General features: G+C 69.1%; 67 protein-coding genes and 1 pseudogene. 30 read left to right on the forward strand and 38 right to left on the reverse strand.

Annotated elements, in window-relative coordinates:
- Positions 1 to 37 precede the first annotated feature (37 nt).
- The 24 genes and pseudogenes from AB0411_RS33535 to AB0411_RS33650 form a co-directional block, all read right to left on the reverse strand.
- On the reverse strand, positions 38 to 403 hold the full coding sequence (locus AB0411_RS33535; RefSeq protein WP_366421011.1) for a hypothetical protein: 366 nt from the start codon (positions 401 to 403) through the stop codon (positions 38 to 40).
- 37 nt (positions 404 to 440) lie between these two features.
- A pseudogene (locus AB0411_RS38180) lies at positions 441 to 701 on the reverse strand (peptidoglycan-binding protein); the annotation flags it as partial.
- Positions 702 to 1,750: 1,049 nt separating this feature from the next.
- Positions 1,751 to 2,593, reverse strand: coding sequence for a hypothetical protein (locus tag AB0411_RS33545; protein WP_366421013.1), 843 nt, complete (start codon positions 2,591 to 2,593; stop codon positions 1,751 to 1,753).
- A 133-nt stretch (positions 2,594 to 2,726) separates the two neighbouring features.
- Positions 2,727 to 4,622, reverse strand: a complete 1,896-nt coding sequence (locus tag AB0411_RS33550; RefSeq protein ID WP_366421014.1) for a hypothetical protein — start codon at positions 4,620 to 4,622, stop codon at positions 2,727 to 2,729.
- A 1-nt stretch (position 4,623) separates the two neighbouring features.
- Positions 4,624 to 5,721: a hypothetical protein gene (locus AB0411_RS33555; protein WP_366421015.1), complete on the reverse strand. Its 1,098-nt coding sequence runs from the start codon at positions 5,719 to 5,721 to the stop codon at positions 4,624 to 4,626.
- A complete protein-coding gene (locus AB0411_RS33560; protein WP_366421016.1) occupies positions 5,721 to 6,671 on the reverse strand; it encodes a hypothetical protein in 951 nt (316 codons plus the stop codon). The genes AB0411_RS33555 and AB0411_RS33560 overlap by 1 nt, the downstream gene beginning before the upstream one ends.
- A 9-nt stretch (positions 6,672 to 6,680) precedes the next feature.
- Positions 6,681 to 7,577 carry a phage distal tail protein gene (locus tag AB0411_RS33565; RefSeq protein WP_366421017.1) on the reverse strand — a complete coding sequence of 299 codons (897 nt, stop codon included), beginning with the start codon at positions 7,575 to 7,577 and terminating at the stop codon, positions 6,681 to 6,683.
- Complete coding sequence (locus AB0411_RS33570) at positions 7,574 to 12,997, reverse strand: phage tail tape measure protein (protein ID WP_366421018.1); 5,424 nt, start codon at positions 12,995 to 12,997, stop codon at positions 7,574 to 7,576. Before AB0411_RS33570 ends, AB0411_RS33565 begins: the two co-directional genes overlap by 4 nt.
- A gap of 15 nt (positions 12,998 to 13,012) precedes the next feature.
- Complete coding sequence (locus AB0411_RS33575; RefSeq protein WP_366421019.1) at positions 13,013 to 13,270, reverse strand: hypothetical protein; 258 nt, start codon at positions 13,268 to 13,270, stop codon at positions 13,013 to 13,015.
- A 143-nt stretch (positions 13,271 to 13,413) separates the two neighbouring features.
- Positions 13,414 to 13,959 carry a hypothetical protein gene (locus AB0411_RS33580; RefSeq protein WP_366421020.1) on the reverse strand — a complete coding sequence of 182 codons (546 nt, stop codon included), beginning with the start codon at positions 13,957 to 13,959 and terminating at the stop codon, positions 13,414 to 13,416.
- Positions 13,960 to 14,044: 85 nt separating this feature from the next.
- A complete protein-coding gene (locus AB0411_RS33585) occupies positions 14,045 to 14,518 on the reverse strand; it encodes a hypothetical protein (RefSeq protein WP_366421021.1) in 474 nt (157 codons plus the stop codon).
- 119 nt (positions 14,519 to 14,637) lie between these two features.
- Positions 14,638 to 15,093 (reverse strand): hypothetical protein, encoded by a 456-nt coding sequence (locus AB0411_RS33590; RefSeq protein ID WP_366421022.1) that lies wholly within the window; start codon positions 15,091 to 15,093, stop codon positions 14,638 to 14,640.
- Positions 15,090 to 15,476, reverse strand: a complete 387-nt coding sequence (locus AB0411_RS33595) for an HK97 gp10 family phage protein (protein WP_366421023.1) — start codon at positions 15,474 to 15,476, stop codon at positions 15,090 to 15,092. Before AB0411_RS33595 ends, AB0411_RS33590 begins: the two co-directional genes overlap by 4 nt.
- On the reverse strand, positions 15,473 to 15,922 hold the full coding sequence (locus AB0411_RS33600) for a DUF6093 family protein (protein ID WP_366421024.1): 450 nt from the start codon (positions 15,920 to 15,922) through the stop codon (positions 15,473 to 15,475). Before AB0411_RS33600 ends, AB0411_RS33595 begins: the two co-directional genes overlap by 4 nt.
- Entirely contained in the window at positions 15,922 to 16,302 is a 381-nt protein-coding gene (locus AB0411_RS33605) for a hypothetical protein (protein ID WP_366421025.1), read from the reverse strand. The genes AB0411_RS33600 and AB0411_RS33605 overlap by 1 nt, the downstream gene beginning before the upstream one ends.
- The gene (locus AB0411_RS33610; protein ID WP_366421026.1) at positions 16,299 to 18,128 is read right to left on the reverse strand and encodes a hypothetical protein; all 1,830 of its coding nucleotides are present in this window, start codon (positions 18,126 to 18,128) and stop codon (positions 16,299 to 16,301) included. Before AB0411_RS33610 ends, AB0411_RS33605 begins: the two co-directional genes overlap by 4 nt.
- Positions 18,125 to 18,463 carry a hypothetical protein gene (locus AB0411_RS33615; RefSeq protein WP_366421027.1) on the reverse strand — a complete coding sequence of 113 codons (339 nt, stop codon included), beginning with the start codon at positions 18,461 to 18,463 and terminating at the stop codon, positions 18,125 to 18,127. The genes AB0411_RS33610 and AB0411_RS33615 overlap by 4 nt, the downstream gene beginning before the upstream one ends.
- Positions 18,464 to 18,549: 86 nt before the next feature.
- A complete protein-coding gene (locus AB0411_RS33620; protein WP_366421028.1) occupies positions 18,550 to 18,843 on the reverse strand; it encodes a hypothetical protein in 294 nt (97 codons plus the stop codon).
- A gap of 5 nt (positions 18,844 to 18,848) precedes the next feature.
- Positions 18,849 to 19,895, reverse strand: a complete 1,047-nt coding sequence (locus tag AB0411_RS33625; RefSeq protein WP_366421029.1) for a major capsid protein — start codon at positions 19,893 to 19,895, stop codon at positions 18,849 to 18,851.
- A 12-nt stretch (positions 19,896 to 19,907) separates the two neighbouring features.
- On the reverse strand, positions 19,908 to 20,651 hold the full coding sequence (locus AB0411_RS33630) for a hypothetical protein (protein ID WP_366421030.1): 744 nt from the start codon (positions 20,649 to 20,651) through the stop codon (positions 19,908 to 19,910).
- Positions 20,652 to 20,759: 108 nt separating this feature from the next.
- Positions 20,760 to 21,491 (reverse strand): hypothetical protein, encoded by a 732-nt coding sequence (locus AB0411_RS33635; protein ID WP_366421031.1) that lies wholly within the window; start codon positions 21,489 to 21,491, stop codon positions 20,760 to 20,762.
- Between the two features lie 65 nt (positions 21,492 to 21,556).
- Positions 21,557 to 23,503: a hypothetical protein gene (locus AB0411_RS33640; protein ID WP_366421032.1), complete on the reverse strand. Its 1,947-nt coding sequence runs from the start codon at positions 23,501 to 23,503 to the stop codon at positions 21,557 to 21,559.
- 693 nt (positions 23,504 to 24,196) lie between these two features.
- Complete coding sequence (locus AB0411_RS33645) at positions 24,197 to 25,762, reverse strand: terminase large subunit domain-containing protein (protein ID WP_366421033.1); 1,566 nt, start codon at positions 25,760 to 25,762, stop codon at positions 24,197 to 24,199.
- On the reverse strand, positions 25,743 to 26,270 hold the full coding sequence (locus tag AB0411_RS33650) for a hypothetical protein (protein WP_366421034.1): 528 nt from the start codon (positions 26,268 to 26,270) through the stop codon (positions 25,743 to 25,745). The genes AB0411_RS33645 and AB0411_RS33650 overlap by 20 nt, the downstream gene beginning before the upstream one ends.
- Positions 26,271 to 26,383: 113 nt before the next feature.
- On the opposite strand from AB0411_RS33650, the gene AB0411_RS33655 reads away from it, so the two are divergent.
- Positions 26,384 to 26,812, forward strand: coding sequence for a hypothetical protein (locus AB0411_RS33655; protein WP_366421035.1), 429 nt, complete (start codon positions 26,384 to 26,386; stop codon positions 26,810 to 26,812).
- Positions 26,813 to 27,233: 421 nt separating this feature from the next.
- Here AB0411_RS33655 and AB0411_RS33660 read toward each other — a convergent pair whose 3' ends face one another.
- The 13 genes from AB0411_RS33660 to AB0411_RS33720 all read right to left on the reverse strand — a co-directional run bounded on the left by AB0411_RS33660 (position 27,234) and on the right by AB0411_RS33720 (position 36,914).
- The gene (locus tag AB0411_RS33660; protein ID WP_366421036.1) at positions 27,234 to 27,707 is read right to left on the reverse strand and encodes a hypothetical protein; all 474 of its coding nucleotides are present in this window, start codon (positions 27,705 to 27,707) and stop codon (positions 27,234 to 27,236) included.
- Positions 27,708 to 27,834: 127 nt separating this feature from the next.
- Positions 27,835 to 28,614 (reverse strand): GIY-YIG nuclease family protein, encoded by a 780-nt coding sequence (locus AB0411_RS33665; RefSeq protein WP_366421037.1) that lies wholly within the window; start codon positions 28,612 to 28,614, stop codon positions 27,835 to 27,837.
- A gap of 11 nt (positions 28,615 to 28,625) precedes the next feature.
- On the reverse strand, positions 28,626 to 29,138 hold the full coding sequence (locus AB0411_RS33670; RefSeq protein WP_366421038.1) for a hypothetical protein: 513 nt from the start codon (positions 29,136 to 29,138) through the stop codon (positions 28,626 to 28,628).
- Positions 29,139 to 29,336: 198 nt separating this feature from the next.
- Positions 29,337 to 31,514 (reverse strand): hypothetical protein, encoded by a 2,178-nt coding sequence (locus AB0411_RS33675; protein ID WP_366421039.1) that lies wholly within the window; start codon positions 31,512 to 31,514, stop codon positions 29,337 to 29,339.
- A gap of 19 nt (positions 31,515 to 31,533) precedes the next feature.
- Positions 31,534 to 33,519, reverse strand: coding sequence for a hypothetical protein (locus AB0411_RS33680; RefSeq protein WP_366421040.1), 1,986 nt, complete (start codon positions 33,517 to 33,519; stop codon positions 31,534 to 31,536).
- Between the two features lie 236 nt (positions 33,520 to 33,755).
- Positions 33,756 to 33,935, reverse strand: coding sequence for a hypothetical protein (locus tag AB0411_RS33685; RefSeq protein WP_366421041.1), 180 nt, complete (start codon positions 33,933 to 33,935; stop codon positions 33,756 to 33,758).
- A 30-nt stretch (positions 33,936 to 33,965) separates the two neighbouring features.
- Entirely contained in the window at positions 33,966 to 35,159 is a 1,194-nt protein-coding gene (locus AB0411_RS33690; protein WP_366421042.1) for a hypothetical protein, read from the reverse strand.
- A gap of 72 nt (positions 35,160 to 35,231) precedes the next feature.
- On the reverse strand, positions 35,232 to 35,405 hold the full coding sequence (locus tag AB0411_RS33695; protein WP_366421043.1) for a hypothetical protein: 174 nt from the start codon (positions 35,403 to 35,405) through the stop codon (positions 35,232 to 35,234).
- An 82-nt stretch (positions 35,406 to 35,487) separates the two neighbouring features.
- Complete coding sequence (locus AB0411_RS33700) at positions 35,488 to 35,703, reverse strand: hypothetical protein (RefSeq protein WP_366421044.1); 216 nt, start codon at positions 35,701 to 35,703, stop codon at positions 35,488 to 35,490.
- Positions 35,704 to 35,711: 8 nt separating this feature from the next.
- Complete coding sequence (locus AB0411_RS33705) at positions 35,712 to 36,113, reverse strand: hypothetical protein (RefSeq protein WP_366421045.1); 402 nt, start codon at positions 36,111 to 36,113, stop codon at positions 35,712 to 35,714.
- Positions 36,113 to 36,304 carry a hypothetical protein gene (locus AB0411_RS33710; protein ID WP_366421046.1) on the reverse strand — a complete coding sequence of 64 codons (192 nt, stop codon included), beginning with the start codon at positions 36,302 to 36,304 and terminating at the stop codon, positions 36,113 to 36,115. The genes AB0411_RS33705 and AB0411_RS33710 overlap by 1 nt, the downstream gene beginning before the upstream one ends.
- Positions 36,301 to 36,546 carry a hypothetical protein gene (locus tag AB0411_RS33715; protein ID WP_366421047.1) on the reverse strand — a complete coding sequence of 82 codons (246 nt, stop codon included), beginning with the start codon at positions 36,544 to 36,546 and terminating at the stop codon, positions 36,301 to 36,303. The genes AB0411_RS33710 and AB0411_RS33715 overlap by 4 nt, the downstream gene beginning before the upstream one ends.
- Positions 36,546 to 36,914 carry a hypothetical protein gene (locus tag AB0411_RS33720; protein WP_366421048.1) on the reverse strand — a complete coding sequence of 123 codons (369 nt, stop codon included), beginning with the start codon at positions 36,912 to 36,914 and terminating at the stop codon, positions 36,546 to 36,548. Before AB0411_RS33720 ends, AB0411_RS33715 begins: the two co-directional genes overlap by 1 nt.
- Before the next feature lie 207 nt (positions 36,915 to 37,121).
- Here AB0411_RS33720 and AB0411_RS33725 point away from each other — a divergent pair, with 207 nt between their 5' ends.
- From AB0411_RS33725 to AB0411_RS33800, 16 genes are all read left to right on the forward strand, one after another.
- The gene (locus tag AB0411_RS33725) at positions 37,122 to 37,352 is read left to right on the forward strand and encodes a hypothetical protein (RefSeq protein WP_366421049.1); all 231 of its coding nucleotides are present in this window, start codon (positions 37,122 to 37,124) and stop codon (positions 37,350 to 37,352) included.
- 183 nt (positions 37,353 to 37,535) lie between these two features.
- The gene (locus AB0411_RS33730) at positions 37,536 to 38,741 is read left to right on the forward strand and encodes a helix-turn-helix domain-containing protein (RefSeq protein WP_366421050.1); all 1,206 of its coding nucleotides are present in this window, start codon (positions 37,536 to 37,538) and stop codon (positions 38,739 to 38,741) included.
- Positions 38,742 to 38,957: 216 nt separating this feature from the next.
- The gene (locus tag AB0411_RS33735; RefSeq protein ID WP_366421051.1) at positions 38,958 to 39,233 is read left to right on the forward strand and encodes a hypothetical protein; all 276 of its coding nucleotides are present in this window, start codon (positions 38,958 to 38,960) and stop codon (positions 39,231 to 39,233) included.
- A 229-nt stretch (positions 39,234 to 39,462) separates the two neighbouring features.
- On the forward strand, positions 39,463 to 40,545 hold the full coding sequence (locus AB0411_RS33740) for a hypothetical protein (protein WP_366421052.1): 1,083 nt from the start codon (positions 39,463 to 39,465) through the stop codon (positions 40,543 to 40,545).
- Positions 40,546 to 40,612: 67 nt separating this feature from the next.
- Positions 40,613 to 42,001: a replicative DNA helicase gene (gene dnaB / locus AB0411_RS33745; protein ID WP_366421053.1), complete on the forward strand. Its 1,389-nt coding sequence runs from the start codon at positions 40,613 to 40,615 to the stop codon at positions 41,999 to 42,001.
- A 192-nt stretch (positions 42,002 to 42,193) separates the two neighbouring features.
- On the forward strand, positions 42,194 to 42,361 hold the full coding sequence (locus AB0411_RS33750) for a hypothetical protein (RefSeq protein ID WP_366421054.1): 168 nt from the start codon (positions 42,194 to 42,196) through the stop codon (positions 42,359 to 42,361).
- A 69-nt stretch (positions 42,362 to 42,430) separates the two neighbouring features.
- Positions 42,431 to 42,877, forward strand: coding sequence for a protein kilB (locus tag AB0411_RS33755; protein WP_366421055.1), 447 nt, complete (start codon positions 42,431 to 42,433; stop codon positions 42,875 to 42,877).
- A 94-nt stretch (positions 42,878 to 42,971) separates the two neighbouring features.
- Positions 42,972 to 43,373: a hypothetical protein gene (locus AB0411_RS33760; RefSeq protein WP_366421056.1), complete on the forward strand. Its 402-nt coding sequence runs from the start codon at positions 42,972 to 42,974 to the stop codon at positions 43,371 to 43,373.
- Positions 43,370 to 43,669 (forward strand): hypothetical protein, encoded by a 300-nt coding sequence (locus AB0411_RS33765; protein ID WP_366421057.1) that lies wholly within the window; start codon positions 43,370 to 43,372, stop codon positions 43,667 to 43,669. Before AB0411_RS33760 ends, AB0411_RS33765 begins: the two co-directional genes overlap by 4 nt.
- 242 nt (positions 43,670 to 43,911) lie before the next feature.
- Complete coding sequence (locus tag AB0411_RS33770; protein WP_366421058.1) at positions 43,912 to 44,121, forward strand: hypothetical protein; 210 nt, start codon at positions 43,912 to 43,914, stop codon at positions 44,119 to 44,121.
- A 551-nt stretch (positions 44,122 to 44,672) separates the two neighbouring features.
- Complete coding sequence (locus AB0411_RS33775; RefSeq protein ID WP_366421059.1) at positions 44,673 to 44,942, forward strand: hypothetical protein; 270 nt, start codon at positions 44,673 to 44,675, stop codon at positions 44,940 to 44,942.
- 81 nt (positions 44,943 to 45,023) lie between these two features.
- Positions 45,024 to 45,506, forward strand: a complete 483-nt coding sequence (locus AB0411_RS33780) for a hypothetical protein (RefSeq protein WP_366421060.1) — start codon at positions 45,024 to 45,026, stop codon at positions 45,504 to 45,506.
- A 99-nt stretch (positions 45,507 to 45,605) separates the two neighbouring features.
- Positions 45,606 to 45,767, forward strand: a complete 162-nt coding sequence (locus AB0411_RS33785) for a hypothetical protein (RefSeq protein ID WP_366421061.1) — start codon at positions 45,606 to 45,608, stop codon at positions 45,765 to 45,767.
- A gap of 118 nt (positions 45,768 to 45,885) precedes the next feature.
- Complete coding sequence (locus AB0411_RS33790; RefSeq protein WP_366421062.1) at positions 45,886 to 46,443, forward strand: Uma2 family endonuclease; 558 nt, start codon at positions 45,886 to 45,888, stop codon at positions 46,441 to 46,443.
- Between the two features lie 63 nt (positions 46,444 to 46,506).
- Positions 46,507 to 47,271, forward strand: coding sequence for a hypothetical protein (locus tag AB0411_RS33795; RefSeq protein WP_366421063.1), 765 nt, complete (start codon positions 46,507 to 46,509; stop codon positions 47,269 to 47,271).
- A gap of 96 nt (positions 47,272 to 47,367) precedes the next feature.
- Entirely contained in the window at positions 47,368 to 47,760 is a 393-nt protein-coding gene (locus AB0411_RS33800; protein ID WP_366421064.1) for a hypothetical protein, read from the forward strand.
- Here the strand turns inward: AB0411_RS33800 and AB0411_RS33805 are convergent.
- Complete coding sequence (locus AB0411_RS33805; protein ID WP_366421065.1) at positions 47,726 to 48,619, reverse strand: ATP-dependent DNA ligase; 894 nt, start codon at positions 48,617 to 48,619, stop codon at positions 47,726 to 47,728. The two genes, AB0411_RS33800 and AB0411_RS33805, sit on opposite strands and share 35 nt — an antisense overlap.
- Before the next feature lie 179 nt (positions 48,620 to 48,798).
- Here AB0411_RS33805 and AB0411_RS33810 point away from each other — a divergent pair, with 179 nt between their 5' ends.
- The 13 genes from AB0411_RS33810 to AB0411_RS33870 all read left to right on the forward strand — a co-directional run bounded on the left by AB0411_RS33810 (position 48,799) and on the right by AB0411_RS33870 (position 53,528).
- Positions 48,799 to 48,966: a hypothetical protein gene (locus tag AB0411_RS33810; protein ID WP_366421066.1), complete on the forward strand. Its 168-nt coding sequence runs from the start codon at positions 48,799 to 48,801 to the stop codon at positions 48,964 to 48,966.
- 120 nt (positions 48,967 to 49,086) lie between these two features.
- Positions 49,087 to 49,248 (forward strand): hypothetical protein, encoded by a 162-nt coding sequence (locus AB0411_RS33815; RefSeq protein WP_366421067.1) that lies wholly within the window; start codon positions 49,087 to 49,089, stop codon positions 49,246 to 49,248.
- A complete protein-coding gene (locus AB0411_RS33820; protein ID WP_366421068.1) occupies positions 49,245 to 49,445 on the forward strand; it encodes a hypothetical protein in 201 nt (66 codons plus the stop codon). The genes AB0411_RS33815 and AB0411_RS33820 overlap by 4 nt, the downstream gene beginning before the upstream one ends.
- Positions 49,446 to 49,453: 8 nt before the next feature.
- A complete protein-coding gene (locus AB0411_RS33825) occupies positions 49,454 to 49,807 on the forward strand; it encodes a hypothetical protein (RefSeq protein WP_366421069.1) in 354 nt (117 codons plus the stop codon).
- The gene (locus AB0411_RS33830; RefSeq protein WP_366421070.1) at positions 49,804 to 50,325 is read left to right on the forward strand and encodes a hypothetical protein; all 522 of its coding nucleotides are present in this window, start codon (positions 49,804 to 49,806) and stop codon (positions 50,323 to 50,325) included. The genes AB0411_RS33825 and AB0411_RS33830 overlap by 4 nt, the downstream gene beginning before the upstream one ends.
- The gene (locus tag AB0411_RS33835) at positions 50,322 to 50,642 is read left to right on the forward strand and encodes a hypothetical protein (RefSeq protein ID WP_366421071.1); all 321 of its coding nucleotides are present in this window, start codon (positions 50,322 to 50,324) and stop codon (positions 50,640 to 50,642) included. The genes AB0411_RS33830 and AB0411_RS33835 overlap by 4 nt, the downstream gene beginning before the upstream one ends.
- Positions 50,639 to 51,085, forward strand: coding sequence for a hypothetical protein (locus tag AB0411_RS33840; protein WP_366421072.1), 447 nt, complete (start codon positions 50,639 to 50,641; stop codon positions 51,083 to 51,085). Before AB0411_RS33835 ends, AB0411_RS33840 begins: the two co-directional genes overlap by 4 nt.
- Positions 51,082 to 51,390 carry a hypothetical protein gene (locus AB0411_RS33845; protein ID WP_366421073.1) on the forward strand — a complete coding sequence of 103 codons (309 nt, stop codon included), beginning with the start codon at positions 51,082 to 51,084 and terminating at the stop codon, positions 51,388 to 51,390. The genes AB0411_RS33840 and AB0411_RS33845 overlap by 4 nt, the downstream gene beginning before the upstream one ends.
- Positions 51,387 to 51,653 carry a hypothetical protein gene (locus AB0411_RS33850; protein ID WP_366421074.1) on the forward strand — a complete coding sequence of 89 codons (267 nt, stop codon included), beginning with the start codon at positions 51,387 to 51,389 and terminating at the stop codon, positions 51,651 to 51,653. The genes AB0411_RS33845 and AB0411_RS33850 overlap by 4 nt, the downstream gene beginning before the upstream one ends.
- Positions 51,653 to 51,820 (forward strand): hypothetical protein, encoded by a 168-nt coding sequence (locus AB0411_RS33855; protein ID WP_366421075.1) that lies wholly within the window; start codon positions 51,653 to 51,655, stop codon positions 51,818 to 51,820. The genes AB0411_RS33850 and AB0411_RS33855 overlap by 1 nt, the downstream gene beginning before the upstream one ends.
- Complete coding sequence (locus tag AB0411_RS33860) at positions 51,820 to 52,011, forward strand: hypothetical protein (protein WP_366421076.1); 192 nt, start codon at positions 51,820 to 51,822, stop codon at positions 52,009 to 52,011. Before AB0411_RS33855 ends, AB0411_RS33860 begins: the two co-directional genes overlap by 1 nt.
- Positions 52,011 to 52,313: a hypothetical protein gene (locus tag AB0411_RS33865; protein WP_366421077.1), complete on the forward strand. Its 303-nt coding sequence runs from the start codon at positions 52,011 to 52,013 to the stop codon at positions 52,311 to 52,313. The genes AB0411_RS33860 and AB0411_RS33865 overlap by 1 nt, the downstream gene beginning before the upstream one ends.
- A 411-nt stretch (positions 52,314 to 52,724) precedes the next feature.
- The gene (locus AB0411_RS33870; RefSeq protein WP_366421078.1) at positions 52,725 to 53,528 is read left to right on the forward strand and encodes an MmyB family transcriptional regulator; all 804 of its coding nucleotides are present in this window, start codon (positions 52,725 to 52,727) and stop codon (positions 53,526 to 53,528) included.
- Positions 53,529 to 53,538 lie beyond the last annotated feature (10 nt).

Genomic DNA, 53,538 nt, shown 5'->3' on the forward strand with positions numbered 1-53,538 from the left:
GCAGCAGTCGGCAGGGCAGAGGGGAGCCGCCGCGGCATCAGACGCCTCGGACAGCGGCGGGGCGCCTGACCTCGGCCGCGGACACCGGGGCGGTGACCTGCGTGCGGTCGAACATGGCGACCACAGCGGCGGCGAGGGACATGAACACGGCCTGCTTGTCAGCGGACCAGTCGAGGCCGAAGCCCACCGCGAGGGCGACGACGGCCTGGACGAAGCCGAGGACGGCCGCGCCGACCGCGTCGTGGGCCATGACGGCGAGGATCAGGCCGACGGCCGCGGCCGCGACGGCGTTGATCCAGGCCTGCTGCTCGGCGGTCACCTCGATGGCGAACGCAGACACGACCTTCACGACGATGGCGACAAAGCTGAGGATGAGTGCCGGTTCACGGCCGAAGAGCTTCACGATGATTCTCCGATGGCTAGGGGTGGGTTGGAGGGGGTCAGACCTTCGGGACCTTGAGAGCCGTCCAGGACTTCTCGCCCGGCACTCCGTCAGCATCCGAGCCGGAGTAGCCCAGCTTGCGCTGCCAGGCGGCATAGCTGTTCTTGTCGGAATTCGTCCAGTCCGGGCCCGGACCGTTGCTGTACTTGCCGCATCCCTCTGCGACGAGGCGACGCCCCATCGCGGTGATGATCGGGCTGTGTCGGCCGCCGTGGAAGAAGTTGCTGCCGGGGAACGGCTCGTAGGTCGGGGTGTTGGGCTTTGACGCGGCGCCCGGGACCTTCAGCTTCTGCCCGACGCTGATCTTGTCGGCGTCCTTGAGGCCGTTGAGGGATACGAGCTTGGCGACGGTGGTCTTGTACTTGGCGGCGATGGAGGAGAGCGTGTCGCCCTTCTTCACCGTGTACGTCGTCGTGCTGGAGCCGGTGTCCGGCGAGCCGCCGGAGTCGCCGCCGCCGGTCGCCTTGCCCGGGACCTTGGCGGTGTCGATAGCTCCCGGATCGCCGTGATCATTGCCAGGGACCTGAGAGTGGCCGTAGTGCCCGGCCTTCGACTGCCAGGTGGACCGGGACCGGGAGGAACTGCCGCTCGGGTAGGCCGGCGGCTTGCCCGCGGGCCAGGTGTCGGGGATGCCCCAGGCCCGGCCCGCAGCGAGCAGCCGCTGGAAGTTCGGCTTCTTCTCCGGATCGAAGCCGTTCGTCCACGGGGAGGCGGCGCGGCCGAGGACCTCGACCTGGATGTTGACCTTGCCCTCGCGGTTCGTGCGGCGGGCCCCGTCGTTCTTCAGCGCGCGGCCGGACTGGTTGAGCGGACCGAACTGCCCGATCTTGTCGGTGTCGGGGTCGTAGATGACCTGCGGCTCGGCGCCCACACGGATCAGGTAGGCGCCGATCGACGTGAGGTAGCTGCCGCCGGCCGGGGACTCGGTGGTGTGCCACGTGAAGCGGGCCCCGCTCTCGGGGTGGTCCATCGCGCCGCCGATGGACTGGTCGCCGAGCTTCGTGGCGCCGGAGATGTACGCCGGGCCGGACGCCTGCCGCGGCATGTCCGCCTCGACGGGGCCGGGGTCGGGCTGGCGCACCTCGAACGGTGCGGCGTCGGTCGGCACGTATACGTCCAGGTCGCCGTCCTCGCGCAGGACGCAGAACGCCCCCTGCTGGCGGTGCTCCTTGACGAACCGTGGGCTGTCGTCGAGGGCGGCGATGGCGCGGACCTCGTCCACGTGCGCCTGGTCGACGGTGCCGAGGTAGGTGGTGGTGAGCTGGTTGGTCTCGGGGTCGAGGTGGTCGACCGCGACGTGGTACTCGGTCATTGGCTGGTCCTGTCGAGGCGGGGCTGGACTAGGTCGATCTCGCTTCGCAGCTGCTGGTAGACGGCGAGGGACATGCGGAAGCTGCCGGCGTCGCCCCAGGAGGGGCCCCAGCTGTTGCGCACGCGGAGGATGGTGTGCTCGTACGAGAAGTCGCCTTCGACTTCGGCGACGGACTCCAGCGCGGTGATGCAGACCTCGTGGCCGCCGGCGACTGGTGAGGAGTCCCAGTTGGGGATCTCGTCGAGGAGGGCGGCGCTGGAGACGGGCTCGAAGAACGCCTGGCGCCAGGGCATGCCCATGAGGACGGGCCCGGTCTGGAGGAGCATGCACAGCTCCTCGGCCGTGGTGGCGTGGCCGTACTGGTCGATGAGTCCGCGGCGGCGCAGGGCCTTGGCGACGCCGAGGCCGGAGGAGCCGCAGTCGTCCGATGGCCAGGTGTAGTCGAGCCATTCGTCGGCGGTGGTGGCGTCGGCGTACAGCTGGATGGCGAACCGCTCGGCGGCGACCGGGTCGGTGGTGTCAAGGCCGGCGGCGGCGCAGGCGTCGGCGGTGAGGAGGACGGACAGGCATGCGGTGGCGGCGTTGGCGGTGCAGGATCCGAGGGCGTCCACGTCCTGTACGCCGACGAACATGTCGCTGGTCTTGATGCCCTGTGCGAGGAGGTCCTGCTGGTCCAGTACCGGCACCCTGGGTGCCCACTCCACCGTGCGGATGGTCTCGCCGGTGTACGGGCGGCGATAGGCGAGGCTGCGGGGGTCCAGCACCTTGTGGCGCCCGAGCTGGGGCGTCACTTCGTACTGCTGCACGTCGAGGTCGGGCAACTCCCCGAGCTCCTGCACTCCCCGCGCCTGAGCTGATGGTGGTGTCTGACTGGGCATGGCCGTTGGCCTGCGGTCAGTCCCTCGGGGTGCGGCGGAGGGTCGCCTACTGATGAGAGTACGGGCGATCAGCCCCGGCATTGCCCCTGCCGTGTCAGGGGTTGAGGCGGGTGAATCTCACCCAGGAGCCCACGCCCATGCGGGTAGCGGTTGCGGACGAGGCTGACTGTGCCCACTGGAGGGCGAAAGTTCCTGTGGTCGCTCCCATGGTGACGATGCCGGTCTCGATGACGTAGAGCAGATTGCTGTTGGCGTTGCGGCGTCCGTAGGTGGTGGTGGTGGTGAAGGCGTGCGCCCCCATCCTGGCCGTGATGTTGTCGGCTGCGTTGGTGAGGGTGTCGGTGCCCGCGGCGACGGATGAAGGACCGTGCACTGCCTTGAGCCCCGTGGCGCCGGAGGGGACTTTCCAGGCGGTGGTCATCAGGCCGGTGGTTCCGGCGCCAATGAGCAGGTGGAGCTCGACGAGGTAAGTGTCGCCCGCGATGAACGTTCCGACGAGGTCGGGGTCGTCGGCAAGGGTGGTGGTGGAGGCGCGGTCTGTGGAGGTGGTCTTGTAGACGATCGAGGGCACATTCCGGGCGGAGATGGAGCCGGTAACGGCGAGGCCAGTTGAGCTCAGGGTGTGCGCTGATCCGTTTGCGGTGATGGTTACGTGGTCTCCCGTGACAGCAACGGTGGATTGCTTTGCTGTGCTGCTGCCGTCGTGGGCGTAGAGGGTGAGGGTGGATGTGCCTGCCGTGGTTGCGGCTGATGTGGCGTCGATCGCCGCGTATCCGGTCTCGCTGGTGCTGGTTGGGCTGTTGCTGACGAGGAGGAACCGCCCTGGGGAGAAGCCGGGCCTTGGGGAGCTGAGCGATAGGGCTGCGAGGGTTGCGTTCCCGGAGCTGTCCTGTGAGGTGCAGGGGGCTCCGAGGTTCATCAGGGCCTGAGATGAGTCGAGTGGGCTGGGCCCGGCGTTGAGGATGGCTGGGAATATTTCACCGGTTATTCCGGAGTAGAGGAGCGCGGAGGGGCGGGAGGAGATCCCGGCGGGAGGGGTGGGGGTGACGACGACGCGGGAACCGGACGTGTTGGTCTGGAGGACGCCGCCGGTGACGGTGGAGCCGATGATGTCCGTACCGGTGATGGTGCCGCCGGTGATCGTCTTGCCGGTGATGGCGTCGGCTTTGAGGGCGGTTGCGTCCACCGATCCGGCGGACAGCTTCGCGGTGGTGACGGCGTTGGCGTCGAGCTTGTCGGTGGTGATGGCCAGGGAGGCGATTTTCGCTGCGGTGACGGCTTCCGCGGCGAGCTTGTCGGTGAGGACGGCTCCGGCGGCTATCTGCCCGGCGAGGATCGCCCCTGCCACGATCTTCTGCGTGGTGACGGCGTCATCGGAGATCTCGGTGGTGCCTACGGCGTTTGCTGCGATTTTCGCTGCGGTGACCGCGTCGTTCGCGAGCTTCACTTCGGTGACGATGCCGTCCACGAGGTCGTCGGCCACCACCGGCGTCGGCCCGAACGGCCCCGCCTCGACGGAGGGGGGTGAGGCGGCGCCGGACGTGTTGCGGGCCAGCAGTTGCACGTACACCGGGTCGTCCGTCACTACGACGACGGTGGCGCCCTGCGCCGTCTCGATCGTGGACTGTAGCGTCGCCGCGGTCGGCGTGAAGCCGGGGCTGGCGGAGGCGTGGACCTCGATCCGGGCCCAGTCCAGGGGGATCACCGCGTCGTCGGCGAATGTGCCGTCCCACGAAACGGTGACCCCGCCCAGGACGGACGCCACGATCGGGGAGGACGGTGCGGGTGGTGGCGGGCCGTTGACGACCTGGATGCCGGAGGTGCCGTCGGCCTGCTGCCCGTAGATGGCGCGCAGGCTGCCGGTGTCGTCGCGGACCTCCACCGCGGCGTTCTCGATGCTGGCGCCGTGCGCGATGCGCTGGCCCTTGGCGATCTGCTGGATCTGCCGCTTGATGCGGTTGAGCTCGCCGGGTACAGACCGGTCGTACATGTCAGGCCACCTCCGGGGAGCCGTAGTGGAAGGAGTCGGCGCGGGCCAGGGTGAGGATGGCCTGGTCGGGGGCGTCGCTGGGCTTGTAGGACTCGGCGGTGATACGGCACCAGCCGGACCAGTCCGCCCAGTCGTTGTGGACGGAGACGTACACGTCGTCGCCGATCTGCCAGGAGCCGAGTGGCGCGTTGGGGTGGTCGCGGACGGTGATGGAGTCGATGTCGCCCATGATCTGGCGGCGGCGTCGCTCGGCGGCCGCGCGCCGGCCGAGGGCGTCGGTGCCGTTGACGGTGGGCAGCTGGAGGACGGTCTCCATGCGCAGGCCGCCGTCGCGGACCGTGTCGACGCAGAAGCGGGTCGCGGTTCCCTCGCCGGAGCCGGTGGCGATGATCGTGGTGGCGAAGTCATCGCCGTTGTAGGTCGGCTTGGGCGGTTCGATGACGTTCACGCCGGTCGAGAAGCTGATGTCGGTGCGGCGGGCGCCGAGGCGCGGGTAGCCGAGGACGATGCGGCGCTTCACGGTGCCGTTGGACTGGTACTCGGTGGCGTTGGTGTACTGCGGGGCGCCGTCCTCCCCCACCAGGTCATCGACGTGATCCCCGAGAGAAGGGGCCTCGTACCAGTAGGAGTGCCAGGGCTCGGCGGTCGTGCCGGCCTTCGCGCTCGAGGTCGTCGCATCCACGACGACGCCGAGGTTGCCGTCGGGCTGCTCCTGGGCGTACGCCCAGATGTCCCGGATGATTTTGCAGGGGTCCTGGTTGACGTAGGGGCCGCGGCCGCGGAGTTCCCCGTGGTGGTCGTGGCGTTTCGTCAGGTACGAGGACCAGCCCGCGGCTTCGACGCGCAGCTCGCGGTCCTCGGCCTCCAGCGACCAGACGAGGCCGCCCCAGCGGATGAACCCGTCGGCCTCCGCGTAGATAAGAGCGATGCTCGGCAGGAGGAAGTTTCCGGTGGACTTCAGCCAGCGCGGGGACAGGGTGCCGGAGAACGATCCGGGCCCGTTGAGCTCCCGGCCGAACTCGACGCCCGTCAACGGCAGCGCAGGGTGCAGCACGGCGCCGGTCAGGGCGTGCTGGGCCCAGTAACGCCACCGGCCCATCAGAGACGGCCCTCGGTGAACTCGATGTCGGCGACGAACGTGGTGGCGCCGTCCACGATGATGTGGCCGGCGTTCGTGGAGCGGGTGCGCATGCGGACCTGGAGGGTGACGTTGGTGCCGCGCAGGGCCGCGCCGGCCGTGTCGGTGAGGGACAGGGTGTCGGCGACGAGGAGGGAGTTGCGGCGGAAGCCGGTGCCCTGGTTGTCGTCGATGGACACCCACTGGGCTGCCTCTTTGCCACCGAAGTTGAAGGTCAGGCCGCCGAAGGCGTAGCCGGTGTCAAGGCCGATGCAGGCGGCGTGCAGGAGGATTTTGACGCTGGCTGCCCAGGCGGGGACGGGGATGGTCCAGTGGGCGCCAGTGGGGAAGTTCTGCCACGTCTCCGAAGTGCCGGACAGGTACACGGCGGGGTTCGAGGCGAAGTAGTTCCACAGGGACCGGTCGCGGCGTGGGTTGGCGACTTTCCGCAGATCGACGATGTAGGCGTTGGTGATGGTGGCGGTGGAGGCCGGTATGTCGATGCGGGCCAGGGGGATGGCGGAGTAGCCGGCTGGGACTGTCGTCGCCGAGCTGCTGACGTTGGGGATGACCTCCCAGAACACGATCGGGTCCACCGCAGGGTCGCGGGTCCCCTCGTAGTCGGGATCTTCCACGCGCAGGACCAGCATGTCGGAGCGGGCCGAGCCGCCCGTCGCTGAGATGGAGACGGTGTCGGAGCCGATGTTGTACGCCGTGTACGAGCCCTGGACGGACGAGACCTTGCCCGCGATGACCGCGGACCCGTCGCTGATCTGCACACCGGCGCCGGGCGTGCCCAAGGCCGACACCTTCAGGTCTAGGCCCGTGGTGACGCCCTCGTTGTCGCGGGCCAGGTCGCGGAGCATCATGCGGAACTGCTGGGCGGTGTGCGTCGCGCCGGTGGTGGCGATCGGCGTGGGGTTCAGGGCCATCAGGTCTCCTCAGATTGCCTTGTAGGCAGGCCACCAGGTGACGGCCAGGCTGGATGTCAGGGTGTTGTCGGTGGCGGTCCACCGGATTTCGTTGATGCCGGGTGTCAGGGCGAAGGTGTCGATGCGGGAGCGTGGGGTCAGCCCAGCGCCGCCGCCGTTCTCGCGCAGGACGGTCCGCCACCCGGGCCGGGTGTCGATCTCCACCCACTCCCCGTCGGCGAGCGTCGTCTGGACGGTCAGCGTCCGGCCGGAAGCGACGTGCGTGACGGTCGGGTTGGCGCACGGGCCGTCGATGCGCAGGACGGGCCAGGTGGGGGCGTTGCCGGCGACGTCGAGGTAGCCGGGGCGGCCGACGGCCGCGGGGTCGCCTTCGATGACGAAGGGGAACTCGAGGGGGAAGGTGAGGCCGCCGGTGGAGAGCAGTCCGAGGGGGATGCTGGTGGTTGCGGGCTCGTCTGCGTAGTAGAGGTAGTCGCCGGCCTGGAATTCGATGTCACAGGGCACCCAGCCGTGCCGGTAGCGGGTGACGTCCGGTTCGAGTTTGCGGAGGCGGCCGCGGACGGTGCGGGCCTCGCGGCCGGGGAACTTGAGGCGGAGGTCCATGGTGGTGCCGCCGGCGCCGCGCACCGCGGGGGTGTCGGCGTCGGCCTGCAGGGCGGCGAGGACGTCCCAGACGGTGGTGGCGTCGCCGGGCACCTTGATGGCGGCGTCGATCTGAAGGGTGCGGCCCGCGTAGTAGTCGATGCCGAGCCACGTGCCGTCCTCCCCCGCAGGCTCCACATCGCCGGTGCGCAGGGGTGGCTGGCCCAGGCCCTCGATCGCGGCGATGGTGACGGGGGTGCCCTTGCCGATGAGGAGGCTGCCGAGCTGGTGCTGTCCGTCTTCGAGCTCTACGGGTGTGGTCATCGGGCTGCTGCCCCTCCTCGGGCCAGGCGCCGCAGCTGGTAGGCGTTGCGGGCTTCGATGTCGCGGGCCAGGTCCTTGGAGCGGCCGTGGTCGGCGACGTGGAAGTGGGTCTCGCCGACGAGGGGGCCCTGTTCGCGGATGACGACGACGCGTCCGGCGTTGGCGTCGGTGAGGCCGACTCCGAAGCGGTGGGCGACGTCGCCGAGGACCGCGGTGGCGGAGGCGCGTTTGTTGGCGCCGAGGGGGATGTACGCCTCGCCGCCGGTGGCCGGCTCGGCGAAGGTGACGGCGCCGGCGCGGGTGCCGTAGATGCCGGGGCGGATGCCGCCGTTTGCGTAGGCGAGGCCTTTTTGGGCCTTGGTGAGGTCGGAGAGGAACCGGGTGGATCGGGAGCCGAGGCTGCTCTTGATCTGCGTGGCGGCCTTGGTGGCGACGGCGACGATGTCGTCCTCGCCAAGACCGGTCGTGCTGGCCACGTCGTGGATGCCGGTCTTCGACGATTTCACCGCGGCGATGATCTGCACGAGCTGCGCGAGCTCTTCGCTGGTGAGGGTCTTGGCGGCGGTCTTCGCCGAGGCGTTCGCGGCCTTCGCCTTGCTGGAGGACTTGGCGGCCTCGGCTGCGATCTTCTGTGCGGCGTCGTCACCCTGCCCGGCGAGCTGCATGGCCAGGTCGCCGTAGCCCATGGCCGCGAGCTTCGCGAGGTTCGCCTGGAAGGTGCCGCTGGTCTTGTTGGAGGCGTTGAGCTGCTTGGTGTAGTCCGCGAGGGTGGCCTTGGCGAGCGGGGCGAGCTTCCGCAGGTTCGCGACGATGCTGTTGAACTGGGACTTGGAGGCCTTGGCGAGGGCGGACACCATGGAGGCGCCCTCTGTGCCCATGTCGCGGAGTTGGTCGATGACGTCGGAGCCCCCGCGGGAGGCGATCTTCGCGAGGTTCGCTTCGTAGGAGGCGTTCGATTTCACCGCGGAGGAGAGGGTCTTGCTCCAGTCGCTGAGGGAGAACGTCTTCTTGTAGCGGGCCTCCGCGGTGCGGGCCTTGTCGGTGGCGGTGGCCAGGGAGCGGCGGGCCTTGGCGACGCTGTTTTCGGCGCTCACCAGCTGGGCGTGGGTGTGGCGGTGGCGGCGGACCTGGTTGAGGCGGGCTTCGGCCGAGCGGAGCGTGTCCACGGCGTTGGCGCGGGCCCGGATCGCCTTGTTGTAGTCGTCCTTGCTGATCGACTGGTGTGCGTCACCGTAGGAGGACTGCACATCGGAGACGGACTTCATGGTGCCGGTGGGGGTGTAGGAGAAGCCGCCGGAGTCGAACTGCTGGACGTGCACTCCGCCGTCGGCGTTCCAGGCGACGCCCTTCCCGCCGAGGCGCCGCACGGTCTCCTCCGCGATTGCCCTGGAGCGGGTGCGCTTGGAGACGGCCAGCGGGATGTAGGCCTCGCCGCCGGTCTCGTCCTCGGCCCACACGCGCCAGGTTCCTGGGCGTGCGATCTGCGCTATGTGACTTTCCCGGAGACCGCCGTTGTCGTAATGGGCGACATCAATGCCGCCGTCGGCCCGCCACGCCGTTTCGGCGGCGTTCTTTGCGGCCTGGGAGGTCCCTCCGCCGCGTATGACCTTTTCGAAGACGGTGCGGACGGTGTTGGTGATGATTCTTCCCCGCAGGGAATCGATCTGCCTCTGGAGGGAGGCGAGTTGGGCGCTCTGCGAGGTTGTCGGGACGCTGACCACCACGGTCTTGCCGTGGACGCTTACGATCTTGAATCCCAGGAGTTCGAGCTGTCGACGTCCTTCGGCGGTGGGGACGTGCATGGTGATGGTTTTGCCGTGTGCGCTGGCGACCTTGGCCTTCAGCCCTTCAAGGTCCTTTACTGCCCCCACCGTGGCGGCATCCATCTTGACTTCCTTGCCGCTGGGCACGGCAGACATCTGGTCGATGACGTCCTGGAGCTGGTCCTTCGCCTTCTTGTCCTTGACGATGACCTCGTACTCCCGGGTGCCCGGGATGAGCTTGATGGTGAAGCCGAGGTCTTCCAGCTTCTTCTTCGCGCCCTCGGAGAGCGTGTCGACGCGGATCTTCGTGGCCTTGGGCATCCGCTGGAACTCGGCCTGGACGGCCAGGAGCTCGGCGAGGGTGGAGTCGACGCCCTTGGTCTGGAGGAGGATCGATACCTGGCCCGGGATGAGGCCCATCGCATTGGCGACGCCCTCGGCCTGCTTTTCTGACAGGCCGTAGCCCCTACCCAGCTTGATGGCCGCGTCTCGGGCCTTCTGCATCTCCCCCTGGGATGCCTTCAGGGAGTCAGGCAGGCTCTTGCCCTGCGACTGGGCGAAGTCGTAGGCGGCGATGGCGGCGTCCGATGAGCCGTCGGCGATGTTGTTGAGGGTGTTGAAGAGTCCCTGGCCGTTCTTCGTGGCCGTGTCGATCTGACCGTTTGCCCTGATCAGGGCCTTGCCCCAGCCGTCGCTCTTCTTGACACCGTCAGTCAGTGCGTCGTTGGCCTGCGTGATCGCCTCGTTGACGCGGGCCTGCGCGGCTTGCAGGTTGATGCTGCCGCCGGAGAGCAGGTCGAGGCTCGCTCGCAGGGCCCGGGTGCGGGAGTCCGCGTCACCCGTCTTGTCGGCAAGGTCTGCAACCGCTTCTTTCAAACGGTCGTAGGCGGAGACTCCGTCGCCGCCCAGCTTCTTGGCGTCGTTCAACTCTTTCTGAGCCGAGCTCGCCTTTTTGAAGTTTCCTGCCAGGTCGTTCAGGGTGTTTGCGGCGCTTCCGTACGCGACGGAGAGTTGCGCTGCCTTCTTGCCGGCATCGGTGTCCGGGCCCTTGCTCGTGGACAGCTTGGCTTGCGCGGCGGCCAGGTGCCACATCTTGTCTGCGAGCTTGCCCATGCCGTTGCCGCTGTCGAGGTAGGCATCGGTGACGTCCCGAAGGGAGAAACCCGCGGTCTTCATCGTTGCGGCGAGGGACCCGTTGATGTCCTTGAGCTTCGCTCCTTGAATGGTCTGGGCGGCCTGCGCTCGGACGGACTCGTCGACAGCCCCGTTGGACTCCCGCAACGCCGAGGTGAGGTTGTCGATCTCCGTTTGGTGTTGAGCGGCCTCGGCTGCGGCTTTCTGCTGGGCAGAGGCGAGGAGGCCGAGGCCAACGGTGACGCCAGCGATAGCCAGACCCCAGGGACCGCCCATCGCGCCCATGAGGCCGCCCATGGCGGATCGCAGGCCGGAGCCGGCGGCAGCGGCCACCCCGCGAAGTGTGCCGGTGAACCCGGTTGCCTGGGATGCTGCCTGCCGGAACGCTCCGGTCATCCGACCGATGACCGGGACGCGGGTTTCAAGGACGGCGAAGGCGGCGCCGTAGCGGGACAGGGACTGGCCGGCTGACGCGGCGAGGCCGCGCTGGACAGCCATCTGCTGGGACAGGGACTGGAAGGCTCCGGTGACGCGGCCGCGGATGGTGTTGGCGACGCCGGTGAGCGGGCCCTGGACGCGACGGAACGCGAGCATCGCCAGGACTCCGGCCTGCACCGGGCCGGGGAGGGAGCCGAAAGCGGAGGCGATGCCGCCGACGACGTGCCCGATGGGGCCGAGGATGCCGGAGAGCCAGCCAAGGGTGGAGAGGATCGCGTCGATAGCCATGGTGGCGATGTCGATCGCGGTAGCGAGGCCGGAGGATCCCTTGGCGAGGGAGGAGAAGCCAGCAATGACGGGCTTAAGGTAGTCGAGATAGTTAGAGAAGATCTCCTTCGCTGTGGCACCGATGGATAGCAGGATGTGCAGGAACTGGGCGAGGGCGTGTTCGCCGAGGTCCTTGAGTGGCCTGGCTATTCCGGAGACGCTCTTGCCGATTTCGGAGAACCGGCTGGACAGTGCTACCCCGATCTCCGGCCCGAAGAGGGTGGCCGCGGAGTTGAGGTACTGGAAGAATTTTTCGATCTTCGGGGTGGCTGCGGACAGGCCCTTGGTGATGCCGCGGGTCATCCACTCGATTCCCGGGGCCATGCCCTGGTAGATGGCGAGACCGGTCTGGCGGGCCTGGGTCTTGAGGCCGAGCATGGCGCCGGCGAGGCCCTTGCCCTTGGCGGCGGCGATGTCGGCAGCCGAGCCGCTGCTCTTGACCGCGGCCATCAGCGCATCGAAGGAGTCGACGCCCTGGTGTGCCATAGCGATGGCGCCGGACATCGCCGGCTTGCCCATGGACTTCTTGACGGCGGCCGCGAAATCCTGCTGCGTCATGTTGTGCTGGGCCTTGGACAGGCCGTCGATGACGTACCGCAGGCCCTTGAACTGCCCGGATGCGTCCCACGCCTCGATGCCCATGGCCTTGAGGCCCTCGATCATCTGCGGGGTGGGCGCAGCCAGGTTGGCCATCATGCCGCGGAGTGTCGTACCGGCGGTCTGGCCGAGGATGCCGGCCTTGCCGAGCATGCCGACTGCGGACGCGGTCTCCTCGATGCTGACGCCGAGTCCGTGCGCGACCGGACCGGCGTATTTCATCGCATAGTAGATGTCCTTGATGTCGCCGGAGGCGGCGTTGGCGGTGGAGGCGAGGGTGTCGGCGGCGCGGGAGGCCTGGTCGGCTCCCATGCCGAACTGGTCCATGATGTCGCCGAGGTACTTGGCGCTGTCTGCGGCGTTGACCTGGGCTGCGGAGGCCAGGCGCAGGGATGCGCCGGTCGCCGAGATGGCCTGATCGGTGCGGAAGCCGGCCTTCGCGAGCTCGACCATGGCCTCGGCGGCGTCGCCTGCGGTGGCGCCGGGCAGAGACAGGTCGTTGCCGAGCTGGTTCGCAGTCGCCGCGGCGCGTTTCATCTGCATCTGCGTCGCGCCGGTGACAGCACCGAACGCGTTCATCTGCTGCTGGTACTCGTTGCCCTCCTTGACCATCTCCCCCAGGCCCATGACCAGCGCCCCGCCGGACAGGAGCGCTGCCATGCTGCGGAGCTGGCCGTGAGCGCGGCCGGTCTCGCCGGCGAAGCGGCGCATGGAGGCGACGCCGCGGGCGCCAACCCGGTCGGTCTGGGTAGCGGCAGTGCGGGCGGCGGCGGTCAAGCGTTGCAGGTCGCGGACCGCGGTGGTCAGCTGGCTCCGCATACGGGAGATGTCCCGGGCCGCGTTGCGGCTGTTGGAGCCGAGGCGGTCCATGTTGCGCTGTGCAGTGCGGGCGGCGTCGCCGTAGCGGCCCAGGTTGCGGGCGGTGGTGCGGGCGTTGTTGCCGAGGCGCTGGATGTCGCGGGCTGCGGTGCGTGCTTCGCGGCCGAGGGAGCGGAGGTTGCCGCGGGCGGACCGTGCGGCGGTGTCGAGCTCGCGGACGCCGGTGCGGGCGCGGGTGAGGGACTGGTCGAGGGTGCGGGCGTGGGTGGCGGACTCGCGCAGGGCGCGGGCCAGTGACGTGCCGTTGCCCCGCAGGTCAACGGACAAGTTCCAGTTCGCCACCGGGCCCACCCCTTTCTATTCGTCGTCTTCGAACTTGCGGCGCTGCTTGGCGTGGAGCTGCTTCATCGCTTCGGTCGCGGCGTGCACCGATGCCGGGATGAGCAGGACTTTCTTGCCGTGGCTGCTGGAGTCGTCGGTCTTGAGGGAGTCCTGTTTGTCGGCGATGGTCTGGCAGCCGATGCACAGGTGGGTGATGGCGACGTAGGCGTCCTCGGTGTCGTCGTCGCCGCCCTGGTCCCAGTCCTCGGCGCGGGTGCCGCATTGCGAGCACACCGAGCGTTGGTAGTCGCGGTAGGCGAGAGCCTTTGCGCGGTCGCGGGATGTCCAGGTGCCGTCGCCGATGCCGCGGAACTGGGAGTGGGGGATGCCCCACCGGTCGCACAGTTCGAGTTCGCCGCGTAGTCGGGCATCGGCGATCAGTCTTTTCCCAGGTCCAGGCGCGACTCCAGTTGCACGTTCCAGGCGGTGGAGAACAGGGCGCCGGCCTCGGCGTCGGACCAGGTGTCGAGGAACTCGCGTGCCTGATCCTCGGTCATGCCGTCGAGGTTGGAGGCGGCGACGAGGGCGGGTCCGAGGGTGTCGGTGTTGATTTCGAAGCCGTCCTCGGCCTGCTCCTCGGTCGGCGGGTGTGCCTTCTTCAGTGCGTCGAGGGCGGTGCGCTCCAGGGCCCGGAACGTCAGGACGATGGAGGTCGCGTCGACGGCGGCCTGCGCCTTGGTGACGGCGGCGTCGGCGGCGCGGAGGGTCTTCTTCGCGTCGGGTGAGGTGTCGTCCTCGGCGAGGCGCTTGGCGTTGCGCTGCTCGTACTGCGCGGTGGCCAGGGCGGTCTTGGCGTCCCGGTCGTCGCAGATGGTGAGGGTGGCGGTGGGGCGCTGTCGGTTGCGGAGCCGTTCCAGGGTGGTGGCCCAGTGGGCGTCCTTGGCGACGGCGTCGGCGGGGGGCTGGGGCAGGGGGGTGGTCATGGTGTTCTCCAGTGGGAAGGTGGCCCGGCCGGCACCGCGGCGCCCCTTCCCAAAAGCGGAGGGCGCCGGCCGGGGGCTGGGTGGGTCAGGTGGCGGCCGGGACGGCTGCGCCCTGTACCGGGGTGTCGGTGATCGAGAACTTCGCCATCCACTTGGCGGCTTCGTTGTCGGCGGTGATCTCCGAGCTGCGGGAGGCGACGCGCACCGGGTAGACGTCCATGGACAGGCTGGCGGGGACGTCGCCCTTGCGGAGGATGATGATGAAGCCGACGGTGCCCTTGGCGAGGGCCTCTTCGAGGTCGCTGTCGGTGTCGTCCTCGTAGAACGTCAGCGACGAGTCGGCGGCCTGGTCGGAGCCGGGGATCTTGGAGTCGAACGTGGACTCCATGTCGGGGGTTTCGATCTCCTGGTTTTCCAGGGAGAACCCGTCGACGGCGGCGATGGCCTTGGTGAGCTTGGTGGCGCCGGTGATTTCGGCGCGGGTGGGGAGGTAGCTGGTGGAGGTGATGGTCTCGGCGAAGAGGATCTTCGTTACGCCCTTGCGGGAAAACCTGGCCATGAGGTGGGCCCCTTGTCCCGGGGCCGGTCGTGGCCCCTTCACGTGATGTGTGGGTGTTCGGCCACTGGGTGGCGCGTCCGCGAAAGGGGCCGCCGCGGTGCGGTTTGCCCGACGAGTCGTCAGGCGGGCGTCAGGTCGAACCTGAATCGCTGCACATAGCTGATGATGCCATCGGTGGGATCATTCATTGCCCCGACCTCGATCTCCAGCTCCCGGCACACGCACGCGGCGCCGGCCACGGTGAGGGGGTTCGTCCACTGTCCGGTGGTGGGGTTGCGGGCGAGGAACGCGGCGCGGGCCTTGTCGGCGAGACCCTCGGCCTGCTCGAGGGTGCCGGCCGAGCCGGGACGGGTCTTGTCCGGGGCGGAGACGCTGGTGACCTGCACGACGAGGGACAGGTCTTCGTTCATGTCGGCGTACGGTGCGCCGCTGAGCGTCGAGTCGAGGGGGGTGAGGACGTAGTAGGCGGTGGCGTTGGCGGCACTGGTCGGCAGGACGCCGCGGCCGACGGGGAGGCTGGTGGCCGTGCCGAGGAGCGCGGCGAGGGCGTTGGTGACGGTCCGGCGTTCGATCACCGCAGCACCTCCGCGACGGCAGACATCATCCCGAGGTGCAGCGCGGCCGTCATCGCGGGCAGTGACGGCTGGACGTGGGCAAAGGGAGGCTGGGCGTAGACCCTTCCCAGGCTGTCGGCGCCGACGAAGCCGAATTCCAGGCGGCGTCCGTAGGGCTCTTCGGTGCCGATGGTGCACTGCGCGCCGTGCGGAAGGTGCCGCTTCTCGACCTGCCAGCTGTTGCGGTACTGCCCGGTGATGACGTTCGGCCCCGGGCGGCCGGAGGCGTGGCCCTTGATCTGGGCGCGGCCGAGCTCGGCGGCGTGCTCGACACCGTGCGCGACGGCGGGGCCGATGCGTAGCGCGGCGGCCTCGAGGCGGGCGGCCAGCTGGTCGGGCGTCACATGCCCTCCCGGGCTGCCTGGTTCTGGTCGAGCGGCGTGATGCGGACGACTTCGGTGGTGGCGGCGCGGGCCGGGTCCTGCGCGGTCCAGGACCGGCCGAGGAGCGCGGTGTTCGCGGTGTTGTGGACGCCGACGACCGTGACGATGGCGTCCTTGGGAGCGAGCGGCGCCGTGAGCGGCGTCATCAGCCGGTAGCGGGACTTGGTCTCCTGCACCCACATCTGGCCGGCGTCGGGGGTGGCGCTGATCTCGGACTGTGCGGTGCCACCCTGCACCGCCCCGGGGCCCTCGTAGAGGACGACGGGCTCGGGGTACTCGTTCTGTCCGGTATCGGGGTTGTAGACGGGCCCGCCGGTGGCGGGCAGCGTGATGCGGACCGTGTCCACCAGGAGGTTGGTGTTGATCCAGCGGACGGCGCCCGCCAGCGCGGCATCGAGGCCGGCCATCAGGCCCCTCCCCTCTCCTCGGCCCAGTCCATGAGCTGGGCGAGCATCGCCCTGGTGAGGGCGTAGCGCTCGTCCTCGAGGTCGTCGCTGTCCAGGGCTGCCTGCTCCAGCTGGGCCGGGTTGATGGTCCGCAGGAACGCGCGGATGGTCTCGGCGGGCGGTGTGGTGTCGGCGACCATGACGTGCGCGAGGCCCTCGAAGGCGACGCCGGCCGGCTGCCGGGTGTGCAGGACGAGTTGCGGCAGGGCGCCGTGGACGTCGTGCTGGAGGGTGTAGCCGATGACGTCGTGCCCGATTTCGGTGTCGTCGAGGCGGATGCTGGCGCTGCCGGGCTGGGCGTCGATGCGGACGCCGTGCGCGGTGGGCGTCTGTTCCGTCATGCCGGGTCTCCGTCCGCGATGTCGGTCCGGCCGGTGAGGTCGGGGCGGGGGTAGAACTCCCTGATACAGCCGTGGTGCGCCGATGGGTAGGTGGCGCATTCGTCGAGTGAGCGCAGGGTGCCGTCGGCGTGATCGGTGTCCGGGTGATTGACCCATCCGCAATTCGCTACAATTAGACCGTCAATTGTAAAAGTGCCGCCACTAGTTGAGGCGTCGTACACCCACCCCTCATAACTCTGCGCAGAGATCGACTCAACTCGCGAAAGGGAGAATCGTTGGGAAAGGTCGACGACAGATCCGACAAGGTGATTGCTACTTGCGAGGTCTGCGGAACTTCCTTCCATCCCCATTACAAGAGCAAGGGGAGGTTCTGCGGCTATGAGTGCTCCCATGCGGGACGCACTCGCCTTCCTCGTGAGGATGTGTGCCGCCTCTACGTCGAAGACCGACGCCAGCCGTCGGAGATCGCCGAACTCCTTGGGCTCACCGTCAGCCAGGTGTACGGGATCGTAAAGGCTTCCGGAATCACCAGATCCCGTGGCGTGGCTCTTAGCCTGTGGCATGCCAACGCCGGGGCCGACGCCAGGAAAGAACGTGCCACGGCAGCCCATGCCGCTGTACGTGGCGTTCCCGTTACTGCCGACAGTAAGGCTCGAGCTGCACGTACCAACCACACTCGGCGTACCACTGTAGGGCCGCACGAGGTGGCTTTCGCCGCCATGCTGATCGCTCGTGGCATCAGATTCGATCAGCAAACTGCGTGCGACGGTTACAACATCGACTTCACCCTTACAGAATTCCCCGTCGCGGTGGAGATCGTGACGGGAGGCGGAGCGAACGGAAAGTGGGAACGCCTTCACGAGCGACGCATACACGTCCTCCACCATTGGAACCTGTTCGAGGTGAAGTTCCGAACGGGTCGCCGCATCCTCGCCGAGCCTGTCATAGACAAGCTGATCTCCTTCGCGGAGAAGATGAGCACGCACCCAACCGCGTTCGGTCAGTACCGGATGGTTTGGCCCGACGGTCAAGAGATTCGTACCAACCGGCGTACGCGTCACTATTCGATAGGCGGGTCCTGAGAACCAGGCCCTGACCATCTGCTTCAGATGCCCGTGCGGGAGGAATCTTCCGCCGGGCATCACGCATTCTGGGCCGTCCCGGACCTGCATCCATTCGGCGTTGAGCTCGTCGCGGGCGGTGTTGATTGCTCCCGAGTTGGCGGTGACGACGCCCTGCCAGGACAGTGCGGCTGCGGCCCAGGCGTGGACGGGGTGGCGGGCCTGGTTGGAGTAGATGACCGTGTCGAGCGGGTGCTCCTCGAGGAGCCGCTCCGTCTGGACGCCGAGGATGCTGCGGGCGGCGTCCTGCGCGGCGCGGGCGAAGGCCTGCGCGCGGCGGACGGCTTCGGTGATGCGGCGGATGAGGTCGCCCCAGAACGGCGCGGTCAGGCCGGTGATGGCGGCCTGGTGGTTCGCGGTCCAGGTGAAGAGAGACCGGTTGGCTTCGGCGCGCTCGAGGGCGCGGACGGCTCCGTCGCGGTAGGCGATGGGCAGGTCCTGCGCGGCCCAGCGTTCGACGAAGGCGCGGGCGCGGCGGTCGAACTCCCCCACGTCTGCGTTGAACGCCACCAGTGCAGTGCGGATCTGCTGGGTGGCGCCCACCGTGCGGCCGCCCTGGATCTGGGCGAGGCGGGCGAGGAGGGTGCGCTGGCTGGTGTGGAGGATGGACCAGGCGGTGGTGAGCTGCGCGGCGCCGGCGGCGATGAGCGCGGTGAGTTCTTCGCGGCTGGTGCGGGTGCGCTGGTCTTGGATGGGCGCGGTCATCGGCGGCGCCGCTCTACGAGCCGGATGATCCCGAACCTGTCGTCGCTGCTGGTGCTGGTGTCGGCGGGCTCGTCGGGGGCGGGCGGCGCGCCGTCGGCCCGGAGCTCGGCCATTTTGCGTTCCAGGGCGGCGAGGTTCGCGGTGGTGTTGAGGCTGACGACGGAGCTGACGCCGATGACGGCTGGCTGCGCGACGAGGTCGTTCCAGCGCTGCTGGAGGACAGTCAGGGCGACGGCGCGGGCTTTGCCGAGGCGGGCGTAGCGGGCTTCCAGGTCGGCGAGGTCGGTGTCTTTGCCGAGCTGGTCGAGTAGCCAGTCGCGGATGGCGACGTCCACTGCGGCCTCCAGGTGGTGCGGGGTGGGAAGGGGCGGGGGTGTGGGTGCGGGCCCTGAGCGCCCCTGCCGGGGCCCGCACCCGTGTGTCAGCTGCCGTCGCCCTCGTCGGCGGCTGACTTCCGGCCCCGAGCCGGTCGGTTGGCCGCCGTCTTCTTGGCGGCCGGCTTGTCGCCCTCGTCGCCGTCGGGCGACGGTTCGGGCTTGGGCTGCTCCTCCGCGGCCTTCTTTGCGGCGGTGGGGAGCTTGCCGTCCTCCCAGGCGTCCGGGTTGGTGACCGCGGACTCGAGGTGGTCGGGCACTTCCTGGCCGGCGTCGAGGCGGACGCTGACGCCTGCGCGTTCCGGGTCGGTGACGAACACGGTCTTCGCGAGCTTGGCCATGGCGATCAGAGCACCGTTGCGGAGATGTGGATGTCCGGCACGTACAGGACGGGCATGCCGACGGCCGCGCCGCGGGTGTAGATCTGCACCGGGTCGTCCTCGACCTTGGTGACCACGACGATGCCGGGGGCCTCTTCGCGGGTCAGGGCGGGGTTGGTGCCGGAGGTGAACTGTGCGGCCTCGCGGGTGACGCCGTACTGGGTCTCCGACCACTGGGACGCCGGGACGTCCGGGACGAGGATCCACTTGGTGTCGGGGATGACGCGCTTGTAGACGTCGTCGTCCCAGACCTGGACGTCGTATTCGACGATGGGCGGCAGGGAGTAGCGGGCGCGGACCGCGTCGACCTCGTTGGGTGCGAGGGTGGCGGTCGGGGTGGTGCCGGTGGAGTACGAGCCGTAGAACGCGCCCCGGTATTCGGCGTTGGCGGCGAGGATGCTGCGGGCCCGGCGGGAGGTGAGGACCATCTTCGGCGCGGGGGCGCCGCTGTTGACGAGGTAGTCGATCCACGCGCGCTCGTCGCTGAGCGGGGTGGCCGCCTCCTGGTCCCACTTCACGGCCGCGGTCGGCATGTTCGCCGAGGGGACGTTCCAGTTGATGTCGAGGCCGATGCCGGGCAGGTTGACGACGCCGGTGGCAAGGAGCTGGCCGGCGGCGAGTTCCTGGGCGGTCTGGATGGCCTCGACGTGCCGCTCGACGTCGGAGTAGAGCAGGTCGACGTAGGCGGCGGTGTCGGCGCCTCGGCCGACGTCGAGGAGGATCTGGTCCATTTCGGAGACGGCGAGGGTCTGGCCGAGGGCGGGCAGCATGCCCTCGTTGACGACTCGCTCGGCCTGCCGGCGCCCGAGGGCGGTCGGCGCGTCGTAGGCCCGGAACTTGGCGGCGTTGACGCGGCGCTTCATGCTCTCGGCCTTGAAGCGGATGCCCTGGATCTGCCGCTCGGGCAGGATCTCGCGGGTCAGGCGGTAGTTGGCCGGGGTGTACAGCTGCCGCGCGAAGACCGTGAGGTCAGTGGCGTTGGTGTCCTGAAGAAGGAGCTCGAGCGCTTCCATGGGGACTCCTCCTTACCGGTAGTGGATGTTGACGCCGGGGGCGGTGGACGCGATGTTCGTCGGGTCCATGGGGACGGGGAGCTTGGCCGCGTAGACCTCGCCGCGCCACAGCAGGGCGCCTGCGGCCTTGGTGGAGCCGGGGTTGAAGAAGATGTGGTCGACGAGGTAGCCGTGCAGGACCTGGGTGCCGTCGGAGGCGCTGGCGGCGCCGCCGGCGGTGTTGGTGGTGACGGCGACGGCCGGGGAGGAACCGCCGGTGAACGAGCCGGAGGCGGTCATCTGGGAGACGTCGTCGGACAGGTAGGCGCCCGCGAAGACGACGGTGTAGGGGCCGCCCGCGTTGCCGGTGACGGTGACGTCGCCCGGGGCGATGTTGGACAGGGCCTCCAGTGCGGCCTGAACGGTCGCCGCGGTGGCGTTGTAGGCGATGGCGCTGGTGGTCTGCCCGGAGAACGTCAGCGTGAACGTTCCGCCCGTCGGGCTGCCGCTGATGGTGACGGTCTGCGTCTCGGACGTCGGCCCCGAGTAGGGGGCGTACAGCCCGGAGGCGGTGACCTTGCCGAGCGGAATGCCGGACTTCATGACGTTGCGGCCCTGAAGGAACGGGCTGGTGGAGGCGGTGTAGTGGGTGCCCGAGCTGAACTTCGTCAGGTCGAGGGTGATGGTGTTGGTGTCCTGGACTCCTACCAGGGACGCGAGCCACGGCCGGTCGGCGGTGACACTGTCCGAGTAGGAGAGCGGCTGGAAGTCGTTCACGACTGCTCTCTCCTCGTGCGGTGACGGCGCTGCTGCGGCACCGGGTGGTGCGCGTCCACGAGGAGAGGGCGTGGTCCCGTTCGCCCGGCCGTGACCGGGAAGCTGTGGTTATGCGGTGTTCTTGAGGTGGCCGCGGATGCGGGCCATCTCGCGGCCGCGGTCGCCGGGCTTGCCGGTGGATGCGGGCCGGGCCGGCGGTCCTCCGGCGGGTGCGCCGCCGGGGGCGGGCGGGAGGCTGGACGGTGCGGCCGCTGCAGGGCGGACACCGAACAGCTCGGGCCGGCGCTCCTTCAGCTTGGCTGCTGCTTCCTGCACCGCGGTGTCGTCCGCGTCGTCCTCTACGCGCAGGAGAGCTGCGGCGTCGTCGAGGTCGTCGCCGGTCGCGCCGAGCCCGGCCAGGACATCGCGGCGGTTGACGTTGCGTTCCCGGGCGATGGCGGCAGATTCCCGGGCGGCCAGTTCGGCCTCGCGGCGCTCCAGCTCGGCTCGGCGCTTCTCCTCTTCGGAGAGGGCGTCCTGCTGGGCCTGGCGTGCGGCTTCGATGAACGCCTTGGCGTCGTCGGCGTTCTTGAAGCCGTTGGCGGCGGCGAAGTCCTCGAGGGCCTTGCGGGCGCCGGCCCGCTCTCCCTGGGACTTTTCCTTGGCGGCGAGTGCTGCGACCTCGTCCTGGGTGAAGACCTTGCCTGCGGGTGGGGCGGGCTTGGGGGGCTCGGCGGCGGCTCCGCCTTCGGGGGTGGCGTCGTCTCCGCCGTCGGCGTAGAACGTGAAGGGGTTCGGGGCGTAGGGGTGCGACCAGCCGGTGGTGGCCGGGTGCGGGTGGTGCAGCGCGGGGCGGCGCATGAGGGCAAGTCCTCCCACAGGAGAGTCGTCAGGCCCCGCGCCTGTGATCAGAGTAGGCACATTCGTCACGGGGCATTCCCCCTGCTCTGCCCCTGCTTCTCGTTTGTGCTGGTCAGGTCGGTGGTGGTGTTCGGGTCGGTGGCTGCCTGCGCGTCAGGGGCGGCCTGGTCGGCTGGCGTTGCGGGGAGAACAACGGTCGGCGCGACGGGGTCGGGGTTGAGGTCCAGGCCGAGGTAGTCGCCGACGGCGCCGCTGTCGCCGGTGGCGTCGGCGAGGGCCTTGGCCTGGTCGAATGACCGGGACTGGATTCGCTCGATCTCCTCGGCTGCGTCCTCGATGGGGAATCCGGCGTCCTGGAGCATGCGGATCGCGGTCTCGAGGGAGAGGACTCCGGCGCCGACGCCGGTGCTGACCTGCTCCAGAACGGCCGCCTTGTCGGTCGGGGTGTAGGCGCCGAACGACAGCTTCGCGGGCTGCGGCTGTACGCCCACCCAGTCCGGGTGCTGCCCGGCGAGGAACAGGCGCTGCACCATCTTGAGGAGCAGGGCGTACTTGTGGTCGCGGGCCAGGCGCATGGAGGAGACGAGCGCGTCCAGCGGTCCGAGGGACAGCTGGAGGGCGTAGCCGGAGGGCACCTTCGACGGGTCCATGGTGCCGAGGGCGACCGCGGGGAGGCGGGCGACGTTCGCGGTCCGGTCCTGGAGGTCGTGAACGTGGCTGCGGAGTTCGGCGAGGGCCTTGGAGGTGTCGACGGCGACCATGCCGCCGCCCTCCCCCAGCGTCCACACCATGCCCGGCGCGACTTCCTGCGAATTACTGCCGGTGGCGGCCTTGCCCCAGATGCCGACCATCGGGGAGCCGGTGGTGGCGGAGGCCCGGGAGGAGTCGGTGTCGGTGCCGGCGAGCTCGTCGAGGACCTGCAGCACCTTGGCGAGGCTGGACTGGCCCCAGTGCTCCTCTGCCGGGGGCACGGTGTTGGGGAGGTGGACGACTGGCACGAAGTCGATCAGTAGGTCCAGGTGGTCGAGGACTTCGCCGTCGCCGCGGGTGGCGAAGGTGGCCACGTCCAGTGGGAGGGAGTCGACGTCGCAGGGGCCCTTGATGTCGCCGAGGTTCCAGGTGGCGTCGGTGAGGTAGCAGGTGACGTAGCTGGGCTCGTCGTTCCAGGCGTACTGGCGGGAGATGGCGCCGCTGTCGGGGTTGAGGAAGTCGCCGCGGGTCAGCGGCGGCGGGGGCTGCTCGCCCTCGGCCGCGTCGTCGGGCAGGACGCCGGGCAGCGGGGCGCGGACGGCTCGGCCGGCCTGGTCGACACCGGAGCCGGTGGCGGGGCGGATCCAGTCCAGCTCGTACGTGATGCGGCGAATCCGCGCCTTCAGGCCGCGCTTGGGGTCTTCGGGCAGCTCCCAGGCGAAGTGCACGCGGGTGGGGTAGTCGCCGCCGTCGGCGTCCTCGCCGATGACGGGGAAGTAGAAGCCCGGGTCGTGGACCCTGACCGTGGGCCGGTTCTTGCCGCGGTCCCAAGCCAGCCGGTACACGCCATCACCCAACGAGACGGCCTTGCGTTCGGCCTGCTGGAGGCGCATCGGCAGCTGCTCATCCTCCGCCCAGTCCCGCAGGAGTTCCTGGACGCGGGCGGCCATCGCCGCTTCGGCGTCGGCGTTGTCATCGCCTTCGTGCTCGGCGCCGGGCACGGTGATGGTCTGCTCGCGGCCCAGGACGTGCGCCATGACGGTGTCGATGAGCATCGACGCGTCGCCGAACTCGCGGCGGTCCCGGGCGTGGACGTCCCCGCCGACTTCGGCGAGCCCTGCGGCCTGGTTCTGGTCGTATGCGGCGAAGAGCTTGTAGGCGGCGAGGCGGCGTTCGTCCTCGGCCGGCACCCACATGGCCTGGGCCTCTGGGAAGGCGCGCCGGTTGGGCATGCCGAGGGCGTCGGAGTAGATCGGCTTGTAGTCCAGGTAGGACCAGGCGTCGATCCGCAGCAGGCGTCGGGCGCCGGAAATGAGGCCCACTGGTGGTCTCCGTCCACGTCAGGCCCCGCGCCTACTGATCAGGGTACGGGCCGACCGCAGAGACGTTGCCCCTGAGAGGGGGACGGGCGTGAAAGGTTCCCGCGGCGCGGGGATGCGCGCATTAGTTCATCCGTACGGGTGACGGCCATTCAGGGACGTTCTGTGAGCACACGATTGATGGTCTCTGAGGGCTTTGGGTGGGGTTAGAGTGACGCCTAGCGGACGACTTGATGTCCTCACTCCAGCGCTTCCGGCACACGTGTCCGGGAGCACGCGGCCTGGGCTAAACAACCCGAGCTGAACAAGGGAGTGAAGATGATCGGGGACGAACCGCCGGACTGGGGGCTGTGGAACCTCTACGTCGCGCTGTTCCAGTTCGCGCTGGACTTCGCGCAGGTTCTCGGCAGCCGTTAACCCCAGACCGGCGTCCGCTCGAACGGTGGCAGCCAGCCCACAGGCCAGGACCACCGCACCCATATTGCTGAGGGCTCCGCTACCGCGGGGCTCTCAGCTTTTTGTTCCCTCTGGCGCAAGGGTGCTTGCGTTGGGAACGACTCCGTCACTGTAGCCCGGGAGACACGAAGTTAGTAACCGAGTGCGTAACTGGCCTCCGAAAGTGTCATCCATGATTTCGCCCATTAATCCCGCGAAAAAATCGGGCAGGAAGATTCACGCTTGGTGACGCGCAACGGCTCAGCGGCGGCCTGAGAGGCGCCTGTCGGTGTACGAGGACGTGCCGACGGCTGCTGCGGCGGGGTCGGCGAGCTCGGTGAGGGCGTGGACGGCGGCGTCCATGCGGTCCGGGGAGTCGAGGCCGGGGAGCCAGGTGACCATCTGCGTCTCCAGCTTCGGCAGCTCTCCCAGGTGGTGGACCAGGCCCTGCTCGTACAGCTGGGCGATCGGCTCGGCCCGCAGCCTCTTGCCTTTCTTCGCGTTGACGTCGATGATGCGCGGCGCCATACGGCCCTTGGTGAGGTTCTCGCGCTGGAGCTGCTCCCATCCCTGGACGACGGCCTGTTTGGCCATGTCGCCTCCGTAGTTCGTCTCGACGACGATGGCGTCGGCGTCGAGTTCGAGGGCGAGGAGACATGCTTCGCGGCCGCGGTCGTTGGGTCCGTGGCGGCCGGAGCGGTCGGCGAGGACGTAGTACTCCCCTGCCCCGTCGCGGCCGGCGGCGACGATGCCGGATTCGTCGTTGGTGGCGCTGTCGCCGCCGGCGGGGTCGAGGGCGACGACGACGCGGGTGAGGTCGACTGCGCGGTATGCGGTGGGGCTGATGCGGTGCTCGGTGATCCAGGCCCATTGCCAGACGCCGCCTTCGAGCGGTCGGGGCTGTTGCTGGTAGAGGGCCCACCAGACTCGTTCGCCTACGGCGCGGTGGGTGCGGGCGAGTTCTTCGGCGTCGTATTGCTCGGGCCAGAGGGCGTCACCGGGCCAGCGGCCGAGGGGGTCGGTGTCGGAGAGAGCGAGGGCCGGCAGGTCAATGAGGGTCCAGTTTTCGGGCTCGGTTTCGAGGATCCGCCCGGAGAGGTCGTCTTGATGCCAGCGCGTGTTGATCAAGACTATTGACGCACCGGGAGCTCGGCGGGTGTAGAAGACGGACTGGTACCAATCCCACACGCGTTGGCGCTGAGCTGGACTGTTGGCGTCGTCGGAGCCCTTGAAGGGGTCGTCGATGATGCCTAGCGAAAATCCTTTTCCGTTGAGCGAGCCTCCGACGCCTGCGGTGACCATGCCGCCGCGCACGGACGAGCCGCGGGGCTGCTCAAGGTCGAAGCGGCTCGCAGCGTGGCTGCCGGGGTCGAGGCGGACCCCGAGGGTGTCGCCGTACTCTCGGAGCTGGTCACGTACCCAACGCCCGTGATCGTCGGCAAGGTCGGCGCCGTAGGAAGCGAGCATGACGCGGCCCGTTGGGTTGCGTCGTAGGTACCAGAGCGGTCCCCACCGGGACGCTCTCTGAGATTTTCCGTGACGTGGCGGCATCGTCAGCATGACCTGCATGCGCTCTCCCGCGGCGATCCGCTGGAACACGCCGTCGATGAGGTCCAGGTGCCGGGCCTGCTTCTCCCGCCCCTCTGTGAGGACCGCGGCGAGCGCGCCGGGTGAGCGGTCCATGGCCATCTGCCGCTCCACCCAGGCGAGGCGGAGGCGCACTTCGGGGCTGGCGGCTGCGGCGATGCGTCGGCGTTCGGCGGCCGGGAGGGTGCGGTAGTGCTGGAGGAGGGCGTCCTCGAGGAGGTCAGTCGCCGCTGTCGTCACCGGCGGTTTCCTGCTCGTCGTCGGTGTTTCCCGTTTCCCCGGCGATGCCGATGAGCTTGTTCAGTTCGGCGAGGGAGCCGGCGCCGAGGGGGACGGCGCCTCCGTCGGGCCCGGACAGTTCGGTGCGGACTGGGGAGTCGAGGCCGTTGAGCTTGGCGCGGCGGTCCATGAGCTTGAGGACGGTCTCGACGGCACGGAGGTCGATCTCTTCGGCGACGAGGTTGCGTTCTTTGTCGAAGACGGGGCTGGGCTGGGTGGCTTTCTCCCACACCGCGGCCAGGAGCTCGTCGAGGCGTTCGTTCTCCTGCTGCCGGTAGGCGGACACTTCGGCGGCCTGCTCGTCGCGGCGTTCCTGGATGGCGCGGACGAAGTCTTTGGAGGCGACGCTTCGGGAGGAGTATCCGAGGACTTTGACGATGTGGTCGAAGTCGTGGCCGGCGCGGCGGAGCTTGATGAGCTTGGCGCGGCGTTCGGCGACTTCGGCCATTTCGGCTTTGGAGTGGGGCATGGCGGTCGGGGCTCCCGCTTGTGTCGTTGTGCAGGCCCCGCGCCTAGTTGAATCTTCCCCGGTTTCTGACGTTCCGTTCCCCCGTGCCTGGTGGCGGTGGGATCCTCCGCTGCATGAGACGTGTGCGTGTGGCGGGTGTTGCGGTGGCGGCTGTGGTGGTGCTGTCGCTGGTCGGGGGCTGCTCGGGTGGGGCGGAGGGCGGCGGGGGTAAAGCGTCGGCGGGCCCGTCGGCTGCGGTGTCGTCGCCGGCGGTGATGGGCGTGGATGAGGCGCTGTCCCAGTACCAGGAGGTGACCGCGCCGGGCTGCTCCGCGGAGGACTGCACCGCGTTCATGGAGGCGAAGCTGGGTGCGGCCCGGGATCTGCGGCTGGCGTTGGCGGCGGAGGATGGGGCGCGGTTCGCGGAGCCGATCCGGGATCTGCGGCAGGGCGAGGAGGCGGCGGATCACTACGGGTGGGACAACTTGAACGCCCGCGGGAACAGCGCTGCGGTGAACCTGCCGATTCAGCGGGCGATTGCGTGGCTGCGGGTCAACCGGTGAGGAAGGGGGCGGCCCCGCCTGCCTGAGGGCGGGGCCGCCGGCCGCGGCGGAGAGTGCGCTCCTGCCGGGCGGTGCGCCACTGGGGGATGGGCGCACGTTGGGGGTGCACGGCCTGGTGCTCCTCGGCGCGGGGACACTAAGGGGCTCAGGCCGTGCACTGTTGATGGTGGGGCACGTCAGCGGGTTTGTCCGACGTGCATTCCCCCGGGCTATTGGCCGAGGCCTCCGGGGCACGTCTCGCGGGATCCGTCGGGTTTCTGGTGGGTGGTGACGGGTTGGCCGGGTGGGCTGCCGACGATCTGCTGGCAGCTGGGGCAGGTGGCTTGGGTTAAGGCTGGGTCGATCCGCATGGCGCCTCCTGGCAGCACGAAGGGTCCCGCCCCCGTGTGGGGCGACACCCTGAGCTACCCGGCAGCGTCGGTCAGAAAGCGTCTTGCAGGTCGAAGGCCCTGTTGCCCTTGCCCTGGCCGGGGCGGGCGGTGTGGATGAAGGGGAGGAAGCCGCGGGCGCCGTCGTGGAATTCGAGGCCGACGCCGGGGTGGGCGGTGGGGGTGTCGGCGGCGGAGTAGGCGTAGGTCCGCTTGATTTCTGCGTTGCCGGAGTTGTTGAGGATGGCGGCGATGTAGGCCTCGGCGGAGGTTGGTGTGACCTTTCCGTTCTGGAGGAGGTCGGGGACCGGGGTCTCGGCGGGAGGTGCTTCGGTGACTGGCTTCTCGGAGTATCCGCCGGGCGGGGAGGCGCCTACGACGCCGCACCACATTTCGGCTCCGGTGGCGAAGGTGACCTGGACGCCGAAGGGTCGGGTGGTGCCTTCCTGCCACACCTCTGTTCGCTGGACCTCGGGGGCGTTTCCGAGGGTTGTGGCGACGAATTCCATGAGGCGTTGCGGGTGCATGTTCGGCGGTCCTTCCGGTGGGGTCGGGGTCAGTCTATGAGGCTGGGTGGGTGATCACTTGTGGGTGTTGGTGGGCCGCCCGCCGGGGTGCGGGCGGGCGGTGTGCGGCTGGTGCGGTGCGCTGCTGCTACTCCCCCGGGGCTTCCGCGTCGGCGCTCGGCTGCCAGGACGGGCCAAGGCTGTACTCGCCGCGCACCACGGGGTTGCGCTGGATCCGTCCGGTCCTGGACAGGCGAGAGAGTGCGTTATCGAGGGTGGAACCGTGCACGCCAGCTCGGACGCCGATCTGGTCCTTGTGCAGGTACACGGACCCGATGGGGCTGGAGACATATGCGAGTACGTCGAGGATCTTGGCTTCAGCGGAGGGCGGCTTCGGAAGTAGATCGGTGCCGGCCGTTGATGAGTCGGCTTCGCTTGTCCTGGCAGGAGAAATCTGAGGCTGCCTCAGGACGGCGTCTGCCTGCTTGCGGCGTGCGATGTAGTCCTGGATGCGAGGCGACAGGACGAACCACTCCGTCTGCCCGATGCGGTCGGCTTCGAAGTGGGCGTGCAGGGCGCCTTCCAGGTCGTAGCTGCCTTGCAGAAGGAGGGCGGTGTTCTCTTTGCGGAGGCAGAGCGCGCCCGCGCGGGCGGTGATGTTAGTGCTGACGCCGATTTTGACTCTGTCACCGTTGACCATGAAGTAGACGACCGGCTGGTGGGACGCCTCAGACCACACACTGTCTGAGGCGACGGCGACTCGGTCAATGTCCAGATCTGCGGACGTGGCGGCGGCCAGTGCGTTGGCGTGTAGGACGTCGGTGACGGATAAGGACACCATTAGGGCGTGCTGGCGGCAGAGGTGGAGCGGTTGCTGGATGAATGGGTCGTCGGTGCATGTGGGGACGGCGCAGAGGTTGAGGTTCACGGGTTCTCCAGTTAGCGGGGCAGTTCGTTGCGGGTCTTGGCCCAGACGCCGCTGGTCTTGCTGCTGACGCTCCGCTGGTCCTGGTGGATGACGGCACCGTTGTAGTGGTGGTGGTGCACGGGCGGCTCGGCTTCCTTGGCGCGCTTCACGAGTCGGCTGAGCGCCAGGACGGGGACGGCGAGCGCGACGGGGGCGGCGCAGATGAGGCCGACGACGGCGGGGTCGGCGTATCCGGAGGCCCAGAGGACGGCTGTGGCGGAGCCTCCAACGACGGCGGTGAGGACGCTGCCGGAGAGCATGAGGGCGCTGGCGTCGGTCGCCTTCTGGCTCATGGGGGGCCGGCCGGGCTGGGGTACGGGCGGGGTTGCGCCGATGGCCGGGCGGGGGCTGGGGTCGCGGTAGAACGTGGGGATGCGCAGGGCGTCTTCGACGGCGTCCACCAGGTCTCGAGCCTGGTCGGTGAGGTCGGGCTGGCTGGTGGAGGTCGTGTGGGGCTGCTGAGGGTCGGTCAGGTGGACGTTCATGGAGGGTTTCTTCCTTACGCGGCGGGTGGCGGGGCTGCGGACAGAAAAAGCCCCCGGGTACGACCCGGGGGCATTCCTGGTCGTGTGCTGTGTCAGTCGTCGTCGGGCTCGTTGCGGGACTGCTCGTTGAAGTAGATGGCGGCGAAGCGAACCGCGGAGTCTTCGCTGAGCCCGGCCTTCTTCAGACCGTTGATCAACTCAGTCATGTGGAGCATCGCTTCGTCCATGGGCGTCATCTTCAGGTCCGGGAACTCGTCCGGGTGCATGGGGAACCTCACCGCTTTCAGGGGCCGCGTAGGTTCCATCATCGCCCTTAATGAGCCGGTCTTGCAGGCCGAGTTTCGCGCAGAGGTCACGGAAGGTCCGGCCGGACTTTTCGTAGCCGGCCCGGACCATCAGGGGGTACACCTCGGACGGTTTGGCCGGTCCTCCCTGCGCGGCGAAGAGCTCGACGGCGAGGTCGTCGTGGGACTTGGGGCGGGGTGATGACTTCGCGAGTTCGATTGCGGCTTCCTGCTGGGCGGCGCGCTCCAAGGCGTCCTCGTCGATCAGGGCTTCGGTGAGGCGGGGGATGTCCGCGCTTTTCCCGGAGGACGGTGGGCTGATCGCGTATCCCTCGTCGTTGGTGGCGCGGCCGAGCAGGAGGTCGTAGGAGGCGGGGGTGTCCCAGGTGTTGTAGAGCTCCCAGACGGACTCGTGCATGCGGTCGGCGGTGACGTTGCCGTAGGCGTCGCCGCGGAGGTTCGGGATGATCCTTGCCCAGCGCTGCGTCCAGGCGAGGCCCATGGCCCGTGCAGTGATCTCGTCCATTTCGGGGCGGATCGGAGAGAGTTCGCGGGCGGCGTCCATGAACAGGGACTGCATCCGCTGGTAGTCCTCGGAACCCTCTTGGAAGGCTTCGGCCATGGTGGCGTACGCCTTGGCGGGGGTCGGCTGGAAGGGTCCCTTCGTTGTGGACATGTAGGCGACGGTGCCCGGGTCGGTGAAGATCGCCATGTCGGGGGCGCCGGAGTCGGGGAACAGCATCTGGAGCTCGGAAGAGTTGTTCGTGCGCAGGCCGATGCGGCCGGGGGTGAGCTCGTCCATGGTGCCGGTGATGTACTCGCGGGTCGCGCGGAGCCCGGTGTTGGACACGCGGACGTTGACGCTGCGGCCTTCCTCGATGATGAAGTCGATGCCTTCGAGGACGTCGTCCGGCATGCTCTTGGTCTCGTCGACTCGGATGTGGATGGCGGGGATGTCGGGGCGGGCGGGCAGGTTGTCGACGTCTTCGTCTTCCAGGAGGTCGGCGTACTCGGTCTTGCGGGCGGCGATGGCTGCCTTCGCGGCCTGGATGACGAGGCGGCATTCGTCTTCGGTGGTGGCTGGCCAGTCGATGAGGGGTCGGCCGATGCCGTACCGGAGGTAGGGGTTCACGAAGACGGCGGACATCTTCGCTGAGGTGTCGAGGTCGATGACGATCGCGTCGACGCAGCGGACCAGGCCGAGGCCGAGGGTCTTCATCAGGGCCGTCTTGCCGGATCCCTGGGCGCCGATCGCGATGAAGCCCTCGTCCTTGAGGTTCAGGCTGGCTTCGTCGCCGTTTCCGATGACACCGAACCCGACGGGCTTGTTGATCGTGGTCGGGGTCAGCTTCGGGTACGGGATCGCCCCGGACATCATGTTTTTCCTGGTGATAGCGATGAACACGACGTTGCGGGGCACGGTGGGCCCGCCGGCGTTGAAGGACACGCCGCCGCCTTTGGGGAGGTGGAGTGCGCCGGCGAGGGCTGCTTCGTATCCGCGGAGGGCATCGATGTTCATGTGCGCCGGAAGTGTGATCTTCACGGTTTCGCCGGCGCCGCTGGTCCACCGGTCGACGACCGGGTCGGCGATGGCTCCTTCGATGCCGCAGACGTCTTCGAGGAGTTTCGCCCAGGAGTCCTGCGCGTTCTTGATCTTCTCGCCCTGTTCGAGCTGCCGGTCGAGTTCCTTCTCGGCTGCCCGGGTCTCCTCGCCCCACCGGTCCATGCCGATATTGACGGCCGCTCCGGTGGCCCAGATAGCCCCGCCGAAGCACATCGTGAGGAGGGTGGGGCCTTCGGCGAGGGTGTAGGAGAGCCATCCGGTGGTGGCGAGCCATGAGGCGGCACGGGCGCCCATGACGCGCCGCCAGGAGCCGCGGGCCTTCTCGTAGATGACGGCCGCACCGGTGCAGATGACACCGGCTCCGGCTCCGGCTTCCCACGGGATGTCTGCGAGGGGGGCGAGGAGCGCGGAGGCGACGGCGAGCTCGCTGCCCCAGGCGACGAGGCGGCCGGGGCTGACTGCGTCACGGCTGAAGTCCCACCGCTTCGGCTTGTCGGTCAGGGTGACTGGCAGGTCTGCACTGGACATGATGTGTTCCTCCCTTCGATCAGTTCGAGGACGACGGTCGGCCGACGACGTCCCACTTGCGGTCGACCCGCGCGCCCTTGCCGGCGCGGCCCTTCGCGTTCAAGCGCAGTTCGCGCTGGTGGGCCTTCTGGGCGGCCTTGATGGCTTTGTGGAGCTCGTCGGAGACGCGGTGCACCTGGCCGGCGGTCCGGGCGACGGTTTCGTCGACGACGTTCTCGGTCGGCCAGGTGTTCTGCATGCGCCGGTACAGCTTGGTGATCGAGTCGGCGACGGCGTCGATACCGGAGGCGCTGCCGGCGACTTCGGACAGGACGTTGACCATGTGGCCGCGCTTGAAGTTCTTCATGAGGTCGATGAGCTTGCGGGTGCTGCCGTCGGAGGCGGGCACGAGCTTCGAGCCGCCCTGGCTGGGTGCGCTGCCGCCCGGCAGGGCGAGGCGCGCGGTGTGCGCTGAGGCGATCGCGGCGCGCAGCTTCGCGGCGTCGAGGGTGCCGGGCGCGTTGCGGATGTTCCACCGCTCCTCGCCGATGCGCGGGTCGAGTACCCGGACGATGTCTTCCCGGTGCGCCTGAACGAAAACGACCATGATGTTCTCCGCCATCACGCCGGCGGTGCGGGCGGAAACGGAAGCGTTATTGAGGTGCTTGATCACTGACGGGTGCAGGGGTGCGGTTCGTGCCAGGGCCCGCCCGGCTTCCTGTACGGCCAGGCTGAGGTTCTTGCACATGTTCGGGATGCCGGTGAGTTCGACGATGTGGTCGCCCATGTCGGCGTCTTCGTCGCTGTGGAGCCCGTGGGCGAGCTGGTCGGCCATGGCGCGGAGGATCGCGTAGGCGGTGGTGCCTCGAACGTCGATCTGTCGTGCGACGGTGACTCCGGCGGTGCGGGTGCCTGCCGGGGCGGCTTGGATGGCGGGGTAGTTCACGGGGGTGCTCCTCGGAGTCTCGGCTGCCTTGGTCAGGGCGATGAGGTGGTCTTCGTGGTGGATTTCGAGGTCGATCAGGTGGTTCTTCTGGCGGATGACCTTGGCTTTCACCTTGTTCGGGTCGCCCATGTCGCCGTCGCGGGCTGCCTTCTCCGCTGCTTGTTTTCCGGCGGTCACGGCGGCGCGGCGCTTGTCTTTTTCGCGCTTGGCTCGGACGAGGGCGATTCGGTCTTCGTCGACCACTTCACCGTCGATGACGTCGCTGGGAGGGCTGCTGGGCTTCGGGGTCAGGTCGTCGTCGACGAGCTCGGCGTCGACGATCTCGTCCTCGGAGCCACCGCCGCCCTTCGGGGCTGTAGGGGCGAGACCGTCACGGGCGGTGCTCGATGAGGTGTCGTCGCTGCCCTTGCCTTTCCGGTCCTTCTTCGGCTTGTCGTCTCGGTCGCGCCACGGGCGCTCGCTGCTCGGCTGCTTGCCCCGGTCCTTCAGCTTCAGGCCGTCCTTCAGCCTGTTCTTCAGGCCCTTCGGGTCACCGCCATCCTTCGTGCCGCCCTTCGGGGTCTTGTCGTCCTTCGACCCCTTCGGCCCTTTTCCAGCCTTGTCGTCGCTGGTCTTGGAGTCTTTCGGGGTCTTGTTCTTAGGGCCGTTCTTGTCGCGGTTCTTGAACTTGTCGGCGAGTCCCTTGCCGGCCTTCCCGAGCTTGTCAGCGACCGGGTCCTTCACCTTCGGCTTCCGGTTCGTGCCGCCGCTGGCGCCGTTCCCGTTGCCGGTCTTGGGGCCCTTCGGCGTCTTGTGCTGGCCGCCGCCCGAGCCGTTCGGTGAGCGGTGTCGCCCCCCACCGCCGCCGGCGCCGTTGTCACGCCCTCGGCCGCCACCGGAACCCGAGCCAGAGCGGTCCCGGCCGAGGGCGTTGCGGTCGGTCCCTGTGGCCCCGCTGTTGGTGTTCTCGTTGTGCTCGTGGCGTCGTGCGCGCCACATCGAGGCGGCAGCCAGGACGGGCAGCGCAGCGCCTCCGATGATGGCGCCGGCGGGGCCGGCGAGGAGGAATCCGAGGCCGATTGCGGCCGTTTCGCCGCTCACGCTGTGTGAGATCGCGGCGTATCCGTTTCGCAGCGAGTTGTCCGTGTTGTCACGAGATTGGCGCGGGGCGGGGCGGGGCGGGGCGGCTCCGCGGGACTGCTGAACGACCACGAGGGGGCTTCCTGAGCCGTTTTCGCTTCCGCCCCGCCCCGCCCCGCCGCCGCCAACGTCACTCGCAGTAGCGTCCGAGGGTGTGAGTGAAAAGCCAGACTCAACCGGGTTAATGGTCTCTGCGCTCACCTCCTGCACTTCCCTTCCCTGCTCTTGGGGGCGGAATGAATGACGGTGTGGTCCACGGGCGCCGCCGGGAGGCCGCGGAGCGCTTCGTCGACCAGCTGCCGCGTGGTCTTGGAGCGGAGCGGTGTGGCGGACGTGGTCGCCGTCTGCGGGGTCTGATCGGTGAGTGCGAGGTCCATTGCGGCCTCCTTCCTGGGTCGGTGTGTCGGTTACGGGTTGTTGCCGGTGACCTTGATGTGGACGTCCTTGTACAGGGCGCGGATGTCGTCGGTCTTCAGCCCGTATCCGGCATCGCGCCACGCCTTTTCGAAGGCGTTCTGTGAGGGGGCCGGGCCGGTCTTGCGGAGGTCGAAGTAGAGGTCGAACGCGAGGGTGCGCCGGTCGGCTTCGCCCACCTCGTGCCCCTTGTTCGCCTGCGCCTCGCCCGGGTTCGTCTCGGGCGCGCCTTCTCCTCGCCCCTGGGTGCGCCCTGGTGCGCCCTCGCTGGTCAGAGCGCTGATGTCGTCGGGCGCGGCCTCCGGTGCGCCCTGCGGGCCGTTGGCGGGGCGCAGGGAGCGCAGGACATAGGTCTCCTCCCGGGCGGGGAGGTTTTTGAAGGCCCGCATCCGGTCGATGCGGGTGGTGATTCGCAGCTCGATGCCGAGCTCGTCGAGGGTGTCGCCAAGGCCGTGGAAGGAGGCGTCGCCGGCGCGCATCAGGGCCTTGTTGTAGCGGTGCTGGCTCATATACCAGGGCTTACCGAGAGTGGTGAGGGTGGCGAGCTTGTCCTGGGCGTTGCGGCGGCTGATGGACTCGGCGTCGGCGCCGCGGGAGCCGATGCCGAGCTTGCATTCGAGGCGCTTCATTCGGTCGCGCCAGGCGCGGGCTAGCATCCCGTCGGACTTGATCTCGATCTTGCCGAGCTTGGCTTCGAGGCCGAGGAGCTTGTGCAGGCCGTAGGCGAGCATGACGGGGCCGACGATGCGGACCAGTGCGGTGCCGAGGTCTTCGTGTTCCTGGCGGACGACCTCGGTGGCGCCGACGGCCTGGGCGAAGACGAGGAAGTAGGCGGTGCGGGCGGCGCCCTTGTCGTTGAAGGCCCATGAGTAGATGGACAGGCCCATGACGATGGCTTCGAGGACGAGGCCGACGGTCATGTGCCAGGGGGAGTCCATGTGGAGGCGCTTCTCGGCGAAGCGGGAGGAGGTGTTGGTGGAGAGGGCGAGGCCGGCGGCGACGACGAGGCCCATGCCGAGGAAGCCGGTGCGGGCGCGGCGCTTCTTGGCGTCGTGGGGCTTCTTGCGGTCGGTGTGGCTGCGGGTCTTTGCGATTCGGTAGCCGAAGGTGAGGGTGAGCAGGGCGAGCAGGACGGCCCATGCTTCTCCGGGCACCTGCGCGACCGCGTGCAGCATCTGGGAAAGCATGGGCGGCGGTGTCCTTTCGGGTTCGGGGTGCGGGGCCCGGTGTCGGCTTCCGGGCCCCGCGGGGTGGGGTGGTTAGCTGCGGAGGGCTCGGGCGAGGGCGGTGTGGTGCTGGGCGCGGTCCTGGTAGTGCTTGGCGGAGGCGGTGGCTTCGCGGTCGTTGGTGCTGGTGACGTTGGCGGCGCGGCGGGTGGCCTCGATGGCGAGGTCTTCGTGTTCGGCGGCCTGCTGTGCTCGGGTGCGGGACATGGGTCTCCTTCGGTGCGGTGGGGTGGTGGGGCCCGGCCTGTCGGCTCGACCGGGCCCCGGTCAGTGGGCGGTCAGTGGGCGGTCAGGCGGCGCGGTCGGTGATAGCGCGGAGGACGTCCTGGACGATTTCGGCGGGCAGGAGGCCCTCGTCGATCGCGGCGAGCGTCGCGAACTCCCGAGCGACGGCGATCCGCTGGTCGTTGTAGCTGTCTCCGTACTGCGCCTGCGCGGCCTTCTTCTCGACGACCTGGGCGGACTTCCGGAGCAGGGCGGCGGCTTCTTCGAGGTAGCGGGACACGGTGCCTCCTATGCGTGGTCGGTGGGGTGGGGGCAGTCCAGGTCGGCTGCGGCTGCGGCCTCCGCGAGGAGACTGCGGGGCGCGAAGTCCCGGTCGTACGCCTCGTACTGCCGGGTCAGGGACCGGACCGCGTGGGCCCGGCTCGGGGTGAGGTCGCGGAGGGCAGGGTTGGTGGCCGGGTCGCCGAGGCGCCGCGCCACTGCGGCGATGAGGGCCAGGAGGTCATCGACGCCGTCGTTGACGCCGCCGATGAGGGCGATCGCGGTGCTGGTCTGGTCGGCGGTCCACTCCTGCTCGGCGATCTCCATGAGTCCTTCGGAGACCTTCGCGAAGGCGGGGTGGAAGGAGGCGAGGAGCGCGGCGTGGTCCCGCATTTCTTCGGTGACGGGGGTGGCGGTGTAGGTGGCCATCACAGGTCGCCTTCCTCGGTGAGGCCGAGGGCCGGGGCGAAGGACACCATCGCGGCGAAGGCGGCGTCGGGGTTGGTGGCCTGGTCCATGACTTCGAGGGCGATGGCGTCGTAGTCGACGTCGGTGTGGAAGTAGGTGTCGATTTCGGCGATGAGCTGCGGGTCCGGCTCGGGGGTGGCGGCGGCGGTCATCGCGCGTCCTCCGTCTTCGACTGGCGGCTGATCCAGGTGAGGACGGTGACCGCGATCGCGGCGAGGAGGGCGCTGGTGACGGCGTTGGTGGTGTTGTCGAGGGCCATCCAGCGGAGGGTGTAGAACCCGCCGGGGATGGCGATGGTCCAGGCCGGGAGGCGGAAGTCGTCGCGGAGGATGAGGGCGAGGCCGACGAGGGTGATGGTGGCGGCGTCGCCGAGCTGGTTGTAGATCTCCGCCATCACGCACCGCCGACGGCGACGAGCCGCGGGGCCGGGGGGAACACGGCGTCCATGACCGCGGTCAGGTCGTCGTCGCCGGCCAGCCGGCCTGCGGCCTCGCGGTACACGGCGGTCAGGGTGCGGACGACGTGGTCGGGGAGCTGTCCGCCGCCGATCAGGTTCCCGGTGTCCGGGTCGCTGATGGCGTGGACTGCGGCCGGGTCGCCGAGGTCCCCGTCCGGGGCGGCGTCGAGGGCGGCGTGGACGAGGCGAGCGAACGCGGCAGCGTGCTCAACGAGCAGCTCGTCGGCCTGGTTGCGGATCGGGACCACCGGGCGCGCCGAGCGCTGGCCAATGGTGTTGACGTGGGTACCTGTGCGACCCTTCATACGGATCGACCTCCTGTATCGGCAGGTAGGACGGTTCACGTCCCTTCTGGTGTTGGAGCACCGTTGGGGACACACGACCCCGGTCCGGCTTTGCTGGCCCGGGGTCGCGCTGTATCCAGTAGAGCACTGATATAGACTTGGGTCAACATCATGGGTAATGTTGGGGATGAAGCAAGCAAGGAAGCTGAAGAGAGGAGGCCCCCCGAGATGGTCACGCTCGCTGAGATCGCCAGACGCGTGAAGCTGAGCAAGCAGCGGGTCAGTCAGATCGCCCACAAGGACCCCGACTTCCCGATCCCGCAGGAGGACTGGCAGAAGGTCGGCCGGTACTACTTCCTGCCATGGGAGCCGGTGAAGGAGTTCTTCGAGGCTCGCGAACCTCAGCACGGTGTGCACCACGCGAAGCGAATCGAACGCCGGCAGAGCGACGAGTCGTAGCCCCATTACGGCCCCCCAGGAAGACGTTGAACGATCACGCCTTCCATGCCAGCACCGGTCCGTACCCCAGGAGCAGCGCTAGCTGTTGACAGATCGCCAGAACGGAATCTGTCAACAGATCAGGTCGGGCAGATGCCCCAAACCCGGCACCACGCAAGACGGAGAGGAGGAACACTCGCCACCATGCCGACCTTCCCAGAGCAGCTTCGCGCCCGCCGCCTTGAGGCGGGGTTGTCACTGGCCGATCTGTCCACGCGGACGGGCTACGACCGCACCTACTTCGCCCACGCGGAGAGCGGACGACGCACCGCTACGGAGCCGTTCGCGGCCGCGGTGGACGTCGCCCTCAACGCGGACGGAGAGCTGTACAAGGCGTGGGAGAAGGAAGACGCGATCCGCCGGCGCGACGCAGCAACGCACCGAACCCGTGCGGCGGCGCTCGCCATATCGCGGGACCTGTGCGCCATGGCCGACCTGGACATCAGCGAGCTGCATGCTGGCGTCGAGGCGACCGCGGTGGACTACCTGGGCACTCCCCCGGCGCCGATGATGGACCGCGCGCACGCACTGCGGGCCGAGGCAGCCGAGAGGATCCGGTCCGGGCATCACCGGCCGCAGGACCGTTCGGACCTGTACGTCACGGCCGGGCAGCTGTCCGGCGTGCTGGCATACGCGCTGCTGGACATGGGCGACCCGCAGGAGGCCCTGCATCACGTGGCGGCTGCTGCTCGGTGCGCGGAGTACGCCGGGGACGCGGAACTGGCGGCCTGGGTGGCTGGTACGCGCTCGCTGATCTGCCGGTTCATGGGCGATTACGGGCTGGCGCTGGACGCGATCCGGGACGGCTATCAGCACGTGGGGTCCGGGACGGGGACGGGCGAGGCCCGGCTCCGGTGCGGCGAGGCGCAGTGCCTGGCGAATCTCGGCGACTCACAGGCGGCGAACGCCGCTCTGGATGGCGCGGAGGTCGCGCGCGAACGGATCCGCAGGCCGGACAGCCTCGGTGGACTCTTCGGGTTCTCCGCGGCCAAGCAGTCGTACTACGCCGGGTCTTCGCTGATCTGGCTGGACGGCGGGCACGACGCCGAGCGCGCAGCCCGTGAGGCCACCGCGGCGATCGGCATGTGGCAGGCCGGCCCCGACGACGAACGGTCGCTGGACGACGAGCGCCTCGCGCACGTCTACCTGGCCACGGCCCGCGTCCAGCTCGGCGACGTGGAAGGAGCGGCGGAGGCCATCGCGCCGATCCTGTCGCTGCCGCTGGAGGAGCAGATTTCCTGGATCATCAAGCGCGCTGATCGTCTGGCGAGCATGCTGTCTGCCCCGCGGTTCCAGGGCAACCGGGCGGCGGAGGAGACGGTGCAGGCGATCAAGGAGTTGGCGGCGTGATGGGGAGGACGAGCATGCGCGGACCGCCGTAAAAAGCTCGCGCGGACGGACGACCGGTGTGGAGACCGGCCGCCCGTCCTGGATACCGGCGCTACCTGGATGCATCGCAGCTTCGCCGGCATTGACGAACCACCTACCTAAAGGAAGGCCGTCCTTCGTGAGCGTACCCGCCCTTCGGGGACATCGAAGTAATCGGGCCGGAAACGGGGGCCCTCAGTGACCCCCAGCCGCCCCAGATCAGAGCCCGTTGTCACCTTCACCAGCGGCGCCCAGCTGCTGGTCGATGAGGGGATCGTCGACAGCATCACCGGCGATGGTCTGCGCTACATCGCCCGTACGCGCAAGAACTGGCCGTTCGGCGAGGGCCGCACCTACCCGTACGGGCAGATGGGCAACGCCAAGACCATGCCGCTGAAGCCCTTCCTCGCCTACTTCCGGAAGAATCCGCCCATTGGTCGCGGACCATCCCAAAAGACACGGAGGCCACAGTGAATCGTCCACCCAGCCGATGCCGGGCACGCAGCCCCGGATACGCGAAACGGCCGGCAGGAGTTCGCAGCTCCACCGACCGTTTCAAGCGCAACAGCGAGTGGTCCCTCGCTGGTCAAAGAATCCCTCTGCAAGAAGGTGCCTTCGTCATGACTGTACCCGGCTCGGCCGTGAGACTCACTAGCACCCCTCGTAGCTTCTCTGTGATCCCTCGCACGGCGGAGGTCGCAGCATGACCGAGGTTCCCGACAGTCGCGACATGGAGATCCACGAGACCTTCAGTATCGCCCCTGAGTTCGCACCGTCCGTCACCATCACCGAGGAGACATTCTTCGAGCACGGGTGGCAGCCCCTGACCGTCTGCGTGCTCCAGGCCATCTGGTTTCTCCCGGCTGACGCCTCCTTCGACGTCGCCATGCTCGTCGACTGGTTCAAGCACCTCGGCTGGAAGAGCGCCAACGGCAAGCCTCTGGGCCCGGACGCAATGCGCCGTGAACTCGGGCTCATCCGCAAGGCCGGCTACATCAACGCCGCACGGCTTCAGGGTGAGGGGGGGCGCATGGTCGGCATCCACTACACCGTCTCCAAGCGGCGCAGCAGCCCGCAAGACGGCATCCCCGTGCGGCCGGCGAATCAAGAAAACCGCAGGTCACACCATGTGCCCTCATTCACCACACATGGCGGGCCGCCACATGTGGCGGATGAGGCAAACCGCAGGTCGCACCACGTGCCTCCAATCACCGGACGTGGTGACTCGCCACACGTGGCCGATGACCGATCCACGCAGGTCGCACCATGTGCCTCCAATGGGGTTCACCCCCCACACCCCCCGGAGGAGGTGGATACCTCCTCCCCCTACCCCCTCAAGGGGGCCGCCCGGAACGAACACACCTCACAGAGGGAGGAGGAGGTGGGCGGCTTCACCGAAGAGGACATCCAGGCCGCAAGCCGCTTTCTACAGATGATGAAGAAGCCGTGGAACGCAGGACGTGTCACAGCAATGAAGTGCGCGCCCCAGCTCCTTGAGGCGATGAGGGATCAGGGCTGGCCCAGCATCCGCGGCATGTCCGAACTCGATCGCCGGCTCTTGGAGCGGGACCTGACGAAGAACCCGGACGGGATCACCAGGCACTCCCAGGTGCTGCCGAAGCGGATCGCCGACCTGTCGCTGTACGCGGCTGTGGCACTGCCCGCCCGCAAGGCGGCCCCGGGGGCCCAGGAAGACGCTTCAGAGGCCCAGGAAGCACCTACCGTCCCCCTGTCCACCCGGAGCATCACCAGCCTCCTGGACGGGCTCCAGAAGCCCTCCGTCTAACGCAACGCGGCGCCCGGGATTCCTTGCCAGGACCGGGCGCCGCAAGACCTCCCACAGGAGATCCACCATGACTGTACTGCCGCACCAGGCCGCGGGCGCGCCCGACGACTACCAGGACAACGGCACCGCCCTCGGCCGCACTCCCCCGCACGACCTCGGCGCGGAGAAAGCCGCCCTCGCCGCCATGATGTTCTCCCCCGAAGCCGTCATCGACTGCCAGGGCGCCGTCCGCGAGGAGGACTACCTCCTGCCCAAGCACCGGATCCTCCACAGCCTCATGGTCGAGCGCCACGGCAAGGGCCTGCCCAACGCCTGGCCGCTGCTCGCCGACGAGCTGGAGCAGCGCGGCCTGCTCAAAGAGGCCGGGGGCAGCGACTACCTGACCGAAGTATCGATGGCCTTCGAGACCGGGGCCGTCGGATGGCACTACGCCGAGATCGTCCACCGCAAGGGCGTCCTGCGACGCCTCACCGAGGCCGGCGTCCGCATCACCCAAGCCGGATTCCGCGGCGAAGGGACCGTCGACGAGCTGGTCGCGCAGGCCGCCGCCGAGATCTCCACCGTCGCCGAGGGCGCCTCCAGCAGCGACGACCACGACTTCGTGCTCCCCGCCGAAGCACTCGCTGACGCCCTCGACTACATCGAGCAGGCCCGCCACCGGAAGGGAATCTCCGGACTGGCCACCGGCTACGTCGACTTCGACGAGCTCACCCAGGGGCTCCAGCCCGGCCAGCTCATCGTCATCGCCGGCCGGCCCGGCATGGGCAAATCCACCGTGGCCATGGACATCGCCCGCAACTGCGCCATCAAGCAAGGCGTCCCGGGAGCGTTCATCTCCTTGGAGATGCCGGTCCGCGAGCTGATGATGCGGCTCATCTCCGCGGAAGGCGGCGTGGCCCTCCACCACATCCGGTCCGGGCAGATGACCACCGAGGACATGGCCAAGATGGACAAGGCCATCCCGAAGATCTACGGGGCGCAGCTGCACATCAACGACTGCGAGCGCACCTACACCGCGATCCAGGCGAAGCTGCGCCGACTGAAGGCCAAGCACCCCGACATTGGCGTCATCGTCATCGATTACTTGCAGCTCATGAAGCTCGGCGGCCACCGGCCGGAGTCCCGGCAGCAGGAAGTCTCCGAGATCAGCAGCAGCTTGAAGCTCCTCGCCAAGGAGCTCCAGGTGCCGATCATCGCTCTCGCGCAGCTCAACCGCGGGCCGGAGATGCGCACCGACAAGAAGCCGGCGGTCTCGGACCTGCGGGAGTCCGGTGCGATCGAGCAGGACGCAGACATCGTCATCTTGCTGCACCGCGATGACGCTTACGAGGCGGAGTCCCCGCGCGCCGGGGAAGTCGACCTCATCGTCGGTAAGCACCGGAACGGGCCGACGGCAACGATCACCGTCGCGTCGCAGCTGCATTACAGCCGATTCGTCGACATGGCGCAGACCTGACCAACGGGGTGCCCGTGGGGTGGCCTTCGGGCCACCCCACTTCACCGAACCTGTTGTGCCGACCCTCGAAAGGTGTCATGCTGTGAGTGCCCCGCCGGTGACGCTAACACCGACGGGGCCCAGCACCCCTGGCTCCTGAAGGAAGCACAGGGCGCACCCAGCGTCCCGTACACACCTTCCCGGAGCTAGATCATGTCCAGCCATTTCGCCGCGCCTGAACCGCACGGCCACCACGCCCTCACCATCACCCTGTTCGCCGCCGCCATCCTCACCAAAGGCGACATGGAGAAGCTCCTCCTGGCCCTGAACGCCGCGCCCCTCATCGCCCCGCACATTGCACGGTTAACGGGGCGTCGATAAGCCCGCGGGGCGACCTTCGAGTCGCCCCGCGGCCGGCCCGCCCACCACCTCGACTCGCGGAGGTTCACCATGTGGCAGTCCATCATCGCGATCCTCGGCACCCTGGCCGGCGTCTCCGTCACCGCCTGGTTTCAGCAGCGCGGACAACGCGCCGAACGCACCGCCACCGCGGCCGCCGCGCACCGCAGGGACGCGCTGGACGCCGTGACCGACCTCGTCACCGCGCTCGCCGACCACCGCCGCACCATGTGGCTCCGCGAGGACGCCCGGCTCTCCGGCGCCGACTGGGCCGCGTTCCGGGCCGACTCGCACGTCACCCGGGCCGCGATCACCGCGCCCGCCGTCCGTGTCACCGTCCTCCTGCCGGGCCTCGCCGCCACCGTCCAGGCCGCGGCGGCCGCCACCTACGCGATGCGCAACGCCACCGACCACGACACCCTCAACACCGCCCGCGAGGACGCCATCACCGCCACCGACCGGCTCACCCACGCCGCCGGTGGACTCCTCGCCGCATGACCCCGGCGCCGCACCCGCGGCACCCGCTCCCCCGCGGCCGGGGCAACGAACCCCGCTGACCGCGGAACCATGAACCCTCAAGAGAGGAGCACCAATGACCCTCGGCGGCTGCGACGCCCTGTACGACGAAGCCCGAAACGAACCCGCCTTCTCCAACTCCGACGAGGGGCTCGGCTGGATGGAGAACTGGTGCGGCCGCTGCATCCACGACAAGGCCCAGCGCGCCGAGACCCCAACCGGCCCCGGCTGCCCCCTCGTCATGGTCGCCCTCATGGGGCGCCGGCCCATCCAGTGGCTCGACGGCCCCCGCGACGAACACGGCCGCTACTCCATCGCCGACCAGTACCACTGCGTCGAGTACCGCCACGAAGATGATGGGCCCGCCGAACCCCAGCCCATCCCGGACCCGCCCGGCCAACTGACGCTCGCACCACGCACCGACTACGAGGGCGTGCGAATGCTCACCCAGCCCGCACCAGAGGCCGTGACCGCATGAGCGACACCGCACCCATCCTCGAAGAGATCTACGCCCTGCCTGCCGCCGACGTACCGCCGCACAGTGCCCGCGAGGAGATCGTGGCCGCCGCGAAGACACTGCGCGCACGAAAGGATTGGGCCACCGACACCCTCATGCAGTGGCTCGTCGACACCGCCACGCTCCACGAGAGCGACGACGCCGGCCGATGCGACCGCGACGGCGACCAGTGGCCCTGCCACGACATCCAGGCCGCACAGAAGGTCGCCGAAACCATCCACATCATCGGGCCTACCCCGCTCGGCGACATCCTGTAACCGTCGCGCCTCTCCGCTAGAATCCAGGCATCCGGTGGGCTCTCCTCGCCGGGACAAGTGGACAACGCAGCAAGTGGAAGCCCCGGTAGCCGCCAAGCACTGACCGGGGCTTCTTGCTGTGCTGGTTTCGGCCGGGGCGCCGTTTTCACGACAACCTCCCGGCGTTCGAAAGACACCCCGGCCCCACCAGCGGTACACCATCCCCAGACCGCCACCCGGCGGACGTGGGAGGGGACCGCTGGATGCTCACGATCAACCTGGCCGTGCTGCTTGTCGCCATCGTCATCTGGCGGATCCGCCGGCCCGTCGAGCCCCGCACCCGACTGGACCAGATGTTCGGCATCACGGTGATCCTCGTCCTCGGGCTGCTCCTCGCACCCACCGCGTTCGGTCACAGCGTCCTCGGCGCCGTCCGGCAGCTGGTGGAGGGCATCGCGAAAGCGAGCCACTGACCAGCACCCCTGCTTCAGCCGAGGCGCCGCCAGGGGTCCGGCGTACGGTGGAGGTATGGCCGGGCACGCCCGCCGGTGCGGGCACTGCTACAAGCCGCTGCGGGCCACCGCCCGAGCGGACGCGGTCTACTGTGGGCCAGCCTGCCGGGTCGCGGCCGCCCGCTTCCGCCAGCACTTCGACGAGGCCGTCCGGATCGGCTGCGCGCTCGTCTCCGGCGACAAGACCAGCGTCTCCCGCCAGTGCCCCGTCTGCGGGCACTGGTTCATCCCGGGCCATGGGCACCGGCGGGACGCCATCTACGACGAGCCGGCATGTAGGACCGCGGCGTGGAGGGCCCGTCGACGGGCGGCGGAGCCGCTACGCGAAGCCGTCACAGACAACCCAGACGTGACGGGGCCGCGTACGCGTGCAAGCCGATGACCTGCACGGACGGAGGAGGCTTTCACACCCTCCCGCAGAAGCGGCAACGTAGGCGAGTTCGCGCTCTTGCCGGGCCCCGGGCATCCCGTCACCGTGTGGTGCACTACCGGACAAACCGCAGGGGGACCCGTTGGCCGGCACCACCACACCCGCACCCCGCTCACGCGCACTCGCCCTGACCGTCCGCGCCTGGCAAGGACGCGCCCTCCTCGCCTGGGCCCGCATCCTCCAGCACACCGTGGCCGGTGACGCCCGGAGGCAGCAGCACGTAGCCCGCCGCAACCGTGCCATCCGTGCCGCCCACGCCCGCGGCGTCCCCAAGACCACCCTCGCCCGCGCCACCGGCCTGAGCGAAGCAACCGTCGGGCAGGCCCTGAAGGGCGAGCCGACCAACGACTGACCCGTCACCACGCCCCGGTCGCCAGCCGGGGCGCGGCCGTGCAGGGGCAACGGTTCCCCGAAACGCGGCCACGCTGAAGGCATGACCTCCTCACGCGACCACCGGCACCGCGCCCACGCCGTCAGCGCCTACGCCACCAAGTTCACCGCGTCCTTCATCCTCGGCGCCTTCGTCGGCATCGCCCTCCGCCTGCTCGTCGAAAACCCCAAGCACCCACTGTGGGCAGACGCCCTCCTGTTCGGCGGCATCGTGCTCGCCGTGGACGCCGCCGGCACGACAGCCAGCATGGCGTGGCTCAGGCTCCGCGGTCGCGGCCAGCTTCCGACGAACGTCCGCGCCGTCCAGAACGAACTCCTCGCCGAATACCACCGGCGCGGCACCCGATACGACAGCGGCGCCATTACCAACCCGAATATCCTTCAGAACGTCGCCGGTGAGCTGGTGGGGCTGCGAACCGCGATCGGGGTCGCCCACGGGTACCAGGCCGACACCCCCGAGGCGCACGATGCCGCCAAGCGCCTGTACGCGGCGTGGCTGTACCGGAAGGGCCACACGGGTGACTGACGGCCGCTCCCCGGCCTCCCGGTAGCCCAGCGCGGGCCGGACGTGTGCGCCCCGTTCACGCCCTCCCGGCCTGGCCTGCGCCCCGCGATGATGCTGCCCATGCCCGACGATCACTGCTCGAAGTGCTGCCCCGTCGAACCGCCCAAGCCCGAGGTGCCCGCGCCGTGGCCGTTGGGGGCGCTGGTGTGGCTCGGCATCATCCTCGGCGTCGGCGGCGGCACCTACCTGCTCGTGATGTGGGCCGTGTCCAGCGCGTTCTGACGCACCCCGCCCCGCACCCTCCGCCGGGCGGGGCGTTGTCGTGCCGTACGGGCCCGCCGTGGCGTTGAATAGCCGTGAGTACCCCCACCGCCCCGCGGCCAGCCGAAGGACGGACCCCGTGAGCGAAGCGCCCGCCGACTACAGCAACGGCGTCGACCCCGAACGCGCCCTCAAATACGCGCTGCAGCACATCCGCGGCGACCGCGCCCAGATCATCGAAGGGGTAATCGAGCCGGTGTCGCCGACCTGGGACCACGAAGCCGCCGCCGAGACGATCCGCGACCAGATCCGCGCACGCGCGAGGGAGCTGGACTGCGTCACCGGATCCGGGAACCTGGACCTGCCGGGGTCCTCCAACTGGTACGTGCCGGACATTGCGGTGGTGCCGGCCGCGGCCGCGAAGGGCGCGGGGGCACTGCTGCCCGCGGACACTCTCCTCGTCGTCGAGGTCACGAGCGAGTCGAACGCGGAGACCGACCGGGTCGTGAAGCGGCGCCGGTACGCGGAGTACGGGGCGCCGCTCTACCTGCTGGTCGACCGTCAGGAGCGGTCGGTGACTCTGTACTCGGAGCCCGGCGAGCTCGGCTACACCCGGGCGGACGGTCCGCACCCCTACGGCGTGACGGTGCGGCTTCCGGAGCCGTTCGGTCTCGAGCTGGACACCGCCGGCCTGTAGCCGGTGAGCTGGCCGTCGTCTGGCAGGGGCAATGCCCGGCCGGATCCCCGCCAGCATGGACGGATGCCAACTCTCCCCGCACACCTCTCCGCCGCCCACACCCGCGGCCTCCCCGCCACCAGCCCCGCAGCCCCCACCGCCGAAGCCGTCCCCGCACCGCGGACCGCGACCACCGACACCGCCACCGGCGGCCTCACCTCCAAGGGCCCCATATTCGCCGGCACCGGCTGGCGCATCACCGCACAGTTCCGCACCTACTGCCTGTCCCCCACCCAGCAGTACGTGATCACGTTCCCCACGCAGGCCCTCAAAGACCGGTACGTGCCGTACCTCACCACCGCCGTCAACCAACTGACCGCCCTCGGCCTCAACCTCAGCTTCGGCGGCATCGAAACCCCCGACTACAACACCGTCCCGCCCCGCGGCCACATCCAATACGCAGAGGCCTACCGGCCCCTCGGCACCGCCGGCTACTCCCAAGGCCTGCCCTGCTACAACACCGCCGACAACTCCGTGTGGGGCGGCTACGTGCGGATCGACTCCGAGTACTGGGACGGAACCTGGAGCATCAGCCCCGTCGTACTGAAGAACGCCCTGGTGCATGAGCTGGGGCACGCCCTGGGCCTCGATCACTGCAACAGCGACCTGAACAGCGACGGGACGATCGCGTCGTACGAGGCGGTGAAGGACCCTTCGACCGGCTGCACCCCGATCATGACCAGCCCCAACGGCGGCTACCAAGACTCCCGCGCCGGCCAATTCACCCCGTACGACCTGAACGGCTTCAAGCAGCTCCTCGCCAACGCCCCCATCCTCGGCGTCGCCTGACCCCACCCCGGCCCCGAACCGGATCCCCTGAACAGAGCCCGTTGTCAGTGCCTGCTGCCACACTCCCGGACAAACGCCCCACCCCGGGAGGACACCGTGCGCATCGACCGCGACCCCGCGCTCATCGCCTACCAGGCCGCGGACGAATGCCGCGCCCTCGTCACCGCCACCACCAAGCCCGCGCAGCTCGGGACGGTCGAGGAGGTGCGGGACGTCACCGAGGGCCTGCAGCTGGCCGTGAACCAGCTCCCCCAGGCGATCCGGCAGGCAGCAGCCGCACTCCGCTCCCTCGAGGAACAAGCCGTCGTCCACCGCGCCGACGGCACCGACCCAGGCGAAGACGTCTCCCTCGCCCTACGAGCACTCCTCAACACCGAGGTCGGCCTCACCGTCGCACGGGCAGCCCTACGCGAGGCCATGACCGCCCTCACCCGCATCCACGGGCCCGCCACCGTCACCCCAGGTCCGGGCGCAACCGCCGCACCGTGACATGCCGATGCCGCGTCGTCCCCACCTCCACCTCCACCGGCATCACCTGCCGCAGCACCTGATACTGCGTACCGTCCCGCAGCCACTCCACCCCACCTGCAGCGTCGCCCGCCACCTCGAGGGCCTGCGCCAGCAGACGCGACAGGGCGACGTCCAGCGGCGTCGACAGCAGTAGCCGGCCGCCACCCACGTCCACCACGGCCCGCTTCGGCCGGGACGCCGACCCGGTGAAGCCCACCGCGAGGGCGTCCTGCGCCCGCGTGTGCCGGACCTTCACCCACGCCCGCCGGCCCGCCGGATACCTGCCGCTGGTCCGCTTGGCGACAATCCCCTCGATGCCCTGCCCGCGCAGGGCCTCCAGCCACTCCAGGGCCTCCTCCCGGCTCGTGGTGGACGGCACCGCCTGCAGGGGCGGCCCCAGGGGCTCCAGGACGGCCAGGAGCCGCACGCGGCGCTCCTTGTACGGCCGCGCCCGCAGGTCCTCGCCCTCCACCGCCAGAGCGTCGAACGCCGCGTACGAGGCGGGCAGTTGCGAGGCCAGCAGCCGGGCCCGAATTGGTGACGACAGGGCTCGTTGCTGGACTGCGGTGAAGTCGACGTGGCCTTCCTGGTAGATGACGGCCTCCCCGTCGAGGACGGTGCCGGGCGGCAGTCGCTCGGCGGCCTGGGCGAGGTCGGGGAAGCTCGTGGTCACCGAGCGGTGGGAGCGGCCGGCCTGGAGCCGAGCGCGGCCTTCCGCGGGGCGCGCCACGATGACGCGGTGCCCGTCGAACTTCGGCTCGTACGCCCAGCCGGGCCCGGAGGGCAGGTCGGTGGCGGCTTCGGCGAGGGCGACGGTGACGGGCAGTCGGAGCGGCATGCCAGGGCAACGAGGCCTTGCGGTGGCCGTCACCCGGGTGTGGACCGTACGGACAACCACTTCACTGAACCTGTTGTGTTGACCCTCGAAATCTGTCATGCTGTTCTCATCGCAAACGGGCCCCACCCCGAGAGCGGCCGAACCACCACAAACCGGCCCGCACTCCCCGAGGAGACGACATGGCCCGCGCCACCTACCTCACCGCCCCCACCACCGACCTCGTCGGACAGCGCAGCATCTGCCTCCGCCCCGAGCACGCCGCACGCCCCGCAGTCCACGAGGCGCTCCTGGACATCGCCGACCGGATCAGCGACGAACTGGACAGCCGGGACGAAGGCGAGCACTGATCCCCCACACCCACCGACCGCGGCCCGCGTCCCTACCCCCAGGGCGCGGGCCGCCCCATTCCGGGGCAATACCCCCACCCAAACCACGCCAGCATGAACACCCGCCCCAAGGAGCCCCGCATGACCGACCACCGCGACGACGACTACGACGCCGTACCCCTGCGCCCCGTCACCAACGACGAGATCGACGCGCTCCCCGTCCTTGACCTCGACGACGCGCCGAACCCGCCCTACGGCCTGCCGGCCGACGCCGCCTCCTGGAGCGACTGGTGCGGCGCATGACCGCCGTACTGAGCACCGCCGACTGGCTCGACACAGACGAGCACCGCGACCAGGCATGGAACCTCCACCAGCGCATCACCGCCCAGCACGGCCCGTACATCGCCGCCGCATGGCTCATCGGCGCCAGCCCCCGCCCCACCCACCACGGCCACAGCGCAGACGTCCGCGCAGCCGCACACGCCCACCTCGACCACTAAGGAGCCCCATGACCAGACGCCTCGCACTCGCCGTGGCCGCGCTGATAGCCGGCCTGACGCTCACCGCCTGCGGCACCACCCCCGACACCAGCAGCCCCGACGACACAACCGACTACACCACCACCGCCACCGTCGACCCCGCCGACGACTCGACCCACACCAGCCACCGGCGGGAACTCACCCGCATGTCCATCGACGTCACATGGGACGCATCCACCCCCGCCGACCAGCGCAACATGTGCAACGGCATCACCCTGTTCGGCACCGACTGGGCCGCCGACGAGCTCCGTCGGGGCGCAGGCAACGACAGCCTCGACTGGGACTACGCCGCGCAGATCATCCAAGGAAAGTGCGGACTATGACCAGCACCCACCCAGAGCAGGACACCGACGAGCAGGTCGAGCAGCTGGCCCGCGGCCTGGCTGGCGCAGCCCACATCAACCCCCAACGCACCGTTCCCGCCTGGGACGACCTCACCGACACCGACCGGGAGGCGTACCGGGCAGACGCCCTGCGCACCCTGACCGGAGACTGTGAGGTGGCCACGCCCGTGCCAACCGTGAAGGCCGTCCGCTACACCGTCACCTGCCTTCCCGAAGACGACATCAACAGCCACGTCTTCGCCATCGACGTCGTGTACCGCGGCGCCGGACGGTGGGCCGTGCAGCGCGGTGAGCACGCCTGCCTCGGCTCCGACGGCACGTGGGCCCAGGGAGTGAAGGAATACGACCGCGGTGACGAATGGCTGAACGCCCACCGCTTCGGCCTGGAGACCGCGCTGAAGCTGGCCCGCGATGCTGCGCCACACGTCAAGGTCAACGGCTACACGGTCGCCGACGCCATCGCCATGCACACCCAGCACTCCGAGGAGCAGCTGTGACTGACGACCTAACGATCCGCAGCATCCAGGCGGCGGCCTGGGACAACAAGCTCACCAAGGGCTTCAACACCGACGATGTGGCTCTGGAGTTCGGGCTGCTGACCGCCGAGGTGAGCGAGGCGTTCACCGCCTGGCGGAAGAACCTGCCGGACTTCGGCGAGGAGCTTGCCGACATCGCCCTGTACCTGGTGGGGCTGGCCGAGATGGCGGGCATCGACCTTCAGGCGGAGGTCGAACGCAAGATGTCCATCAACCAGCAGCGGGTGTACGAGCGCGCCAGCAACGGCACGCCGATCCGGACGGGAGAAGCCCAGTGACCGACGACCTGCGGCAGCGCATCGCCGACGCCATGGTGCAGTTCTTCGGCGAGCCGTGCAGCGACACCTTCAAGAGCGGCTTGGTCGACGCCGCCGTGTCGGCCCTCAAGCCCGAGCTGGACGAGCTGCTTCACTACCGGAACGCCATCACCTGGGAAACGTCCTGCCTGTCCTGCTCCCGCATCCTCGATAACGCCCGTGCTCGGGAAGAGGAACTGGAACGGACCGTTAACTACCTCAAGCGGAACATCCGCAGGTCACGGGACCAGGTAGACAGCTATGACCAGGAGCTGACCGGCGCGAACTCCGCCCTCGACCGCGTGCGGGCGCTGCACCAGCACAACAGGGACGCCGACTACTGCGACCTGTGCTCCAACCACGGCGACGTCGCATGGCCGTGCGCCACGCTCCGCGCTCTCGAGACACCCAAGGAGTCCCGGTGACCATCGACCCCGCCGCCGAAGTGGCCCGGATCGAAGCCGAGCGCGCCCTGCTCCCCAAGGAGGAACGGCAGCTCCTTGAAGCCGCCGACGCACCTCTGCTGCGCATCCAGCTCCTCTACATGCTGGAGCGCGCCAAGAAGGCCGAGGCCGCCATCGAACGTGTTCAGGAGGACTGCACCCGGCTGGCCCCAGAGCAGCCTGATCCCGTCGAACAGGCCGTGGCCTATGGGGAGGGCTGGAACGCAGCCTTGGACATTGTGCAGCGCACTCTCAACGCCCACTACATCGCACGGGAGAAGCAGTGACCGACCGCCCCGGCCCGAACTTGACGCCCGGATTCGTCAACGAGCCCGGCTCGACCAGCGAACTCCTGCCCGCCGAGATCCTCGCCGCGATCGACGTTCCGCCGTACCTCTCCACCGCCTGCGACACCGCACTCCGCGTCGAACCGGCCGACGTCCCCGACGCCACCGGCTGGGCACGGCGCCTGCACGCGCGGTGCCGGCTCTCGAACAAGTTCACCGGCGCGCCCTGCCCCTGCACCTGCCACGACAAGGAGGGGGCGTGATGGACCCGCTCGACCAGCACCTCGCGGACAGCATCGCCCGCGCCGAGACCGACGGCGTGCTCGACCAGCTCATCGCCGCCAACGACCAGATGCTCGCTGCGCTCCACGAGGTCATCGACGTCGAAGCCGGCCTCCAGCAGATCCTCGACCGCGCCAAGGAGGCGTGATGAGAACCTCCACATGGACCGTGCAGGGCCATGCCGGAACCGAGGCGTGGCGGGACATGACCACCCCCTATATCGACCGGGGCGAGGCCCTCGCGCGGCTGGAGCATTTCAGGGCCGCAGCTCAGCCGTCTGTCAGCTACCGGCTTGTGCGCGAAACCACCGTCGTCACCCGCACCGTCGAGGAGGCGTGATGCCGGAGAAGCCCCCGCTGCCCACCCGGACGTTCGACCCATTTCCCCGCATCCCCGTCGACTCCGCCCCCGGCAGTCCTTTCGCTGACGTTCGCCGGATCGGCGCCAGGGCAGCAACCGGATGGGCCCTCGGAAGCGAAGGACCGTACAAGACGGAAATGCCGCTGGCCGATGTGGTTGACGGGGCGGTCCGCGAGGCGCTGCTGCACCTGCTGGAGCTGGGCTTCATCGACATCGACGAGGACCGGATGCGTTCCGCGCCGGGCTGGCCCATGTACCGCAGCGACACCGAGGAGGCGTGATGCCCGCGACGCGTCGAACGGGGCGTAACCAGCGTGACGGCCGAGTGGGCGGTGGGTGAGGGTTCGGTGACAGCCAGCAATATCATGCGGCCAAGCACCGACAGCACCAACAAGCCCTGCTAGACCTGACGTCAGCGCTCTGTGGCATATGCACGCAACGCAAAAATCGACTGCCGCGCGACGGCCCGGCCCCCGGCCAGCTGCGAATGACCGGAGCGGACCGCCGGCGCTGACAGTCCAAGCGGGCCCGCTCCACAACAGGCTCGCCTGCCACCCGTTTTCCCGGTGACACCAACAGAATCCGTGAACCTTCAACCGTTCGCCAGTGACAAAAGAACACGTGCAAAACCACCACAACCAGAGCACTAGCCACGCGCAGCAATCGCGTGGTAAGGGGGGAGATACCGCCACATGGACACAACGGCACTCAAAGCACTCCTTGAAGGAGCCCGCAAAGAAGCCGACATCGTCCCGCAAGAACGCCTCGACATGCTCGTCAACCGAGGCGTCGGCACCTACCGCGGCATCATCAGCGGCCGCAACAAAACCCCCCGCTTCGATCTCCTCGCCGAGTACGCCCTAGCCCTCAACCTCGACGAGCAGCAGTGGACTGCCGTGTGCAACTACGCCCGCGGCGAGGCCCCGCCCTTCACCCTGTACCAGGACTCCGGCCTCGAGGTCCCCGCGATCTGGCGGGACGTCATCCAAGGCTGCACGGGCCACGTCTCCTACGTCACCGACCGCTCCTGGAACCTCCTCGCCACCAACAAGGCCTTCGACGAGATCTACGAGGCGCTGGAGCGGCCCACCAACATGATGCGGTGGATGCTCCTCTCCCCCGCCGCCCGCGGCATACCCGGCGACCCCACCAAGCCCGGCATCCTCACCGACTGGGCTACCGCCTGGGCCCCCTACGTCCTACCCCAGCTCCGCGCCGCCCGCGCCCGCTTCCGCCGCGACCGGACACTGTTCGAAATCGAGCGGGACGTCATCGCCGACCCGCTCGCCGGCCCCCTCTACGAAGAGCGCGCCAACGCCAGCGTCCACCCCGACGGCGACCGCCGACCCCAGCTCCACCCCCTATACGGGCCGGGCTGGGTGACGATCTGCGCCGCCGAACCCCTCGGCTCCGCCGGCGCCCGCGTGATGGGCGTCTTCTTCACACCCGGCGACATGCCCACCACCGCGCCTGCCCCACTTCGCGCCGCATCGTAAGGATTTCGCC

It is taken from the genome of Streptomyces angustmyceticus (genome assembly GCF_040701845.1).
GTDB classification, from domain to species: Bacteria; Actinomycetota; Actinomycetes; order Streptomycetales; family Streptomycetaceae; genus Streptomyces; species Streptomyces angustmyceticus_A.

What these genes read in the sequence shown, in the direction of transcription:
- AB0411_RS33550 (WP_366421014.1), bottom strand. Translation starts at nt 4,622, where the DNA reads ATGTACGACCGGTCTGTACCCGGCGAGCTCAACCGCATCAAGCGGCAG.
- AB0411_RS33555 (WP_366421015.1), bottom strand. Translation starts at nt 5,721, where the DNA reads ATGGGCCGGTGGCGTTACTGGGCCCAGCACGCCCTGACCGGCGCCGTG.
- AB0411_RS33560 (WP_366421016.1), bottom strand. Translation starts at nt 6,671, where the DNA reads ATGGCCCTGAACCCCACGCCGATCGCCACCACCGGCGCGACGCACACC.
- AB0411_RS33565 (WP_366421017.1), bottom strand. Translation starts at nt 7,577, where the DNA reads ATGACCACACCCGTAGAGCTCGAAGACGGACAGCACCAGCTCGGCAGC.
- AB0411_RS33580 (WP_366421020.1), bottom strand. Translation starts at nt 13,959, where the DNA reads ATGACCACCCCCCTGCCCCAGCCCCCCGCCGACGCCGTCGCCAAGGAC.
- AB0411_RS33585 (WP_366421021.1), bottom strand. Translation starts at nt 14,518, where the DNA reads ATGGCCAGGTTTTCCCGCAAGGGCGTAACGAAGATCCTCTTCGCCGAG.
- AB0411_RS33600 (WP_366421024.1), bottom strand. Translation starts at nt 15,922, where the DNA reads ATGGCCGGCCTCGATGCCGCGCTGGCGGGCGCCGTCCGCTGGATCAAC.
- AB0411_RS33605 (WP_366421025.1), bottom strand. Translation starts at nt 16,302, where the DNA reads ATGACGGAACAGACGCCCACCGCGCACGGCGTCCGCATCGACGCCCAG.
- AB0411_RS33610 (WP_366421026.1), bottom strand. Translation starts at nt 18,128, where the DNA reads ATGACCGCGCCCATCCAAGACCAGCGCACCCGCACCAGCCGCGAAGAA.
- AB0411_RS33620 (WP_366421028.1), bottom strand. Translation starts at nt 18,843, where the DNA reads ATGGCCAAGCTCGCGAAGACCGTGTTCGTCACCGACCCGGAACGCGCA.
- AB0411_RS33625 (WP_366421029.1), bottom strand. Translation starts at nt 19,895, where the DNA reads ATGGAAGCGCTCGAGCTCCTTCTTCAGGACACCAACGCCACTGACCTC.
- AB0411_RS33635 (WP_366421031.1), bottom strand. Translation starts at nt 21,491, where the DNA reads ATGCGCCGCCCCGCGCTGCACCACCCGCACCCGGCCACCACCGGCTGG.
- AB0411_RS33650 (WP_366421034.1), bottom strand. Translation starts at nt 26,270, where the DNA reads ATGCCCCACTCCAAAGCCGAAATGGCCGAAGTCGCCGAACGCCGCGCC.
- AB0411_RS33655 (WP_366421035.1), top strand. Translation starts at nt 26,384, where the DNA reads ATGAGACGTGTGCGTGTGGCGGGTGTTGCGGTGGCGGCTGTGGTGGTG.
- AB0411_RS33660 (WP_366421036.1), bottom strand. Translation starts at nt 27,707, where the DNA reads ATGCACCCGCAACGCCTCATGGAATTCGTCGCCACAACCCTCGGAAAC.
- AB0411_RS33670 (WP_366421038.1), bottom strand. Translation starts at nt 29,138, where the DNA reads ATGAACGTCCACCTGACCGACCCTCAGCAGCCCCACACGACCTCCACC.
- AB0411_RS33675 (WP_366421039.1), bottom strand. Translation starts at nt 31,514, where the DNA reads ATGTCCAGTGCAGACCTGCCAGTCACCCTGACCGACAAGCCGAAGCGG.
- AB0411_RS33685 (WP_366421041.1), bottom strand. Translation starts at nt 33,935, where the DNA reads ATGGACCTCGCACTCACCGATCAGACCCCGCAGACGGCGACCACGTCC.
- AB0411_RS33690 (WP_366421042.1), bottom strand. Translation starts at nt 35,159, where the DNA reads ATGCTTTCCCAGATGCTGCACGCGGTCGCGCAGGTGCCCGGAGAAGCA.
- AB0411_RS33695 (WP_366421043.1), bottom strand. Translation starts at nt 35,405, where the DNA reads ATGTCCCGCACCCGAGCACAGCAGGCCGCCGAACACGAAGACCTCGCC.
- AB0411_RS33705 (WP_366421045.1), bottom strand. Translation starts at nt 36,113, where the DNA reads ATGGCCACCTACACCGCCACCCCCGTCACCGAAGAAATGCGGGACCAC.
- AB0411_RS33710 (WP_366421046.1), bottom strand. Translation starts at nt 36,304, where the DNA reads ATGACCGCCGCCGCCACCCCCGAGCCGGACCCGCAGCTCATCGCCGAA.
- AB0411_RS33715 (WP_366421047.1), bottom strand. Translation starts at nt 36,546, where the DNA reads ATGGCGGAGATCTACAACCAGCTCGGCGACGCCGCCACCATCACCCTC.
- AB0411_RS33720 (WP_366421048.1), bottom strand. Translation starts at nt 36,914, where the DNA reads ATGAAGGGTCGCACAGGTACCCACGTCAACACCATTGGCCAGCGCTCG.
- AB0411_RS33725 (WP_366421049.1), top strand. Translation starts at nt 37,122, where the DNA reads ATGGTCACGCTCGCTGAGATCGCCAGACGCGTGAAGCTGAGCAAGCAG.
- AB0411_RS33730 (WP_366421050.1), top strand. Translation starts at nt 37,536, where the DNA reads ATGCCGACCTTCCCAGAGCAGCTTCGCGCCCGCCGCCTTGAGGCGGGG.
- AB0411_RS33740 (WP_366421052.1), top strand. Translation starts at nt 39,463, where the DNA reads ATGACCGAGGTTCCCGACAGTCGCGACATGGAGATCCACGAGACCTTC.
- dnaB (WP_366421053.1), top strand. Translation starts at nt 40,613, where the DNA reads ATGACTGTACTGCCGCACCAGGCCGCGGGCGCGCCCGACGACTACCAG.
- AB0411_RS33750 (WP_366421054.1), top strand. Translation starts at nt 42,194, where the DNA reads ATGTCCAGCCATTTCGCCGCGCCTGAACCGCACGGCCACCACGCCCTC.
- AB0411_RS33755 (WP_366421055.1), top strand. Translation starts at nt 42,431, where the DNA reads ATGTGGCAGTCCATCATCGCGATCCTCGGCACCCTGGCCGGCGTCTCC.
- AB0411_RS33760 (WP_366421056.1), top strand. Translation starts at nt 42,972, where the DNA reads ATGACCCTCGGCGGCTGCGACGCCCTGTACGACGAAGCCCGAAACGAA.
- AB0411_RS33765 (WP_366421057.1), top strand. Translation starts at nt 43,370, where the DNA reads ATGAGCGACACCGCACCCATCCTCGAAGAGATCTACGCCCTGCCTGCC.
- AB0411_RS33770 (WP_366421058.1), top strand. Translation starts at nt 43,912, where the DNA reads ATGCTCACGATCAACCTGGCCGTGCTGCTTGTCGCCATCGTCATCTGG.
- AB0411_RS33780 (WP_366421060.1), top strand. Translation starts at nt 45,024, where the DNA reads ATGACCTCCTCACGCGACCACCGGCACCGCGCCCACGCCGTCAGCGCC.
- AB0411_RS33785 (WP_366421061.1), top strand. Translation starts at nt 45,606, where the DNA reads ATGCCCGACGATCACTGCTCGAAGTGCTGCCCCGTCGAACCGCCCAAG.
- AB0411_RS33795 (WP_366421063.1), top strand. Translation starts at nt 46,507, where the DNA reads ATGCCAACTCTCCCCGCACACCTCTCCGCCGCCCACACCCGCGGCCTC.
- AB0411_RS33805 (WP_366421065.1), bottom strand. Translation starts at nt 48,619, where the DNA reads ATGCCGCTCCGACTGCCCGTCACCGTCGCCCTCGCCGAAGCCGCCACC.
- AB0411_RS33810 (WP_366421066.1), top strand. Translation starts at nt 48,799, where the DNA reads ATGGCCCGCGCCACCTACCTCACCGCCCCCACCACCGACCTCGTCGGA.
- AB0411_RS33815 (WP_366421067.1), top strand. Translation starts at nt 49,087, where the DNA reads ATGACCGACCACCGCGACGACGACTACGACGCCGTACCCCTGCGCCCC.
- AB0411_RS33820 (WP_366421068.1), top strand. Translation starts at nt 49,245, where the DNA reads ATGACCGCCGTACTGAGCACCGCCGACTGGCTCGACACAGACGAGCAC.
- AB0411_RS33825 (WP_366421069.1), top strand. Translation starts at nt 49,454, where the DNA reads ATGACCAGACGCCTCGCACTCGCCGTGGCCGCGCTGATAGCCGGCCTG.
- AB0411_RS33830 (WP_366421070.1), top strand. Translation starts at nt 49,804, where the DNA reads ATGACCAGCACCCACCCAGAGCAGGACACCGACGAGCAGGTCGAGCAG.
- AB0411_RS33855 (WP_366421075.1), top strand. Translation starts at nt 51,653, where the DNA reads ATGGACCCGCTCGACCAGCACCTCGCGGACAGCATCGCCCGCGCCGAG.
- AB0411_RS33860 (WP_366421076.1), top strand. Translation starts at nt 51,820, where the DNA reads ATGAGAACCTCCACATGGACCGTGCAGGGCCATGCCGGAACCGAGGCG.
- AB0411_RS33865 (WP_366421077.1), top strand. Translation starts at nt 52,011, where the DNA reads ATGCCGGAGAAGCCCCCGCTGCCCACCCGGACGTTCGACCCATTTCCC.
- AB0411_RS33870 (WP_366421078.1), top strand. Translation starts at nt 52,725, where the DNA reads ATGGACACAACGGCACTCAAAGCACTCCTTGAAGGAGCCCGCAAAGAA.